Annotated in this window: 59 protein-coding genes (1 of these 59 cut by a window edge); 30 read left to right on the top strand and 29 right to left on the bottom strand. The window is 68.3% G+C overall.

What is annotated here, in order from left to right:
- Positions 1–670, bottom strand: the 5' portion of a protein-coding gene (locus NP4_RS35855) for a sensor histidine kinase (protein WP_245997104.1). The gene continues 713 nt to the left of window position 1, outside the view; 670 of the gene's 1,383 nt are visible here — the first part of the coding sequence; the start codon lies at positions 668–670; its stop codon lies off the left edge, out of view.
- 300 nt (positions 671–970) lie between these two features.
- Between NP4_RS35855 and NP4_RS35850 the strand changes: the two genes are divergently transcribed.
- Positions 971–1,339 carry a hypothetical protein gene (locus NP4_RS35850; protein ID WP_068007687.1) on the top strand — a complete coding sequence of 123 codons (369 nt, stop codon included), beginning with the start codon at positions 971–973 and terminating at the stop codon, positions 1,337–1,339.
- A gap of 505 nt (positions 1,340–1,844) precedes the next feature.
- A complete protein-coding gene (locus NP4_RS35845) occupies positions 1,845–2,357 on the top strand; it encodes a DUF8176 domain-containing protein (RefSeq protein ID WP_245997101.1) in 513 nt (170 codons plus the stop codon).
- A gap of 153 nt (positions 2,358–2,510) precedes the next feature.
- Here NP4_RS35845 and NP4_RS35840 read toward each other — a convergent pair whose 3' ends face one another.
- Entirely contained in the window at positions 2,511–3,068 is a 558-nt protein-coding gene (locus NP4_RS35840; protein ID WP_068007622.1) for an HAD family acid phosphatase, read from the bottom strand.
- 162 nt (positions 3,069–3,230) lie between these two features.
- Here NP4_RS35840 and NP4_RS35835 point away from each other — a divergent pair, with 162 nt between their 5' ends.
- Positions 3,231–5,618 (top strand): beta-glucosidase family protein, encoded by a 2,388-nt coding sequence (locus NP4_RS35835; RefSeq protein WP_068007618.1) that lies wholly within the window; start codon positions 3,231–3,233, stop codon positions 5,616–5,618.
- A gap of 397 nt (positions 5,619–6,015) precedes the next feature.
- Positions 6,016–8,085 carry a neutral/alkaline ceramidase gene (locus NP4_RS35830; protein WP_068007615.1) on the top strand — a complete coding sequence of 690 codons (2,070 nt, stop codon included), beginning with the start codon at positions 6,016–6,018 and terminating at the stop codon, positions 8,083–8,085.
- Here the strand turns inward: NP4_RS35830 and NP4_RS35825 are convergent.
- The 4 genes from NP4_RS35825 to NP4_RS35815 form a co-directional block, all read right to left on the bottom strand.
- Positions 8,062–8,853: an alpha/beta fold hydrolase gene (locus tag NP4_RS35825; RefSeq protein ID WP_082876528.1), complete on the bottom strand. Its 792-nt coding sequence runs from the start codon at positions 8,851–8,853 to the stop codon at positions 8,062–8,064. The two genes, NP4_RS35830 and NP4_RS35825, sit on opposite strands and share 24 nt — an antisense overlap.
- Before the next feature lie 74 nt (positions 8,854–8,927).
- The gene (locus tag NP4_RS35820; RefSeq protein ID WP_068007609.1) at positions 8,928–9,362 is read right to left on the bottom strand and encodes a serine hydrolase; all 435 of its coding nucleotides are present in this window, start codon (positions 9,360–9,362) and stop codon (positions 8,928–8,930) included.
- A gap of 253 nt (positions 9,363–9,615) precedes the next feature.
- The gene (locus NP4_RS41845) at positions 9,616–9,771 is read right to left on the bottom strand and encodes a DUF6131 family protein (RefSeq protein WP_169813849.1); all 156 of its coding nucleotides are present in this window, start codon (positions 9,769–9,771) and stop codon (positions 9,616–9,618) included.
- Positions 9,772–9,788: 17 nt separating this feature from the next.
- Entirely contained in the window at positions 9,789–10,205 is a 417-nt protein-coding gene (locus NP4_RS35815) for a hypothetical protein (RefSeq protein WP_068007605.1), read from the bottom strand.
- 107 nt (positions 10,206–10,312) lie between these two features.
- On the opposite strand from NP4_RS35815, the gene NP4_RS35810 reads away from it, so the two are divergent.
- Both NP4_RS35810 and NP4_RS35805 read left to right on the top strand, forming a co-directional pair.
- The gene (locus NP4_RS35810) at positions 10,313–10,504 is read left to right on the top strand and encodes a hypothetical protein (RefSeq protein WP_062513853.1); all 192 of its coding nucleotides are present in this window, start codon (positions 10,313–10,315) and stop codon (positions 10,502–10,504) included.
- Positions 10,505–10,549: 45 nt separating this feature from the next.
- On the top strand, positions 10,550–11,029 hold the full coding sequence (locus NP4_RS35805) for a nitroreductase family deazaflavin-dependent oxidoreductase (protein ID WP_068007603.1): 480 nt from the start codon (positions 10,550–10,552) through the stop codon (positions 11,027–11,029).
- Positions 11,030–11,032: 3 nt separating this feature from the next.
- Here the strand turns inward: NP4_RS35805 and NP4_RS35800 are convergent, their stop codons facing one another.
- Complete coding sequence (locus NP4_RS35800) at positions 11,033–12,502, bottom strand: APC family permease (protein ID WP_068007599.1); 1,470 nt, start codon at positions 12,500–12,502, stop codon at positions 11,033–11,035.
- A gap of 46 nt (positions 12,503–12,548) precedes the next feature.
- On the opposite strand from NP4_RS35800, the gene NP4_RS41840 reads away from it, so the two are divergent.
- On the top strand, positions 12,549–13,286 hold the full coding sequence (locus NP4_RS41840; protein WP_068007594.1) for a serine hydrolase: 738 nt from the start codon (positions 12,549–12,551) through the stop codon (positions 13,284–13,286).
- Positions 13,287–13,321: 35 nt separating this feature from the next.
- On the top strand, positions 13,322–14,944 hold the full coding sequence (locus NP4_RS35790) for an NlpC/P60 family protein (protein ID WP_068007591.1): 1,623 nt from the start codon (positions 13,322–13,324) through the stop codon (positions 14,942–14,944).
- A gap of 16 nt (positions 14,945–14,960) precedes the next feature.
- Here NP4_RS35790 and NP4_RS35785 read toward each other — a convergent pair whose 3' ends face one another.
- Positions 14,961–16,067 (bottom strand): DoxX family membrane protein, encoded by a 1,107-nt coding sequence (locus tag NP4_RS35785; protein ID WP_068007588.1) that lies wholly within the window; start codon positions 16,065–16,067, stop codon positions 14,961–14,963.
- An 80-nt stretch (positions 16,068–16,147) separates the two neighbouring features.
- Complete coding sequence (locus NP4_RS35780; RefSeq protein WP_245997098.1) at positions 16,148–16,630, bottom strand: universal stress protein; 483 nt, start codon at positions 16,628–16,630, stop codon at positions 16,148–16,150.
- Between the two features lie 59 nt (positions 16,631–16,689).
- Here NP4_RS35780 and NP4_RS35775 point away from each other — a divergent pair, with 59 nt between their 5' ends.
- Positions 16,690–17,202: a gluconokinase gene (locus NP4_RS35775; protein ID WP_068007585.1), complete on the top strand. Its 513-nt coding sequence runs from the start codon at positions 16,690–16,692 to the stop codon at positions 17,200–17,202.
- Here NP4_RS35775 and NP4_RS35770 read toward each other — a convergent pair.
- Genes NP4_RS35770 through NP4_RS35760 form a run of 3 tightly spaced genes read right to left on the bottom strand, consistent with a single transcriptional unit; the run spans position 17,190 to position 19,895 of the window.
- Positions 17,190–18,083, bottom strand: coding sequence for a dienelactone hydrolase family protein (locus NP4_RS35770; RefSeq protein WP_068007582.1), 894 nt, complete (start codon positions 18,081–18,083; stop codon positions 17,190–17,192). The two genes, NP4_RS35775 and NP4_RS35770, sit on opposite strands and share 13 nt — an antisense overlap.
- A 26-nt stretch (positions 18,084–18,109) precedes the next feature.
- Complete coding sequence (locus tag NP4_RS35765) at positions 18,110–18,529, bottom strand: MarR family winged helix-turn-helix transcriptional regulator (RefSeq protein ID WP_062513838.1); 420 nt, start codon at positions 18,527–18,529, stop codon at positions 18,110–18,112.
- Positions 18,519–19,895 carry an MFS transporter gene (locus NP4_RS35760; protein ID WP_068007680.1) on the bottom strand — a complete coding sequence of 459 codons (1,377 nt, stop codon included), beginning with the start codon at positions 19,893–19,895 and terminating at the stop codon, positions 18,519–18,521. Before NP4_RS35760 ends, NP4_RS35765 begins: the two co-directional genes overlap by 11 nt.
- Before the next feature lie 137 nt (positions 19,896–20,032).
- On the opposite strand from NP4_RS35760, the gene NP4_RS35755 reads away from it, so the two are divergent.
- Together NP4_RS35755 and NP4_RS35750 are read left to right on the top strand one after the other, a co-directional pair.
- The gene (locus NP4_RS35755; protein WP_068007577.1) at positions 20,033–20,506 is read left to right on the top strand and encodes a Dps family protein; all 474 of its coding nucleotides are present in this window, start codon (positions 20,033–20,035) and stop codon (positions 20,504–20,506) included.
- An 80-nt stretch (positions 20,507–20,586) separates the two neighbouring features.
- Complete coding sequence (locus NP4_RS35750; RefSeq protein WP_068007573.1) at positions 20,587–22,005, top strand: amino acid permease; 1,419 nt, start codon at positions 20,587–20,589, stop codon at positions 22,003–22,005.
- Here the strand turns inward: NP4_RS35750 and NP4_RS35745 are convergent, their stop codons facing one another.
- The 4 genes from NP4_RS35745 to NP4_RS35730 form a co-directional block, all read right to left on the bottom strand.
- Complete coding sequence (locus NP4_RS35745) at positions 22,006–23,001, bottom strand: LLM class flavin-dependent oxidoreductase (RefSeq protein ID WP_068007569.1); 996 nt, start codon at positions 22,999–23,001, stop codon at positions 22,006–22,008. It abuts the gene before it with no gap.
- A gap of 57 nt (positions 23,002–23,058) precedes the next feature.
- The gene (locus tag NP4_RS35740) at positions 23,059–23,415 is read right to left on the bottom strand and encodes a hypothetical protein (protein WP_068007566.1); all 357 of its coding nucleotides are present in this window, start codon (positions 23,413–23,415) and stop codon (positions 23,059–23,061) included.
- 5 nt (positions 23,416–23,420) lie between these two features.
- A complete protein-coding gene (locus NP4_RS35735) occupies positions 23,421–25,361 on the bottom strand; it encodes an APC family permease (protein WP_068007564.1) in 1,941 nt (646 codons plus the stop codon).
- Between the two features lie 66 nt (positions 25,362–25,427).
- Positions 25,428–26,171: a TetR/AcrR family transcriptional regulator gene (locus NP4_RS35730; RefSeq protein ID WP_211335775.1), complete on the bottom strand. Its 744-nt coding sequence runs from the start codon at positions 26,169–26,171 to the stop codon at positions 25,428–25,430.
- 98 nt (positions 26,172–26,269) lie between these two features.
- Between NP4_RS35730 and NP4_RS35725 the strand changes: the two genes are divergently transcribed.
- Together NP4_RS35725 and NP4_RS35720 are read left to right on the top strand one after the other, a co-directional pair.
- On the top strand, positions 26,270–27,517 hold the full coding sequence (locus NP4_RS35725; protein ID WP_082876520.1) for a DUF418 domain-containing protein: 1,248 nt from the start codon (positions 26,270–26,272) through the stop codon (positions 27,515–27,517).
- A gap of 34 nt (positions 27,518–27,551) precedes the next feature.
- Positions 27,552–28,451, top strand: a complete 900-nt coding sequence (locus tag NP4_RS35720; protein WP_068007558.1) for an SAM-dependent methyltransferase — start codon at positions 27,552–27,554, stop codon at positions 28,449–28,451.
- 2 nt (positions 28,452–28,453) lie between these two features.
- Here NP4_RS35720 and NP4_RS35715 read toward each other — a convergent pair whose 3' ends face one another.
- Positions 28,454–29,077: a hypothetical protein gene (locus NP4_RS35715; RefSeq protein WP_068007556.1), complete on the bottom strand. Its 624-nt coding sequence runs from the start codon at positions 29,075–29,077 to the stop codon at positions 28,454–28,456.
- A gap of 111 nt (positions 29,078–29,188) precedes the next feature.
- On the opposite strand from NP4_RS35715, the gene NP4_RS35710 reads away from it, so the two are divergent.
- A complete protein-coding gene (locus tag NP4_RS35710; protein WP_082876519.1) occupies positions 29,189–29,668 on the top strand; it encodes an Rv1443c family protein in 480 nt (159 codons plus the stop codon).
- Here NP4_RS35710 and NP4_RS35705 read toward each other — a convergent pair.
- The 3 genes from NP4_RS35705 to NP4_RS35695 form a co-directional block, all read right to left on the bottom strand.
- On the bottom strand, positions 29,655–29,936 hold the full coding sequence (locus NP4_RS35705; RefSeq protein ID WP_068007676.1) for a hypothetical protein: 282 nt from the start codon (positions 29,934–29,936) through the stop codon (positions 29,655–29,657). The two genes, NP4_RS35710 and NP4_RS35705, sit on opposite strands and share 14 nt — an antisense overlap.
- Before the next feature lie 110 nt (positions 29,937–30,046).
- Entirely contained in the window at positions 30,047–30,244 is a 198-nt protein-coding gene (locus NP4_RS35700; RefSeq protein WP_245997097.1) for a hypothetical protein, read from the bottom strand.
- Positions 30,245–30,425: 181 nt separating this feature from the next.
- Complete coding sequence (locus tag NP4_RS35695; protein WP_068007551.1) at positions 30,426–31,223, bottom strand: SAM-dependent methyltransferase; 798 nt, start codon at positions 31,221–31,223, stop codon at positions 30,426–30,428.
- Positions 31,224–31,612: 389 nt separating this feature from the next.
- Here NP4_RS35695 and NP4_RS35690 point away from each other — a divergent pair, with 389 nt between their 5' ends.
- Positions 31,613–31,846, top strand: a complete 234-nt coding sequence (locus tag NP4_RS35690) for a DUF397 domain-containing protein (protein WP_068007549.1) — start codon at positions 31,613–31,615, stop codon at positions 31,844–31,846.
- Between the two features lie 90 nt (positions 31,847–31,936).
- Entirely contained in the window at positions 31,937–32,824 is an 888-nt protein-coding gene (locus NP4_RS35685) for a Sco1979 family transcriptional regulator (protein WP_068007547.1), read from the top strand.
- Positions 32,825–32,925: 101 nt separating this feature from the next.
- Here the strand turns inward: NP4_RS35685 and NP4_RS35680 are convergent, their stop codons facing one another.
- From NP4_RS35680 to NP4_RS35665, 4 genes are all read right to left on the bottom strand, one after another.
- Entirely contained in the window at positions 32,926–33,177 is a 252-nt protein-coding gene (locus NP4_RS35680; protein WP_062513817.1) for a hypothetical protein, read from the bottom strand.
- Positions 33,178–33,795: 618 nt separating this feature from the next.
- The gene (locus tag NP4_RS35675) at positions 33,796–34,575 is read right to left on the bottom strand and encodes a metallophosphoesterase family protein (protein WP_211335773.1); all 780 of its coding nucleotides are present in this window, start codon (positions 34,573–34,575) and stop codon (positions 33,796–33,798) included.
- Entirely contained in the window at positions 34,559–35,386 is an 828-nt protein-coding gene (locus tag NP4_RS35670; RefSeq protein WP_068007545.1) for a nucleotidyltransferase family protein, read from the bottom strand. The genes NP4_RS35675 and NP4_RS35670 overlap by 17 nt, the downstream gene beginning before the upstream one ends.
- A 29-nt stretch (positions 35,387–35,415) precedes the next feature.
- The gene (locus NP4_RS35665) at positions 35,416–36,930 is read right to left on the bottom strand and encodes an FAD-dependent oxidoreductase (protein WP_068007542.1); all 1,515 of its coding nucleotides are present in this window, start codon (positions 36,928–36,930) and stop codon (positions 35,416–35,418) included.
- 94 nt (positions 36,931–37,024) lie between these two features.
- On the opposite strand from NP4_RS35665, the gene NP4_RS35660 reads away from it, so the two are divergent.
- The 3 genes from NP4_RS35660 (at position 37,025) to NP4_RS35650 (ending at position 38,853) form a co-directional block, all read left to right on the top strand.
- Entirely contained in the window at positions 37,025–37,528 is a 504-nt protein-coding gene (locus tag NP4_RS35660) for a DUF6328 family protein (RefSeq protein ID WP_068007667.1), read from the top strand.
- 105 nt (positions 37,529–37,633) lie between these two features.
- A complete protein-coding gene (gene mbp1, locus NP4_RS35655; protein WP_068007664.1) occupies positions 37,634–37,885 on the top strand; it encodes a microaggregate-binding protein 1 in 252 nt (83 codons plus the stop codon).
- Positions 37,886–38,013: 128 nt separating this feature from the next.
- Positions 38,014–38,853 carry an acyl-CoA thioesterase domain-containing protein gene (locus NP4_RS35650; protein ID WP_068007539.1) on the top strand — a complete coding sequence of 280 codons (840 nt, stop codon included), beginning with the start codon at positions 38,014–38,016 and terminating at the stop codon, positions 38,851–38,853.
- 2 nt (positions 38,854–38,855) lie between these two features.
- Here NP4_RS35650 and NP4_RS35645 read toward each other — a convergent pair whose 3' ends face one another.
- A complete protein-coding gene (locus NP4_RS35645) occupies positions 38,856–39,695 on the bottom strand; it encodes a hypothetical protein (RefSeq protein WP_068007536.1) in 840 nt (279 codons plus the stop codon).
- Positions 39,696–40,090: 395 nt separating this feature from the next.
- On the opposite strand from NP4_RS35645, the gene NP4_RS35640 reads away from it, so the two are divergent.
- The 4 genes from NP4_RS35640 to NP4_RS35625 all read left to right on the top strand — a co-directional run bounded on the left by NP4_RS35640 (position 40,091) and on the right by NP4_RS35625 (position 42,703).
- Positions 40,091–40,483 (top strand): STAS domain-containing protein, encoded by a 393-nt coding sequence (locus tag NP4_RS35640; protein WP_082876518.1) that lies wholly within the window; start codon positions 40,091–40,093, stop codon positions 40,481–40,483.
- Positions 40,484–40,570: 87 nt separating this feature from the next.
- On the top strand, positions 40,571–41,254 hold the full coding sequence (locus tag NP4_RS35635; protein ID WP_068007528.1) for a PAS and ANTAR domain-containing protein: 684 nt from the start codon (positions 40,571–40,573) through the stop codon (positions 41,252–41,254).
- Between the two features lie 233 nt (positions 41,255–41,487).
- Positions 41,488–41,919: an ATP-binding protein gene (locus NP4_RS35630; protein ID WP_068007660.1), complete on the top strand. Its 432-nt coding sequence runs from the start codon at positions 41,488–41,490 to the stop codon at positions 41,917–41,919.
- Positions 41,909–42,703, top strand: coding sequence for an RNA polymerase sigma factor SigF (locus NP4_RS35625; protein WP_068007525.1), 795 nt, complete (start codon positions 41,909–41,911; stop codon positions 42,701–42,703). The genes NP4_RS35630 and NP4_RS35625 overlap by 11 nt, the downstream gene beginning before the upstream one ends.
- Positions 42,704–43,140: 437 nt before the next feature.
- Here NP4_RS35625 and NP4_RS35620 read toward each other — a convergent pair whose 3' ends face one another.
- On the bottom strand, positions 43,141–44,208 hold the full coding sequence (locus NP4_RS35620; protein ID WP_068007521.1) for a baeRF2 domain-containing protein: 1,068 nt from the start codon (positions 44,206–44,208) through the stop codon (positions 43,141–43,143).
- A gap of 110 nt (positions 44,209–44,318) precedes the next feature.
- Here NP4_RS35620 and NP4_RS35615 point away from each other — a divergent pair, with 110 nt between their 5' ends.
- The 3 genes from NP4_RS35615 to NP4_RS35605 all read left to right on the top strand — a co-directional run bounded on the left by NP4_RS35615 (position 44,319) and on the right by NP4_RS35605 (position 46,386).
- Positions 44,319–44,654 (top strand): DUF3140 domain-containing protein, encoded by a 336-nt coding sequence (locus tag NP4_RS35615; protein ID WP_068007518.1) that lies wholly within the window; start codon positions 44,319–44,321, stop codon positions 44,652–44,654.
- Positions 44,655–44,658: 4 nt separating this feature from the next.
- Positions 44,659–45,216: a hemerythrin domain-containing protein gene (locus NP4_RS35610; RefSeq protein WP_068007513.1), complete on the top strand. Its 558-nt coding sequence runs from the start codon at positions 44,659–44,661 to the stop codon at positions 45,214–45,216.
- 72 nt (positions 45,217–45,288) lie between these two features.
- Entirely contained in the window at positions 45,289–46,386 is a 1,098-nt protein-coding gene (locus tag NP4_RS35605) for a glycosyltransferase family 9 protein (protein WP_068007510.1), read from the top strand.
- Positions 46,387–46,637: 251 nt separating this feature from the next.
- On the opposite strand, the gene NP4_RS35600 is transcribed toward NP4_RS35605, so the two are convergent.
- Positions 46,638–46,859 carry a hypothetical protein gene (locus tag NP4_RS35600; protein WP_068007506.1) on the bottom strand — a complete coding sequence of 74 codons (222 nt, stop codon included), beginning with the start codon at positions 46,857–46,859 and terminating at the stop codon, positions 46,638–46,640.
- 205 nt (positions 46,860–47,064) lie between these two features.
- Between NP4_RS35600 and NP4_RS35595 the strand changes: the two genes are divergently transcribed.
- Positions 47,065–48,279, top strand: coding sequence for a lipase family protein (locus NP4_RS35595; protein ID WP_068007503.1), 1,215 nt, complete (start codon positions 47,065–47,067; stop codon positions 48,277–48,279).
- Between the two features lie 320 nt (positions 48,280–48,599).
- Here NP4_RS35595 and NP4_RS35590 read toward each other — a convergent pair whose 3' ends face one another.
- Entirely contained in the window at positions 48,600–49,256 is a 657-nt protein-coding gene (locus NP4_RS35590; protein ID WP_068007500.1) for an SDR family oxidoreductase, read from the bottom strand.
- Positions 49,257–49,420: 164 nt separating this feature from the next.
- On the opposite strand from NP4_RS35590, the gene NP4_RS35585 reads away from it, so the two are divergent.
- A complete protein-coding gene (locus tag NP4_RS35585; protein ID WP_068007495.1) occupies positions 49,421–50,806 on the top strand; it encodes a lipase family protein in 1,386 nt (461 codons plus the stop codon).
- A gap of 8 nt (positions 50,807–50,814) precedes the next feature.
- Here the strand turns inward: NP4_RS35585 and NP4_RS35580 are convergent, their stop codons facing one another.
- Entirely contained in the window at positions 50,815–52,362 is a 1,548-nt protein-coding gene (locus NP4_RS35580; protein WP_068007491.1) for an acyl-CoA carboxylase subunit beta, read from the bottom strand.
- Positions 52,363–52,828: 466 nt separating this feature from the next.
- Between NP4_RS35580 and NP4_RS35575 the strand changes: the two genes are divergently transcribed.
- Together NP4_RS35575 and NP4_RS35570 are read left to right on the top strand one after the other, a co-directional pair.
- Positions 52,829–53,980 carry a PucR family transcriptional regulator gene (locus NP4_RS35575; RefSeq protein WP_068007489.1) on the top strand — a complete coding sequence of 384 codons (1,152 nt, stop codon included), beginning with the start codon at positions 52,829–52,831 and terminating at the stop codon, positions 53,978–53,980.
- A partial coding sequence (locus NP4_RS35570) for an acyl-ACP desaturase (RefSeq protein ID WP_068007486.1) occupies positions 53,977–54,922 on the top strand: 946 nt, incomplete at its 3' end. The genes NP4_RS35575 and NP4_RS35570, both read left to right, overlap by 4 nt.

The raw sequence follows: 54,922 nt of genomic DNA, 5'->3' as shown, positions 1-54,922 counted from the left end.
AGCCCGCGACTCGGCCCATCGCGCCGCGCAGGATCGATTCCATCGCAATGGGTTTGGCCCAGCGGCGGCCGGAGCGGGCGCCGGACAGGACCGCGATGCTGTCGGCCAGGCGACCGGCCTGGGCGGTGCGGTGGTCGAGTTGCAGCAGGTCGGCCAGGACCGTGGGGTCGGCGTGGCGGTGTTCCATCTCGCGCAGTTCGGCGAGCATGCTCGTGGTCATCGCCTGCATGCGGCCCGCGGCATTGGCGAAGGCGGCCATGGCCGAGGCGCGGCGGCCGTCGCTGGAGCGGGTTTCGCGGGCCTGGGCGGCGGCGGTGTCGCGAGCGGCGGTCAGGGCCGCGGCGGCCTCGGCGGCGCGGGCGGCGGCGAGCTGATCGACCCGGTCCAGCGCGATGCGGGCTTCGCGGGCGATCGCGTGGTAGTGGACGGCGGCGGTGATCGCCAGGCACAGCAGCAGCGCGGACACGCCGCCCGCAATGGCGACGGTCAGGCGTGTCGACTCCGGAGCGAACCAGACCGCGGCGGCCACGGCGGCGGCGGTGAGCGCGGCGCAGACCACGAATGTCAGTGCCGGGGTTCGGAATCGGCTCGCCGATCCGGTGCGTCCGAACGTGGCCGGGGACGGCGGCGCGACCGCGGCATCCTCCGGCCGAGCCTGGGGCTGGTTCACCGTTCGAGACACCTTTCGCACGCTCGCGTTCATGCCCGCCCGTCGACCCGCGGTTCCCCCGAATCTTTCCCCGCGTATACGAGTCGGATGAAATACGTAGACCGCCAGGCGATTTCGAATTTCGGGCAAGAGCATAGCGGTCCGGGCCGGTGACCGCCACTCGGGGGGTTGTCACTAAAGCGTAAGTGAGGTAGCGGGATTCGGGATTACGCGATGATGACATGTCGTCGGACGGGAGCCGTCTGCGCGGCTACGCCGGTGGTGGTGTTTGCCGGGGAGATGCGGGGGAACGACGCGAATATGAATGGACAGGATGAACGCGACGAGGACATGTTGAGCGTGGAGGAGAGCCTGGACTCCGACGAGGTCCGTAACCGCGACGGGGACGCCGTGGTGACCCCGCCGGAGGACTGGACCGCCGCGGATCGGTTCGGGACGACGGCTCGGGAACAGCGCGAGGGCGAGCCGCTGGGTCAGCGGCTGGCGCAGGAGCGGCCGGATGTCGGTGCGGACGAGCTCAGACCGGGGGACGCGAGGTCGCAGATCGAGGGCGTCGATTCCGTGCGGTCCGACACGCGCGGGCGGGATGCGTCGCCGACGCACCGGCACGCCGGTCAGGTCGACGGCACGCCGGAGGATGGTGATTCCTTCTACTCGGTAGACGAATGACACTCGACGAACGTTCGCTCGATATCCCTTGCGCCTCTGGCGACGCAAAACCTACCGAAGGTTACGAAATTTCCGGGGAATTCGGTGACCGAGAGCGGATCGTAATCCGAAATCATGCCCTCGACTTGGGCATTCGCCCGGCGTGCGGGCCTTCGATATGCAATGTTGTTATCGCCCAACCTGATACCGAATCGGCGAGCCGAGGCGGGACGGTTCCCGGCGGAGCGCATGCCGGGAGACGAAAAAATCGGCATGCCGGGAGACGAGAATTCCGGCGGGCCGGGAGATGAGGATTCCGGCGGCCGGGAGGCGATGAATCCCGGTGTGCCGGGATGACGCGGAAAGGGGGTGCGGCGAGGCCATGTCGGAGATCGAATTCAGTAGGCCGCGTCGTGCTGGCAGGCTGCGGGCCGCCTCGGCGGTGCAACCCGTGTGGCCCGGAATGATTCCCCCGCCACAACCACGACGCCGCCACGCCCTACCGCGTCGCCGCCACAGTCGCGGGATGATGATCGGTTCGTTCGCCATGATCGGCACCGCGGCCATCGCGGGCGGTTTCGTCCTGGCCCGCATCGAGACCGGCGTCCAACCCTCCCTGGCCGAGCCCCTGGCCAGCACCACCGACCTGGGCCTGGGCGGCGGCCCCGGCTGCGCCCCCCTGCGCAGTGAAAACCTGGTGCGCGGCAACGGCGTTGGTTCCACCGCCACCGCGCCCGACGCCATCCTCGCCTTCCAGCACGCTTACTACACGGCCCGCTCCGGCGCGCTGGCCCGCACGGTCACCACCCCCGACGCCTGGGTCTCACCCCCACAGGTGATAGACCTCGGCATAGCCACCATCCCCGCGGGGACCCACCACTGTGTCCAGATCACTCCGCTCCCCGACGGCCGCTACGACGTGGCGATCACAGAGTCCCGCCCGGACAATTCCACGCGCACATACCACCAGCTGGTAACCACGATCACCTCCAACGGCCAAACCCTCATAACCCGAATAGACGCCCCACCCCACCCCTGACCCCGCTGCTCGCTGCGCTCGCGGCGGGGATATGAAAATGGCCTCACCACGGGATGTTCGAGTGCGCCCTCCTCGGGCGCGGCGACGAGTCGCGCTCGATGACCGACGTTGCCCGCCCCGTGGCTCGAGGAGTGGGGCGGGCGAGGGGGTGGGTCAGGACAGTTGGCCGTCGTAATCGGGGAGCTTGAAGGGCTTTTCGTAGTTCGCGCCCTCGAAGTCGGTGGGGCGGTTGCCGATATTGGCGGTGATCGTGTAGCCCTGGGCGGTGTATTGCTTGCGGCAGCGCTGTTTGGTCGCGGCCTTGCCGGAGTCGGACAGGGAGCGCACGCATATGCCGTCCACGGGGTAGCCGGCGTTCGATACTGCGGCGCGGGCGGATTCGGCTTCGGGGCGGTAGGAGGCGAACAGGACGCTGTAGCCGTTGGCCTTGGCGTGGCGGGCGGCGTCGAGGACGGCGGGGGTGGCCTTACCGGGGTCGTAGTGGGATTGCAAGGCGGTGTTGTCGATATCGAGGACGATGGCGAGTTTCGTGCCGCCCTGGGACTTTCGGTCGTCGAGATAGGGCTTGGCGTCGCGCATGACCTGGTCGACATCGGCGAGCCACTGCTGTTTGGTGGGCAGCGGGTCGGCGGCCAGCGCATTGTGTGCGGGGGCGACGAGCGCGGCCAGAGCGATCACTGCGACAAGGGTGGAGCGCGTGGTCGTATTCATCGGCCGAACGTTGCGCGGTTCCGGAGAACGGATATCGAATCGGCGCGGAACGCCGGATGAGCACCGCGTGACACCGAGCGCACACTGGCCTACCGAGCGATCGGTCGGTACCGTCGACAGTGATCTACCGAGTGGTTGGTCGGCGAGCGAAATGGAGATCGCGTGGAGGAACGTATCGAACAGCTGCTGGCGACGCTGGATCTACCGGCCAAGCTGCGGCTGATCTCGGGCTCGGGCATGTTCCGCATGGCCGGGGACCCGTCGATCGGACTGGCCGAAATGCCCGTCTCGGACGGCCCGACGGGCGTGCGCGGCGAGAATTGGGACGAACGCGATCCCTCGGTGAGCCTGCCCTCGGGCACCGCCCTCGCCGCCACCTGGGACCGCGAACTACTCGATGAGATCGGCGGATTGATCGCGGCCGAGGCACGCCGCAAGAACGTCTACGCCGTCCTGGGCCCGACTGTCAACCTGCACCGATCCCCGCTGGGCGGCAGGCATTTCGAATGCTTCTCCGAGGATCCGGTCCTGACCGGTGAGATGGCCGTCGCCTATGTGCGCGGCGTCCAGCGGCACGGCGTGAGCGCCTGCCCGAAACACTACGTGGCCAACGATTCCGAAACCGACCGCTTCACCGTCGACGTCCGCGTCGACGACCGCGCCCTGCGCGAGCTCTACCTGCACCCGTTCGAACGCAGCGTCGAGGCGGGCGCCTGGATGATCATGGCCGCCTACAACTCCGTCGCCGGCGTCACCATGACCGAGAACCCGCTGCTGGCCGAACCGCTCAAGGGTAGTTGGGGTTTCGACGGCGTGGTCGTCTCCGACTGGACCGCGGTGCGCACCACCGAGGGCGCGGCCCAGGGCACCGATCTGTGCATGCCCGGCCCGCCCGCGCTGTGGGGCGACCCCCTCGACCAGGCCGTGCGCGCCGGAACCGTCCCCGAATCCGCGATCGATGACAAGGTCCGCCGCATCCTGCGCTTCGCCCAGCGCGTCGGCGCGCTGGACCGAACCCCGCGTCCCACACCGGATTTCACCGACGAACAGGCCCGCGGCCTGGTCCGCCGCGCCGCCGCGGAGGCGATGGTCTTGGTCCGCAACGACGGCGTCCTGCCGCTGCGTCCCGGCGCCACCATCGCACTGCTGGGCCCGGGCGCGACCGAACCCCGCCTGATGGGCGGCGGCAGCGCGACAGTCATCCCGGCCCATGTCGTCACCCCGCTCGACGGTCTGAAAGCCGTTGCGCCGGTGACGCATACACCCGGCGTCCGAGTCGCCGACGGCCTCGTTCCTGCCCCGCTGGACCTGCTCACCGACCCCGAAACCGCGACACCGGGGGTGAGCCTGCGCTACTTCGACGGCGATACCGTCATCGACACCCAGCATCGCCTGGCGGGCAATCTGGTCCTGTTCGGCGACGCCTCCGCCGCCCGCGCCTCGACCATCGAACTGCGTGCCCGGCTGCGCGCCGACGCCGACGGCCTGTGGCGGATCGGCACGGCCGCGGTCGGTCACGTCCGCCTCGAACTCGACGGCGAGACCGTCCTCGACGACACCGTGGCCCCCGAGGGTTCGGATCCGCTGGCGGCGCTGATGGATCCGCCGCAGCGCGCGGTGGAACGCGCCCTGAGCACCGGCCAGGTGGTGGACGTCCGGATCACTCTCGGCACCCCCGATCCGATTCCCGGCCTGGGCGTGCTGCTCGGTCTCACCCTCGGCATCCAGCGCCCGTCGCGCACCGAGGACGAGGAATTCGCCGCCGCGGTCGAGGCCGCCCGCGCGGCCGAGGTCGCGGTGGTGGTGGTCGGTACCACCGAACTGATCGAGAGCGAGGGCGTCGACCGCGACACCCTGCGCCTGCCCGGCCGCCAGGACGAACTCGTCGCCGCGGTGGCCGCGGTCAATCCGCGCACGATCGTGGTGGTGAATTCCGGTGCGCCGGTGGAGATGCCGTGGCGCGAGGACGTGGCCGCGGTGCTGCTGGCGTGGTTCCCGGGCCAGGAATTCGGCGCCGCGCTGGCCGACGTGCTGACCGGCGTCCGCGAACCCGGCGGGCGTCTGCCCACGACCTGGCCCGAGACCATGGCCGAGGTGCCGGTGCTGAATACGACCCCCTACGACGGCACGCTGCGTTACGAGGAGGGCCTGCACATCGGTTACCGCGCCTGGCTGCGCGCGGAGGTGGAACCCGCGTACCCGTTCGGTCACGGCCTGGGCTACACCACCTGGGAATTGAGCGATCTCGAGGCAGGCGGCGACGCTGTCGCGGTGACCGTCACCAATATCGGCGACCGCCCCGGCAAGCAGGTCGTCCAGATATATCTGTCGCGCCCGGACAGCGCGATCGATCGCCCGATTCGCTGGCTCGCCGCCTTCGAAACCCTCACACTGGAATCGGGCGCCTCCCGGCGCATCGAGATCGCGCTACCCCGGCGAGCATTCGAACATTGGACCGCGCGGGGGTGGACGACCGAGGCCGGAGCCTTCACAGTGCACGTCGGAACCTCGGTCGCCGACCTGCCACTGTCGGCAGAGGTCGCCCGTTAGCATGCCCGTCCGGCGCCATTACTGAGAATGCGCTGACAATCGTTTGCGAACTCCCCAAGAGTCTGGCCGAGTCGATTGTGAGACCCCCTGCGCGGCTGTACGTTTCGGCTAGGTAGTCTGCACCCGAGACGTGGGGGAAGGTCCAGGCCGCACCAGACGCGTTGCCGGCGCACCAGGGCCGTGCCGGCAGCGTCCCGTAAGGGTGAACGCCCGGTCGGATCGCGATGAGCGATCCGGCCGGGCGTTCGAACATTTCCGTCCTGTCTCATCGTATTTGCCCTCGGTTCGCCTACGCTCGCTGCAATGTCAACCCTGGCGTGTTGGACGTATGACCAGTACGCTTCGGCGAATCAGGTATACGCAGCGACGATGACGTCCCGGAACCCTAGGAGCATTCGTGACGGTCTCCCGGCGGTCCATGCTGACCGGCGCAGCGGGCGCGATGCTGGCCGCGGGCGTGCCCGGCGTGGCCGACGCCCGGCCCGCCGATTCGACGCGGCGCGCCGCCGACGGCCAGGACTATCTCATCGGCTGCGCCCTCGCCGATGTCACCGGCGCGATCGCCGGTCAGGGCATGATGGGCTACTCCGAATTGGATCAGGTGGCCGACGGCCTGCTCATGCGCACCTGGGCCCGGGCCTATGTGGTGGTCGACCGGGCCACCGGCGACCGCGTCGCCTTCGTGACCGCCGATATCGCCTGCCTGTTCCAATCGGTGTATCTGGCCGTGCTGGGGCGGCTGGCCCAGCGCTTCGGTGATCTGTACACCGAGCGCAATGTGAACATCAATGCCACCCACAATCACAACTCCTGCGGCGGCACCGCGCGCGAATACGCATACTCCCTGGCCGCCTACGGTTTTCAGCAGAACTCGCACGAGGCCGAGGTGAACGGCATCGTGGCCGCGATCGTCGCCGCGCACGAGCGACTGGCCCCCGGCACGCTGCTGCTGGGCCGCGGCGAACTGCACGACGCCTCGGCCAATCGCTCGCGGGTGGCGTTCGAACTGAATCCACCCGGGGACAAGGCCGAACTGCCCAACGGTATCGATCCGGCGGTCACGGTGCTGCGGCTGCGTCAGGGCGGCCGCGATGTCGGCGCGATCACCTGGTTCGCCACCCACGGCACCTCGCTCACCGATCGCAACACCCTGATCTCCGCCGACAACAAGGGCTATGCGAGTTATCGCTGGGAGCACGACGAGATGGGTGTGCGCCATCTGGACGGCCCGGCGAGTTTCGTGGCCGCGTTCGCACAGACCAATCCCGGTGACATCACCCCGAATCTGAATGTCACGCCCTGGCATCCGAGCGGTCCGACCGACGACAACCGGGCCAACTGCGCCCTGATCGGCGAACGCCAATATCAGGCCGGGCGAGCCGCATTCGACGCCGCGCGGCCGATGGCGGGCGGCGGGATCGACGCGATGCTGCGGTATGTGAACATGGGCGACACCGCGATCGACGGTGAGTACACCCCCGACGGCAAACCGGCCCGCACCTCCCCGGCGATGATGGGCGCGGCCGCCGCGGCGACCAGTTCGGAGGACAACTGGAAGACCCAGCTGCCGTTCCTGTTCGAGGGCGAGCAGAACCCGATGGTCACCGCCCTCGGCGGCGTCGACGCACCCGTCGAACAGTGGATGCGCGATGTCCAGGCGCCCAAGCTGATCGTGGCCCCGCTGGGAATACTGCCGCCGCGCCCGTGGGTGCCGCTGGTGCTGCCGATCCAGCTGCTGCGCCTGGGTGAGTTGGTCTTGGCCTGCGGTCCAGCCGAATTCACCGTGGTCTCCGGGCTGCGCATCCGCCGGGTGGTGTCGCGAGCGTTGGGGATTCCGATCGAAAATGTCCTGGTTCAGGGGTATGCCAATGCCTACAGCGGCTATGTGACGACGCCCGAGGAGTACGTCTCGCAGCAGTACGAGGGCGGTGAGACGCTGTTCGGGCGCTGGACGCTGTCGGCCTATCTGCAGGAATTCGACCGGCTGGCGCGGGCTTTGGCGGCGCGCACGGATCCCGGTCGCGGCCCGGCCCCCCTGGATTGGACGAACGGACCGCAGCCGAATCTGCTGCCCGCGGTACCGCCGGACGTCCCGGTGGCGGGGCACGGCTTCGGCGATGTGGTGACCGGGCCCGCGCCCGGCTATGGAACCGGTCAGACGGTTTCGGTGACCTTCGCGGGCGCGCACCCGAACAACGACTTGCGTACCGGCGGCACGTATTTCGAGGTGCAGCGCGACGACGGCTCGGGCTGGCGGCGGGTATTCGACGACAACGACTGGTGTACCGAACTGCACTGGTCGCGCCCCGACGGCCAGCCTGCGGCCTCGCTCATCCGCATCGACTGGACCATCCCGCCACAGGTTGAATCCGGGCGTTACCGCATCGAATACAGCGGCGATCGCCGCGATCCGGCGGGCGCGGTGACCCGGTTCGGCGGTACGTCACCCGAATTCACGGTCGGCTGAGCCCACGGGCTCCGCGCGCGCGGCCGTATCCGTGATCGCCCGCACCACTCGGCGTGGCGTGTCGTACATCGGCACATGTCCTGCGCCGGTGAGGATTTCGAATCGGGCCTGGGGCAGGCGTTCTCGCGCGATCGCGGCATTGATCGACACCGGTAGCAGTTGATCGCGTTCGGCCCAGGCCAGGGTGATCGGGCAGGGCAGGGGGTCCAATGGGCCGTTCTGTTCGTTCGTGTCCAGGATGTCGTGGAGGGCGGCGCAGTGCCGCAGGTCGTCGCAGAGGGCGAGGGCATGGCGCGGGGTGAGGCGATCGCCGTGCGCGAGGACCTCGCGCTGGGCGACGCGGCGAATGGTGGCCGATCGCAATGCGATCGGCAAGACGGGCCGGGTGAGGCGGACCATGATCTCGAGCCGTCTGATGATCGAGGTGCCCGTCGTGCGGCTGGGGCCCTGGGCATTCCAGAATCCGGCGGGGGACAGCGCGCAGACGCTGCGGGCCCGGCCGCGCCGGGCCAGTTCGATCGCGACCCAGCCGCCGAGGGAGTTTCCGGCCAGATGTGCCGTCGCCCAGCCGCGTTCGTCCATTCGCCGCTCGATATCGCCGGCCAGCGCGTCGATATCGACCGGATGCCGCGGGGCCGGTGTTCCGCCGCGATGGCCGAGCATGGTCGGGGCGAAGATCGTATGCCGCCGCGACAGGGCGGGGACGACGCCGTCCCAGACGCGTGCGGACATGCCGAGGCCGTGTAGTAGAACCAGCGGGGCGGTCATGAGTCTCGCTTCCTCGAGAACTTCGGTGTTCCCGCGCAGCATCCCATGTCCCGTGATCGGTCGCGAGCGCCGATTCAGCCGCGGCGCAACGACCACACCTGCGCCGCGATCCGGGCCAGCAGCCGCGTGGCGGGATCGCCCAGGGCGCGGCCGGTGGCCAGCGGACCGGTGTAGCAGACCGCCAGGGCGTACGGCGCGGCGTCGGTCGGGCTGATCAGCGCGGCCCCGTGCCGCAATCGCCGCGACCAGCCGCCCGCGCCCGCGACGGTAGTTCCGGCGGGCATGCCCACGGCCAGATCGTCGACGGAATTGTGCGCGAGGGTGTTCAGCTCCTCGGCGGGCAGGGCGAGCACGAGGCGCGCGAGGTCGGCGGCGGTCACCCGGTGGCTCTCGGCGTGCCCGCGCGGACCCAACCGGCAAGCCAGACGCGCGCAATCATCGTGCGGCACATCGGAATTGATCGCGTAGAACGGTGCTTGGCCGGACCGGACCGCGCAGATCGACAACATGGCACCCAGGGTATCCGTAACATTTCGGCAATACGGACGAAACGGGCAGGATATATCTCACCCCGAGCCCTTGACGAGAGTGCCCCCGGTCCTTCCGTCTTTCCGAGGAGACCGGATTCGGGTCATCCTGATTGCACCGCGCGGCCGAAGCGGTGATCACGCCCGCCCACGTGGAGGGGAGCGGGCGAGTACGGGAGGGCCCCCGGTCGGTGTACCGACCGGGGGCCCCGTCGTGCGAGATCGACTAAGGCGGCTAGTAATACCAGCGCCGTCCGCCCACCGGGCGGCCGACCGAGCCGAGCAGCAGCAGGGCCGCGCCGATCACCGCCAAGATGATGCCGATCGTGGTGAGAATTCCGATGCCGAGCAGATACCCGACGACGATGAGGATGATACCGAGGACGATCATGATGTGCTCCGAGTGAATCAGGATTGCGGTTGGGCGCCACGAGACGGCTGATTGCCGCCCGGTCGACGCATGAACGGATTGCGCGACCACACCGGCTGCTGCCGGGGCGCGGTCTGGCCGGCGGGCGGGGTCTTCGTCAGATCCTTTCGCGTGGCAGACATTTCGCGTCGGGACTGGCGTAGCTCGCGGCGGATCTCCGCATGCCGCCGCGCCGAGGTGAACGCACCGGCCAGTAGTAGGGCCAGGCCGAACATGCCGACGGCGCCGACCGCGACGCCCGCGGCGAACAGTTCGCCCTGCGACGGAGTGAAATGCTGGTTGAAGACGGTGAAGTCGCTCGACAGCAGGTGGGCGTCACCGGCATTCGCCACCACGGCGGCGACGCCGACGACCACCGCGGCGATCAGAACGATCAACCCGATGAGTACGATCATGACAATTCCCAATTCCCAACGTTGTTGGACGTTATGCCTGGGCAATGCCCGCCGACGCGCCCGTCAAACCAAGGTTTGATCGAAGCTGTCGGTGCTATGCGAATCCCATGAGCACCTACACCTTCGAACTGCCCGATTTCGCCTCGGAGGCCGATCTGGCCGAGCGCACCCTGCGCGGACTGGACACCGTCAGCGGGGTCAGCGTGGACCGAGCCGCGGAAACGATCAGCGTCACCTCGACGCTGAGCTACAGCGAAATGCTCGATGTGATCCGGCAGAACGGGATATCCGCACGATAACCGGGCGGCCATCGTGTCGAAACGGTGTCCCGCTACGGTTGACCGGTGCCGAGGAACCCGTTGCCCGCGCTAGGCCGGGCCATTGCGAGCCGTCCATTGGCGATGCGCGCCGCGCCCGCGATCATTCGCCTGGAACGCCTGGTCCGTCGCCTCACGCGCGGTAAGCACGGCGTCCTGGACATCGCGGGCCTGCCGTCGATCGAATTGACCGTCGCCGGGCGCAAATCCGGCCTGCCGCGCACGGTTTCGCTGCTGTACGTGCCTGAGGGTCCCGAGACCTATTTGCTGGTCGGCTCCAATTGGGGTCGTAAGGAGCATCCGGTCTGGTCGGTCAATCTCAGTGCCGCCGATCACGCCGAACTGCACAGCGGCGGCGAACGTTTCAAGGTCCGGGTGCGGCGGCTGGAGGGCGGCGAGCGCGCCGCGGCCTGGCAGCGCGCGGTGACCTACTGGCCCGGCTACGCCATGGAGGCCCGGCTGGCCCAGCCGCGCGAGTTCCGCCTCTACGAGCTCACCCGGCTCTGAGTCTCAGCGCGGCTCCTCGACGAACACCCGCCGCATCTCGTGCAATCGCCGCGGGTGCCGCAGGTACAGATAGGCCAGCACGGCGATCCCGATCAGATACCAGATGCCGATGACCAGACCGGTCAGGCTCGACGGATAGCTCAGCGGCGTCACGAATTTCAGCACCGGCGCGCCGATGCCCATGGCGGTGAACCACGCCGGGAGGAACGCCGCGATGCCCAGCACCGGGATCACCAGATGGCGCAGCCAGTGGAATTCCGCGCGTCGGCGGCGCAGATAGAACATCGCGCACGACAGGTTGAACACCATGTAGACCGCGATCATCACCCCCGCCAGAATCGTGGCCAGGAAGACGAAGACCACCGCCGGACCGTAGTGCAGTCCGATCGGCAGGCCAACCCCGAGGGTCACGATCAGCTGCGCCACCACGCCGATATGCGGTGAGTTCCACCGCGGATGGGTGCGTGAGAGGGCCGCGGGCAGCAGGCCGATCCGGGCCATGGCGTACCAGGTTCGGGTGGTCGCGAGCGTGGCCGCGTTGCCATTGGCGAAGGTCGAGTTCAGGATCGCGAAAAACGCCAGCACCCAGCCGATTCCCCAGACATCGCGGGCCAGGGCGATCCACGGGCTGCCGTTGCCGAGCTCGCCGAAGCTCACATAGCGGTCGGGTCCGAAGTACACATCGCCCGCGTAGACGGTGAAGACGTAGAACAAGCCGATCACGCCGCAGGACGCGACCACGGCGATCGGAATGGTCCGGCGCGGATTGCGGGCCTCCTCGGCCAGCGGCGCGGACGCCTCGAAGCCGATGAACGCCAGGATGGTGTAGATCGATGCCGCCGCGACGCCGGAGAAGCCGTGATAACCCTCGACCGTGGCGAAACGCAGCGTGAAGACCGAGCCGGTATTGGCGGAACCCGCCTCGACCACCAACCATGCGGCCAGTACGAGGAAGACGATGATCTCGAACAGTCCGAGCAGCGTGCCCACCCGCGCGCTCACCTTGACGCCGCGATAGTTCAGCAGCGCGATCAGCACCGCGGCCACGATCATGACCACCACCCAGGTCGCGGTGAACGGCCAGTCGAATTCGTCGTGCAGCACCGAACCTACGAGATAGCCGACCAGAACCGTGGTCGTCGGGCCGAGCAGCGCCTCGACCAGGGCATAACCCCAGCCGACCAGGAATCCGACCATCGGATGCAGGGCCTCGGCGGGATAGGTGTAGATACTGCCCGCCGACGGGAGATGTTCGGCCAGCTGCCCGATCGAACTCGCCACCAGCAGACACGCGACCAGCGCGAGCGCCACCGCCAGCGGCAGCGCGCCCCCGGCGTAGGTCGCGCCGACCGCGATCGACAGCGCGACCGCGCCCGCGGGCGCCATGGAGGTGACGGATTGGAACAGGACCTCACGCAGACCGATCGCGCCGCGCGCGAGGCCCGCGGCCTCGGTGGAATCGTCGGTTCCCATATGTCATTCTGCGCCGCGGTCCGCTCGCGGCGGACCATGATGGGTCATGTCCGCCAACACTTCTCGAGCCCTGGCCGCGAGTTTCGCCGCACACAGCGCGCCGCTGGGCGGAGCCGTCGGATTCGCATGCGCTCCCGTCGGGGGCGGACCGGTCGTCGAATTGGGGGAGTGGTCCGGCGGGGTGGCCTGGTCGACCAGCAAGGTGCCGCTCGCGGTCGCGGCCCTGCGCGCGGCACCGTCCGTCACGAAAAGCCTTGTGGTGGCGGCCATCACGCGTTCGGACAATGCCGCCGCCGAGCAGCTGTGGTCACTGCTGGGTACCCCGGCCGCGGCCGCCGGCGCGGTGGAGGCGGTGCTGCGCGACGGCGGCGATACGGCCACCCGGGTGCGATCGCTGCGGGTGCGACCGGAGTTCACGGCTTTCGGGCAGACCGAATGGAGTGCCGCGCGGCAGGCGCGGTTCACCGCGCGACTGCCGAATATCGAACGAGGTCCCGACGTCCTCGCGCTGATGCGGGCGCTCGTCCCCGAACAGCGCTGGGGTCTGGCGCGATTGCCCGGTGCGGCGGTGAAGGGTGGATGGGGACCCGACGAGGAGGGGACCCTGGTCCGGCAACTGGCCGTGCTGCCCAACGGGTCCGGCCGGACCGCGGTGGTCGTGGGCGCTGTGCCGGATTCGGGCATCGTCGACGACGGGATAGTCCTGCTCGACCGGCTCGCCGAATGGGTGGGCGAGCACCTCGCGCATCTACCCACCGGGGACCGTCGCGGCGAAAGCGAGTGAGCCGAACCAGTTTCCGAACGGAGGTATCGTGGGTTATGGGCTCGCCGGAACCTCCCTGTGCCTTCGTCGATGTCGCCGCCGCCACGGTCTGGACCACGCCGGACAGTCCCCGTCCGGTCGACGCGCCGGCCCTGACCAATCCGGTCGATATTCCGCGCTGGCTCGCCGATATGACCCTGGCCGAGGAGCAGGAGCTCACCTCCGACAACCTCACCCAGACCCAGGCGCTGTACGGCGATCGGGTGTATGTGGTGGGGCAGCAGGCGGATTGGGCCGAGGTGCTGGTGCCCGGACAGCCCACCCCGAAGAATCCGCTCGGCTATCCGGGCTGGATTCCGCGGGCGCAGTTGACGACCAGCCCCGAATTCGACGAGTTGACGAACGGTCCCTTCGCGCTGGTCCGCGATATCGCGACCGCCTGGCTCCACGACGATCCCGGGCTCTGCGATCGCCACCTCGAAATCAGCGCCGGGACAAGGCTCCCCGTGCTTGGACGCACCGGCCAGGCGATTTCGGTCGCCACCCCGCGCGGCGGTCCGAAATGGCTGGACGCCCGCGGCGTCGAGATCTACGCGAAGGCCACCGACATCCCGCAACCCGCCGCCGCGGATCTGGTGGGGTTCGCGAATATGTTCCTCGGGCGTCCCTATCTGTGGGGAGGCCGTGCGGCTTTCGGCTTCGACTGCTCGGGTTTCACCTCGACCACCTATCAGGTGCATGGCATCACGCTGCCGCGAGACGCCGGGCCGCAGGCCACCGACGGCGGCGGACGGGCGGTGGCCGCCGAGGATCTACAGGCCGGTGATCTGCTGTTCTATGCGAGCGACAGCCGGGATCCGGAGTCGATCTACCACGTGGCCATGGCCATCGGCGGCGGTCGGATGATCGAGGCGTTCGACTCCACCGCGCCGGTGCGCGTTACCGAGCTGCGGTTCGGTCAGGATTACTGGGGCGCGCGCCGATACCTGCGGGCCGAGGCCGCGCCGTTCCGGGATCCGGTCGAGACGTCGTTCGCGTGGGGTTTCGCCGCGGTGACCCGGAAGGGCTGGGCGGCCGATGAATCGCTGATGACCTGGACCGCACGCGATTTCGCTCCGGTGCAGCTGATCACCGTCCACCACACCTTCGACTTCGACGGCAGCGGCGCATCCGATTACCGCGATGTCGTGCGCGCGCTGTACGAATTCCACGCCTCGTCCGAACATGGCGGCCGGGGCTGGGGCGATCTGGGCTATCACCTGCTCATCGATCCCAACGGGGTCGTCTACGCCGGGCGCGAGACCGGCGACCCCGCACCGATCTTCCGGCCGGGCGCAGTGCTGCGCCCGGGGGCGGAAGTGGTCGAGGCGGGCCACGTCTACAACGCCAATCCGGGCAATATCGGGATCTGCCTGATCGGGAATTTCGATGCCACCGAGCCGACCGCGGCCGCCCTGATCGCCCTGCGGGATGTGCTGGGCGCGTTGTGTTCCGGCCTGGGTCTGGATCCGTTGACCCAGATCCGCTACACGCATCCGGCCACCGGTCCGGTCGTGGACAAGCCCGCGATATCGGGCCATCGGGACTGGTCCGATATCGCGGGCCCGACCACCTGTCCCGGTCAGAACCTCTACGATCTACTACCCGCGCTGCGAGCAGCGGTGGGGAAACCGCTCTGAACCGCGGCGGTTTCGCTCACCGACGCAAACGCGCCTGACCCTTGTCGGCCAACTTCGCCCCGCGCGCCTGGGCCTGCTGGGCCAATTCGGCGCTGCGGGCCTGGGCCTCCTCGGCGATCTCGGCGAGTTTGGCGGCCCGGGCCTCGGCCTTGTCGGCGAGTTTGGTCGCGCGGCGACGCGCCCGTCCGGTCAGCTCGCTGCCTCGATCGGCGGCGACATCGGCCAGTTCCGAACCGCGCGCGGAGGCGCGATCGGCGAATTCCGAACCGCGCTCCTGGGCCCGTTCGGCCAGCTGCGCGGCCCGCTTGCGGGCTGTTTCGGCGAGTTCGGGTCCGCGGTCCTGGGCGATCTCGACCAGATGCGCGCCGCGTTTCTTGGCGGCGTCGGCGAGTTCGGGTCCGCGGTCCTGGGCGATTTCGACGAGATGCGCGCCGCGCTTTTTCGCCGCCTCGGCGAGTTCGGGTCCGCGGTCTTGGGCGATCTCGACCAGATGCGCGCCGCGCTGCTTGACCGTCTCGGCCCAGTCCGGCCCGCGGTCCTGCACGGTCTCGACCAGTTCCGCGCCCTTCTCCGCGGCGACCTCGGCCAGCTCACGACCGCGAGTCGCCTGCTGCGCCAGCCGATCTCGCAGCGTGTCGCTCGCCGACGCGCCGAAGGGGAGCGCGGCGGCCGCGCGGCGGGCGGCACGGCGGCCACGCCAGCCCAGCGACGGTTTGCCCTCGGTATCGGCCGCGGCGATCATCAGCCCGCCCAGTAGGCCCAGATCCTTCAGGAAGGCCACCCGCTTGGCGTCGCGCCGCGCGGGATCGGGCTCGTTCCAGAAATCCTGTTCGGTGACGGTCGCGGGGACGACGGTGGCGGCCAGCACCAGCGCCGACAGGCGCGGGGCGCGACCGAGCGCCAGCAGTACGCCCGCCCCGACCTGCGCCGCGGCATTGATGCGGACCACCTTGCCCGGATCGGACGGGAGTTTCGCGGCTACCTGCTCCGGCAGCTTCTGCTCTCCCTGTGAGACGAGCGCGGACGCGGCTTTGGCGCGCGGCTCGGGATGCATCAGCGTGTCCACCCCGTCGACGACGAAGGCGGTGGCCAGCAGCGGGCGGGCCAGTCGGCGGATCAACATGACAAGAACCCTTTCCTCGATGGCTGTTTCGGCGAGTTCCCGCAGTTGTGCACACCAAACGCGGACGTGCCCGTCGGTATCTACGGAACGACGGTCACCGGCCAGCGTCCGGCCTTGACCAACCGTACCGCCACCGAACCGATCAACCGATGACCGGTCTTCTCCGACGCGCCGACCACGACCGCGTCGGCCTTGAGTTCATCGGCGGCCTCGGCCAATCCGGTGTAGGCGTCCCCGCGGCGCGTCAGGAATTTCCAGCGGCCCCGGTAGACGTCCTTGACGCGCTCGGCGTGCTCCTGGATCTCGCGCGCAAGATCCTCGGCCATCTCCTGGGTCACGCCCTGCACATCCGCGCCGTAGGCCCCGGCCATCGCCATGTACGGCTGCACGTAAACGATTGCGAGCAGGGCGTTCTGGCGGCGGGACAGACCGGCGGCATAGGCCGCGGCGCGCCAGGACGAGTCGGACCCGTCGACGCCGACCATGATCACGAGCGGCCCGTCGGTGCCCAGTTCGAAGCCCGACCCGCTGGGTGCCCACTCCGGGGTTATCTCCTCGGTCACAGTGTCGAGCCTAGAACAGCGCGGGCTTGCGGTCGCGGAGCCGGCATTAGGGTCGGGGCATGGGTGAGATTCGAGGACCGATCGTCGTGATGGGCGTATCCGGCGCCGGGAAGACGACCGTCGGAGTGCGACTGGCGGTCGCGCGCGGCGTGGAATACGCGGAGGGAGACGACTTCCACCCCGCGGCCAATGTGGCGAAGATGGCGGCCGGAACCCCGCTCGACGACGAGGATCGCGCGCCCTGGCTGGACACCATCGCCGAATGGCTGCTGGCCCATCGCGACTCCGGCGGCGTGGTCAGCTGTTCGGCGCTCAAGCGGCGCTATCGCGATCGGTTGCGCGCGGCCGCGCCCGAGCTGTGCCTGGTTTACCTCGAGGTCCCCCGCGCCGAACTGGAACGCCGATTGACCGTGCGCACAGGACATTTCATGCGCGCGCGGATGCTCGACTCCCAGCTGGCCGACCTCGAGCCGCCGAGCGCGGACGAGCCGTCGCTCACCGTGGACGCCACCGGGGGGATCGACGCCGTGGTGGAACGGATCCGCGCGGCGCTGGCCGATCAGCCGAGATAGCGTGCGTACCAATCGGTTACCCGCCGCCACGCCTCGCCGGCCGCGGTCGGGTTGTAGCGCTGGCCGGTGTCGTTGAAGAAGGCGTGATCGGCCCCCGCGGCGACGAAGGTCTCGTGCGGGACGCCCGCCTGTGCCAACGCCTGCTCGGCCTGGGGTCGGCTGGCGTCCACGCGGGTGTCCAACGCGGCGTAGACCGCGAGCACGGCGACGTTCGTATGGATCTCGCCACCGGCGAACGGTCCGTAAAACGGTGTGGCCGCGGCCAGTTGGGGCGTACCCGAGGTGAGCAGCAGCCAGGTCAGTCCGCCGCCGAAACAGAATCCCGTGGCGCCCAGCTTGTTTCCCGGCGTCCGGCGCGCCAGCTCGGCGAGCCCGGCCTGCAGATCCGCCACGAACCGATCCTGCGGGGTCCTGCCCAGCGCGGCGGTGGCGGCCGCCGGATCGCTGAAACTCGCGGTGCCGCCCTCCTCGGACAGCAGATCCACCGCCAGCGCCGAATAGCCGATTCCGGCGAATCGTCCGGTGACCGAACGGATGAACGGTGTCAGCCCGGTGTTCTCGTGAATGACCAGTACGCCGCCGCGCGGCTTCGGCGCCTCGGCCCACGCGGCCTGCAGGGTGCGACCGTCGGGTCCGGAGAAGGTGATCGATGTCGAGGGCAGCGCCCCGGCGACCCCGGGCGCCGCGGACGACGCCGCCGCGGACGAGGTTGTCGCCGGTGCGACGGTCTTGTCGCTGGAACACGCGGCTAGCAGGGCGGCGGCCGCGCTCGCGCCGAGGCCGAGCAGACCCAGGCGACGTAGCGCCTCACGCCGGCTGAGCAGTCCCTCGGCGTGATCGGTGGCGATCTCCTCGACGATGTAGCGCTGCAGCGGCGTCATGGCCACACCCTAAGTCCGCGGTGCGGTCACCGCTCGAGTTTGCGCAGCAGATCGCGCAGCTGACGCAGCTCCGCGGCGGACAGGGCGGTGAGCGGTTCGGGCGCGGGATCCGGAGTGGCCTTGGCGAATTCGACCATCTCGATGCCCGCGTCGGTGATGGTCACCAGTTTGCAGCGACGATTGTTCGGATCGATCGTGCGCACCACGAGCCCGCGCTCCTCGAGATCGTTCACCGAGACCGTGGCGGCGGGTGCGTCCATGGTCGCGGCCCGGGCCAGCTCCTTCACCGACAGTGGTCCCGGGAGCAGTCGGCGCAGGACGCGAAAGCGGCTGAACGGCATGCCCGTTCGCTCGACGACGGCGCGCTTCCAGGGATCGCGGCTGTCCATGACCACGTGGGACAGTAACCGCCAGACCTCGTCGGGTGTGGGGGACTCATCCGGCATGGGCGGGCACCTTCTGTTCGAGCAGGGGAGCGACCCGATCGCGGGTGCGTGCGGCCCAGCGGGTATTGGCGGTCACGCCCAGGACGATGATGCCCCCCGCCAGCGCGGCCAGTACCCACCACAGGCTCGCTCCGGTCAACAGGCCACACAATGCCACACCGAGACTGACCCCGATCTGACGGCTGGTCGAGGCCACGGCCGAGGCCGCTCCCGCGCGATCCAACGGCATCCCGCTGACCGCGGCGGTCGTGATCGGGGCGTTGACCGTGCCGAAGCCGATGCCGAAGGTGGCGAACATGATCACCAGCTGCCAGACCGGCGTATCGGGCCGCAGCGTGGTCAGCATGATCGCGGCCAGTCCCATCATCGCGCCCGCGACGACCAGTGAGGGCCGGGTGCCGTAGCGACCGACCAGTCGCCCGGAGATCGGCGAGCAGATCAGCATGCCCACCGCCATCGGCAGATACAGCAGACCGGTGTGCACGGCCGAATAGTGCCGCGTCTCCTGTAGATACAGCGAGGCGCTGAACAGGAACGCGCCCAATCCGGCGAACGCGCAGATCGCCATGAGGGTGGCCGAGGAGAACGGCACGCTGCGGAAGAAACGCAGATCGATGAACGGCGACCGGTGCCGCGCCTCGTAGTAGACGAATCCGGCCAGCGCCGCCGCGGTGATCGCGAAGATCAGCGGCTCATGTTCGATCAGCCCGAAGACCAGGCTGAACATCACCGCGATCGCCAGCACCTGACCCACCGGATCGATCCCGCGCACGGTCGCCGACTTGGACTCCGGCACGAAGATCGTGGTCAGCGTGAACGCCACCGCGCAGATCGGCAGATTGATCCAGAACACCGACTGCCAGCCCAGCGCGTCGATCAAGCCACCGCCGACCATCGGACCCAGTGCGGTGGAGATGCCGACGACCGCGCCCCACACCCCGACCGCGCGGGCGCGTTCCACCCGGCCGGTGAAGACCGTGGTGATGATCGACATGGCCACCGGATTGAGCATCGAACCGCCCAGGGCCTGCACGAATCGGGCGGCGATCAGGGTGTCGACATTCGGGGCGAGGCTGCACAGCAGCGATCCGAGGGCGAAGGCGGTCAATCCGATCCGGAACATCCGGCGTCGGCCGAATCGGTCCGCGGCCGCGCCCGACAGCATGAGCAGGCTGGCCAGGGTGAGGGTGTAGATGTCGACGATCCACTGCAGGCGCGGCAGCGGCGCGTGCATCTGGTCGCGAATGGTCGGCAGCGCGACGTTGACGATCGTCGCGTCCATGGACGAGATCAGCAGGCTCAGGCAACACGTCACCAGCACGATGGTCTTGTGACGCGCCGACAACCCCTCAACAGTTGTAAGCACACAATGATTGTGAATACACAACTGTTCCTTTGGCAAGTGTTCCGGTGCGGCATTCGGTGCGACGCCGATCACGACCCGGTTGACCGCGCGCCCGACGGGTAGCACGACAGCAGTACCCGAGCAGGAAGGAAACGACCGTGGCACAACCCATCACCACCGCCCTCGACGAGGAACAGCAGCGCATCGCCGGCGAGGCCCTGTCCGGCACGGTGGTCGATCTGATCGACCTGTCGCTGATCGCCAAGCAGGCGCACTGGAACGTGATCGGCCCGCGATTCCGTACGGTGCATCTGGCATTGGACGAACTGGTCACCGCCGCAAGGGAATTCACCGATGCGGCGGCCGAGCGCGCCACGGCGATCGGCGTCAGCCCCGACGGCCGCGCGGGCACCGTCGCCGAGCGCACGGGCGCCAAGGGCTTCCCGGCGGGCTGGCAGCGCGATGACGATGTGGTCGAGTCGATCACCGCGAATCTGGCCGCCGTCATCGGCCGTCTGCGCAGCGGTATCGAGGTCACCGAGAAGGCCGATCCGGTCACGCAGGATCTGCTCATCGGGATCACCGCGCGGCTCGAGCAACTGCACTGGATGTGGCAGGCGCAGTTGAGCTGATTCCGGGTGGATCGGTTCCGGATGGAATTCCCTGTCCGGTTGGAATCATTCGGTAACGCGGACGCGGTAGCGTGCCGTGCATGACGACGGACCGCAAAGCGGAGGCGCTCGGCGCGCCGGACAACACCGCGACCGGTGAAGAAGAAGGTTACAAGCGGGGTTTGAACCCCCGCACGATTCAGATGATCGCCATCGGCGGCGCGATCGGCACCGGCCTGTTCTACGGTGCGGGCGGCGCGATCGAGAAGGCCGGGCCCGCACTGATCCTGTGCTATCTCGCCGCCGGACTGGCGATCTTCGTGATCATGCGCGCGCTCGGCGAACTGCTGACCTATCGACCGGTCTCGGGCAGTTTCGCCGAATACGCCAACGAATTCCTCGGCCGCTTCGCGGGTTTCGCGACCGGCTGGACGTACTGGGCCGTCTGGGTGGCCACCTGCATGGCCGAGATCACCGTGGCGGGCAAGTACGTGAAGTACTGGTTCCCGGGTGTTCCGGAGTGGTTGACCGCCCTGGTGGTGCTCGCGGTGCTGTTCGCGGCGAACCTGATCTCGGTGAAGCTGTTCGGTGAGGGCGAGTTCTGGTTCTCCGCGATCAAGGTGACCGCGATCGTGGCCATGATCCTGATCGGCATCGGTGTGCTGACCATCGGATTCGGGCACGCGGCCAATCCGACGGTGACCAATCTGTGGGCCGACGGGGGAGTGTTCCCCAACGGGTTCAGCCAGTCGCTGCTGGCCCTGCAGATCGTCGTATTCGCCTATGTCGGTGTCGAATTGGTGGGTGTGACCGCCGGGGAGGCGGCCAATCCGCGTCAGACCCTGCGCAAGGCGATCAACACCCTGCCGTTCCGGATCGGCCTGTTCTACATCGGCGCGCTCATCGTGATCATGTCGGTGGTCAGCTGGCGCGGCTTCCACGCCGGGCGCAGTCCGTTCGTGGAGGTGTTCTCCCAGATCGGAATTCCCGGTGCGGCCGGACTGATCAACTTCGTGCTGCTGACCGCGGCGCTGTCCTCGTGCAACTCCGGCATCTACTCCACCGGGCGGATGCTGCGCAGTCTGTCACTGCGACAGGAGGCCCCGGCCGCACTGGGCGGGCTGAGCGGTCGGCAGGTGCCCTACGCGGGCATCGTGGTCTCGGCCGCGGCCATGGTGATCGGCGTGGTCGTGAACGTGATCTCGCCGGACAAGGCCTTCAGCTACATCACCTCGGTGAGCACCATGGGCATCATCTTCGTCTGGGGCATGATCCTGGTCTGCCACCTGCTGTACCGAATCAAGGTGCGCCGCGGGGAACTTCCGGCCTCCGATTACCGACTGCCGGGCGCGCCCGTGACCACCGCGCTGGCGCTGGCCTTCCTCGGGCTGGTGGTCGTGCTGCTGTTCTTCAGCGAGGACGGCCGCACGGCGCTGGTCGTCGGCGTGGTGTGGGCGGTGCTGGTGTGCGCCGGTTATCCGCTGCTCAACCGACTGTCCAAGAAGGAATCGGTCGCCTGATCAGGCGACCACTTTCTCCATGATCAACTCCAGCGAACGCACCCGATCATCGATGTCGTAGATCCGGGTGTTGAGCATGACCTCATCGGCCTCGGTGCGGCGCAGCAGATCCTCGAGCTGTCGCCGCACCGTGGCCGGTGCACCGAGCAGCTGACCCTCGCGACGTCCGGCGACGAACTGCCGTTCCTGTTCGGTGCCAGGGAAATTCGCGGTCTGCTCCAAGGTGGGCAGCGGGGTGCGCAGGCCCCGGCGCAGATTCAGGAAGGCCAACTCACTCGGGCGGGCCAGCAGATCGGCCTGCTCGTCGGTATCGGCGCAGACCGCCGAGACCGCGATCATCGCGTGCGGGCGCTCGAGCCGATCGGTGGGCCGGAAGTTCTGTCGATACAGCGCGAGCGCGGCCTCGGTGTTCTCGGCGCTGAAATGGTGGGCGAACGCGAAACGCAGCCCGAGCAATGCGGCCAGCTGCGCGCTGAAGCCGCTGGATCCCAGCAGCCAGATCTCCGGGCTCTCACCGATGCCCGGTACGGCCACGATGCCATCGGCGCTGTCGCCGTCGAAGTAGCGCATCAGCGCCATGAGCTCCTGCGGAAACCCCTCCGCCGACAGACCCTCGGTGGTCCGGCGCAGCGCCAGCGCGGTCGCCTGATCGGTGCCCGGCGCACGACCCAGGCCCAGATCGACCCGGCCCGGATGCAGCGCGTGCAGGGTGCCGAACTGTTCGGCCACCACCAGCGGCGCGTGATTGGGCAGCATCACCCCGCCCGAACCGATGCGAATGGTCGAGGTGGCCGCGGCCAGATGGGCCAGCAGCACCGCGGGCGAGGAGCTCGCGATGCCGGGCATATTGTGATGTTCGGCCACCCAGAACCGGGAATAGCCGAGCCGCTCGGCCGCGCGGGCGGATTCGGTCGTCGCGCGCAGTCCTTCGCCGACGGAATTTCCGAATTGCACCGGCGCCAGGTCGAGTACGGACAGCGGGACGTCGATCGTCATCAGGGCACCTCCAGGAGCCTGCAACGCCCGAGACATCGGATGTATTTCACGCCCCGATCACCCGGCGACCGTACCGGCCCCGATCGCCAGATACGCCAGCGTGACGGTGAGCAGAAACCACGCCGCGCCCTGCCAGATCGGCCAGGCCCGGTGCCGTCGCCACACCCGATAGGTTGCCACGAAGGCCCCGACGGTGCCCAGTACCAGGACCAGACCCGGAGCGCCGAGAATCGTTGCCTGCGAAGCGGTGTCGCAGAAGGTCCGCTCGGCGTGCGCGCACGGTTCGCGGCGCTGCGCCCACTCGTCGACCACAGCGAACGCCAGCGCCGCGGCGGCCAGTACACAGATCGCGTAGGTCACGGCCCGCCGGAACAGCTCGGGGTCGTGCCATCGCTTCTCGACATCGTCGACCATGTCGATCACCTCCTCAGCCGAGACATACCCGCCCGCAGCTGATAGGGCACGCTGATCACCATTACGTTCGGCACGAACAGCAGCCGCGCCTTCAGACGCAGCGAACTCTGGTTGTGCAGCAGATTCTCCCACCACCGCCCGACCACGTATTCGGGAATGTAGACGGCGACCACCTCGCGCGGCCCCCGCGCCCGCCGGATATAGGCCACGACCGGCTGGGCGATCGTGCGATACGGCGATTCGATCACCTTCAGCGCGATGGCCACATCGGCCCGCTCCCATTCCCGCCGCAGCCGACGGGTGTCGGCCTCGTCGACATCGACCGTGACCGCGGCCAGGGTGTCCGGATGCGTCGCGCGGGCGAACAGCACCGCGCGGCGGGTCGCCCGATGCCAGCCCGAGACCAGCACGATCGCGTGCACCCGGCCGGGCAGCGTATCGGCCTCGTCCAGATCGCGGGTGAGTTCGGCGCGCACCGCGGCGTAGTGCCGATGAATCGCGCACATCAGCGCGACCAGCGCTGGAATCGCGAGCACCACCAGATACGCCCCGTGGGTGAATTTGGTGATCATGACGACGACAAGGACCACGCCTGTGCAGCCCGCGCCGACGGCGTTGACGAGTCGGGAGCGGTGCGCGGCGATCCGCGCCGACCGGGTCGCCGCGGTGCGCAATCGCCGATTCCAATGTCGCACCATCCCGGCCTGGCACAGCGTGAAGGAGGTGAACACCCCGACGATGTAGAGCTGAATCAGCCGCGAGGTGGATCCGTCGAAGGCGTAGACGAGACCGCCCGCGGCCACGGCCAGCAGGATGATGCCGTTGGAGAAGGCCAGCCTGCCGCCGCGGGTGTGCAACTGGCGCGGCATGTATCGCCGTTGTGCCAGGAGGGCGTTCAGCAGCGGGAAGCCGTTGTAGGCGGTATTGGCGGCCAGCACCAGGATCAACGCGGTGGTGATCATGAGGTAGTAGAAGGCCGCGCTGTGGCCGCCGAAGACCGCGGCCGCGATCTGGGCGATCACCGTCTTCTGCACGTCGACGCGGCAGTCACCCGCGAAGCCGATCAGATCGCAGGGGTCCTCGGCGACGACGGTGTGCGAGATCATGGCCAGCGCGGTCACCCCGGCGAACATGCCGATCGCCAACCCGCCCATCGCCGCCATGGTGTGAGCGGCGTTGCGCGCCTTGGGTTTCCGGAACGCCGGGACGCCGTTGGAGATGGCCTCGGCGCCGGTGAGCGCGGTGCAGCCGGAGGAGAACGCTCGCAGCAGCAGAAACGCCACGCCCGCGGTGGACAGCCCGGCCTGCTCCGGGCGCACCGCGTAGTGCGCGCTCTCGGCCATCGGCGCGCTTCCCAGCGCGGCCTGTGCCAACCCGGTCACCGTCATGGTGAGCACGCCCGCGACGAAGGCGTAGGTGGGAATCGCGAACGCGCGCCCCGATTCCCGCACACCGCGCAGATTCATCGCGGTCAGAAAGGCGATCATGCCGAGGTCGACGGCGACGCGATAGGGATTGAGGGCCGGAATCGCGGAGACGATGTTGTCCACGCCCGAGGCCACCGACACGGCCACGGTCATCACGTAGTCCACCATCAGCGCCGCGGCCACCACGAGTCCGGTTGTCGCGCCGAGATTCTCCGCGACCACCTCGTAGGAGCCGCCGCCGGACGGATACGCCCGCACCACCTGCCGATACGACAGCACCACCACGGCCAGCAGCACCATCACCGCCGCGGCCACCCACCAGGCCAGCCGCAGATACGCCACGCCCGCGAGGGTGAGGATGAGCAGAATCTCCTGGGTGGCATAGGCGACCGAGGACAGCGGATCGCTGGCGAAGATCGGCAGCGCGATCCGCTTGCGCAGCAGGGTCTCACCGAGTCGATCGCTGCGGAACGGGCGCCCGAGGACCAGCCGTTTTGCCACGTCGATCGGTGAAACCACAGTCGCACCCTAGAACGGGCGAAGGGCCGGGCAGAGCCAGTTAAGAGCGGCTAAACAGTTCCCCGATCAGCGATGCAGCGCGGCCGCGATGCCGTCGAGCACCACGTGGAGACCGAAGCGGAAATCCTCCTCCGCCGGATCGCGCTCGGGCGCGCCGGGCACGGGAAACGGATCGGAACCGAACAAGCGCGCCGCGTCGGGAAATCGGTCCGGATCGACCAGCCGGGCCAGGGTGCGGCCGTATTCGTATTCGACATCGTCCTGCCGTCGCTCGCCTCGGCCGGTCCGCAACTGCTGTTCGAGCAGACAGCTCTGGCGGATGTAGCCGTCGAGCACCATGAGCAGGCCGAGTGCAGTGCCCGCGTCCAGGTCGATATCGCGCAGGGCGCGCAGTTGCGCGTCCAGCCAGGCGATGGTGTTGGGTCCCTGCGGCGGCCCGGCGATCGGCACGCGCAGCAGCCAGCCGCGCGCGGTGTAGACCGCGCGCAGGGCATGCGCGTACGCGGTGAGGCTCGCTCGCCAATCCTCCTGTGCGCCGAGGTCGTCCGGTGGCGAGCCGAGGGCGTGATCGACCATGAGCGTCAGCAGCTCATCCTTGGAACCGACGTGCCGGTACAGCGCCATCTTGGTGAAACCCAGTGTCTGCGCGACTTTTTCGAGGGTGACCGCCGCGATGTCGTGCCGGTCGGCCAGCTCCACGGCCGCCGTCACGATCCGGTCCACATCCAGTACCGGGGGCCGTCCCTGTCGCGCCGGAACGGGCAGTCGCCACAGCCGGGCCAGGGCGGCGGGTACGGGTCGGTCGCTCACGCGGATCCTCCTTCGGGTCGCGGAACATCCTGGCATCCCGCGCGTTCTCCAGTTAGTATCCCACGGAAAGTATCTATCGGATATTAAGTGGGACGCATATGGCCGCACGCCGCATCCAGGACGTCGACGCACTGCGCGGATTCGCACTGCTGGGCATCTTCGTCGTCAACATCACCTTCATGGCCTCGGGTTATCCCGGAAATCTGGTCACCGATCCGGCCTTCGCCGGGCCGCTGGACGAGGCCGTGCGCCTCGGCTCCTCGGTGCTGGTCGATATGAAGTTCTATCTGCTGTTCTCATTCCTGTTCGGCTACAGCTTCACCCTGCAGATGCGGTCGGCCGCCCGCGCGGGCGCGGCGTTCGGGCCACGCATGCTGCGCCGCATCGCGGGGCTGTTCGCCCTCGGCGCGGCGCATATCGTGCTGCTCTACGGCGGCGATGTGCTCACCACCTACGCCGTCGCGTGTCTGATCCTGTTCGCGCTGCGCGGAATTCGCGATCGCACGGCGCTGCGGGTGGCGGCGGCGATCTACGGTGCGGTACTGCTGTCCATGGTCGCGGGCGCGCTGCTGATGGATCGTGCGGCGCTACTGCCCGGCCACGACCAGGCCCTGGCCACCGCGGCCGAACAGACCCGGGCGCTGCTCGGCGGCTGGGGCGACATCATCGGCGAACATCTGGCCGGGCTGCCGCTGCTGGTCGTGCAGGCACTGACCATGCAGGGGCCGACGGCCCTGGCCATGTTCCTGCTGGGCATGGTCGCCGGGCGGCGGCGACTGCTGGAGAACGTGCGTGGCGACGAGCCGGTGCTGCGCCGAATCCAGCTGATCGGATATCCGATCGGACTGCTCGGCGGGCTGGCCTACGCGTTCGGCGGCGGAAATACGAATTCCCTTGCGGTGGCGGCCAGTATCGCGACCGCGCCGCTGCTGGCCGCGGCGTATGTGGCCACCCTGCTGCGCATCATGCACGCCCCGCGCGCCGCCTGGCTGCGCTCGGCGCTGGCTCCGGCGGGACGGATCGCGCTGACCAATTATCTCGGGCAGTCCGCGGCCGGGCTGGCGATCTTCAGCGGCCTCGGGCTCGGACTGGCCGGATCGGTCGGCCCGGCCGGGCAACTCGCACTGGCGTGCGCGGTCTTCGCCGCGCAACTCGCGCTCAGCGCGGCGTGGCTGCGATGGTTCCGATACGGCCCGGCCGAATGGGCGCTGCGCTGGCTCACCCTGGCACATCCGCCCGCCCTGCGCGCGGATGCCGGGATCGTGCGAAACGAACTGTCCACGAGTCGGATTCGGGCGGTGGATCCGCCGCGGAAGGCGGAAGTCGACGACATGCCGACCGGTTAGTGCGACGGTTCCGAACGGCAGGTACGTTGCGACTATGCGTACCGACGGGGATACCTGGGACATCACAACCAGCGTCGGGTCGACGGCCCTGTTCGTCGCCGCCGCCCGCGCGCTGGCCGGTCGCGGCGAGGCGCCGCTGGCGGTCGATCCGTTCGCCGAGGTCTTCGTGCGGGCCGCGGGTGGGGAGTGGGCCGATCTGCTCGACGGCAAGACGCCGAACCATCCGCTGCTCGACCCCGAATGGGGCGGCTCCTTCCGCACCTTCCAAGAGGCCCGCACCCGATACTTCGACGACTACTTCGCCGCGGCCAGCGCCGCCGGAATCGGTCAGATCGTCCTGCTGGCAGCGGGTTTGGATGCCCGCGCCTACCGGCTGTCCTGGCCCGACGGCACGATCGTCTACGAGCTCGACCGCCCGCGGGTGCTGGAATTCAAGCGCGCCACCCTGGCCGACAACGGTGACAAACCGCGCGCCGAGCGCCGCGAGGTGGCGGTGGATCTGCGCGAGGACTGGCCGAAGGCGTTGCGCGAGCACGGCTTCGATGCGTCCGCGCCGACTGCATGGCTGGTCGAGGGCCTGCTGCCGTATCTGCCGGTCGACGCGACCGAGCAGCTGTTCGAACAGATCGATCGCGCCAGCGGTCCCGGCAGCCGCGTCGCGGTCGAGGAGTTGGATCCGGTGCCGGGTCCGATCTACGAGGCCATGACCGCCCAGCCCGATTCCGTGCCCACTGGCGGCGGGGACTGGGCGAATCTGATCTACAACGAGAAGCGGCCCGAAGTGGTCGATTGGTTCGGCGCCCGCGGTTGGCAGGCCGAAAGCGTCCGGCTGCCGGACTATCTGGCCTCGGTCGGCCGGGCCGATGTCATGAGTTCGGATCTCGCGAAGCTGGTGCCCTCACTGGTGCGCCTGGCCACCGCGATCCGGCCCTGACGCTATTTGAAGTTCGGATAACCGACGCTCGCCAACGCCGTGGTCCAATCCGCGGCGATGGCGTTCTGCGCATTGGTCAGCGCCACCTGACGCGTGCACACCAGGGTGTGCAGCGCATGCTCCACGGCATCCTTCGGTCGCGCCGGACCCGGTTCGAGCCACAGATTGCGCGGATCATTGGGGTCGCCGCCCAGTTCGAGGGAGATCAGATGGTCGTATTCGGCGTCGCGCAGTGAGCCCCGATAGCCGTAGGACGCGGCGTTGGCGTGTTTTTCCGGATCGAGCACGGCGGCGGGCGGATTGACCGAGGCGGCGTAGTCGTGGCGGCAGATGGTCTGATCGAGGTTGTCCGCGCGGACGGTCGGATCGAGCGCGCCCGGTGTGCAGTTCGGATCCGGCAGCGCCTGCCCGTTCGGGGCGTGCAGATAGCGACAGCTGCCCGGTGCGGGCTGCGGCTGTGCGATGTAGGTATCCGAGGAGCCCGGTCCGACCGGAATATGGGAGATCTGTTGGGCGGCGGGCGGATGTAAGGCCAATTGCGCGACCGGTTCCGAACTCTGCTGCGCGCACCCGCCGAGCAGCAGGGGCGCGGCGGTAGAAACGAAAAGGGCCTGGCGTATGTTCATGACGTCCTCGGGGCAACCTACATCCGGACCAATTGTGCGCTACGGCAGTCGGTTTGCGATGGGTCGTCACCGAACCTGTCCATCGAGAACCATTTTCGATAACATCTGCGGGTGGCGACACAGCACATTCGGGTCCGCAGCGAGGTCGACGCACCGCTGGATACGGTCTGGAAGTCGATCACCTCGGCCGAGGGCATCAATGCGGAGCTGCGACCATACGTCCGTATGCTGACGCCGCGGGGCGCATACGACCTCGATATCGGAAACGTCACTGACGGAACGCGTCTGGGGCACAGTGTCCTGCTGTTGTTCGGGGTGGTGCCCTTCGATTACGACGACATCACCGTCGCCGAGATCGAGCCGGGTCGGCGTTTCCGCGAGGAATCCACCATGTTGTCCATGCGCAGCTGGACCCATGAGCGCACGCTGCGCGAAATAGACGGCCGCACCGAGGTAACCGACGCGGTGTCGTTTCACACCCGCCTACCGCTGTCGCTGATTCCGGGAACGGACCGAGCTCTGCGCGCCACCGTGGCCTTCCTGTTCCGGCACCGCCATCAGCGGTTGCGCCGCGTGCTCAGGTCCCGATGATCGAATTCATAATGGTGCCGGCGCTGGTGATCAAGACCCCGCCGACCAGGGCGCCCGCCACCATCTTCGGCGATTCCAGCCGCCCGCCCTGCCATTTCTCCCAGGCGAATCGGCCCCCGGCGTAGATGATCCCGACGGTGCCCGACAGCAGCATGAACCAGGTGAAGTAGCGGACCAGCTTCATGAATTTATCCGCCACCGGAGGCGTCTCCGGTGTGGGATTCATAATCTGGCTGAGGATGATCTCGTGGGCGACGGTCAGGATCATGGTGGTTCGCTTCGCGTTGCCGGTGGTACGTCCAGTCTCCATGGTAGGAGCCCTATTGACGTGACATCGACGCGGACCACCGCGGCCGCGACTCCCGGTGGCGCAGAGGGTTATTCGTCGTCAAGCCCCGCTGACAGATACGCCGCGGCGGCGATCCACTGACGGCAGCCGAGATGCCGGTCGTGGGCGCGCAGGAGGGCACGGGCACGGCGGTAGGTCAGCTCGCGAGGTTCGTCGGCGCAGTCGCCGATCGAGTCGGCGCTGCCGACGGAATCGCATGGACCGGAATGCTGGAGCATCTGAGTCATGGGACGCCTCTAACCGTTCGCGGTGGATAAACGGTGGCGACGCTGGCGCGGGGGCTCCCATTCGATCCGGCGCTTGTCCGGCCATCCTCGTCGAAAAAAGCTTAGGCCGGGGGACTGTGCAGATGCAAGCACATCTGCACAGTCACAAGCGCGTGTTGCGCCGGTTGTGACCGGGCCCTGTTCAGGGTTTGCGCGCGACCGCGCCGAAGGCGGCGATCTCGCGGTCCAGCGGCTTCTCGGTATCGGGCCGGCGCCAGTGCGCGATCGGGCCGAAGCCGGGTTCGAGCAGTTCGAGGCCGTCGAACACGGTACGCAGCTCGTCCTGGGTGCGAGGGTAATAGGGAACCCCGCCGGATTTCGCGTACTCGGCGCACATGCGCACGTAGTACGGGCTGTCGGTGGTGCCGTCCCAGTAGATCAGGTAGCTGCCGCTGGGTACCGCGGCCACGATGGTGCGCACGATGCGCAGCAGTTCGTCGTAGGTGGGGGCGTGGCCGAGCACGCCCATGAACATCACCGCGATCGGCTGGGTGAAGTTGAGGATGTTGCGGGCCTCGTCGATGATCTGTTCCGGATTGTTGAAGTCGGCCTCTATATATGTCGTCACGCCCTCGTCGGTGGTGCTGGTCAGCAGCGCCCGAGCGTGGGTGAGAACCAGGGGATCGTTGTCCACGTAGACGATTCGCGCGTCGGGCACGATCGACTGCGCGACCTCGTGGGTGTTCTGCATGGTCGGCAGGCCGGTGCCGATATCGAGGAATTGCGAGATGCCCCGATCGCGCGCGAGATGGCCGACGCTGCGAATGAGGAAGCGGCGACTCTCGGTCGCCATCGCCCCGATGTCCGGATCAATCTCGAGGCTGGCGTCGCCGACCTGACGATCGATGTCGTAATTGTCCTGTCCGCCCATCCAGTAGTTCCAAATCCGCGCGGAATGCGGGATGTCGGTACGGATCTCGGTGTTGTACCCAGGGGGCATGAGTCGGCTCCTCGTCGAGAACCCGGCGTCGCCCGGCGGGCGTACTACCTGGACGCGCGCGGGTGGTGGATCTGATGCAGAAGTGACAGTACAAGCTTCGGCCGATTCGGACGGGCCGGATTGTCCCCATCCATATGGAGGTGTGACCCAAAATCACCAACTGGTCGGCCGCTATTCAGCGGATCTTCACAGGCCGCGGCACTCATGACGGATCAAGATCAAAGCCGTTGTGTCCCAGCGTTTCCGGTCGTCAGAAGGGCTCGATCTCCCGCTACCCCCGTGCTATCGTTTGGATGTCAGTTTCAAATGCAAGAACAGTTGCGCGAACAGATGCAAGCACTGGCTCACCGCGGCGAGCGATGGGGCCTCCGATCGAGCAGGAGACAGCAATGACCGATTTGACTGCCATGGGTGGCGAGCGGCCGTCCGGCTTGGCATGGCGCAAGAGTACGTTCAGCAATCCCAGCGGAAACTGTGTCGAAGTGGCCGATATGCCCAACGGACTGGTCGCCATGCGCAATTCGCGCGATCCCGAGGGTGCGGTGCTCGTGTACACCCGTCCGGAGATCGATGCTTTTTTGCGCGGCGCGAAGAGTGGGGAGTTCGACGATCTGGCACTCTGAGCGGTAGCATTAGCTTTCGGCGCGGTGTGGTCGCGACGAGGCGGTTGTGACCCTCACTGCCGGTGATCGTCGAGCATCGGAGTGGACCTCATGATCGCAGAACCTGTCCGTATCGGCCGCGTGGAATCGCTTGTCGCCGAACGCGGTCCGACCGCGCTTCGGATCGCGGTCGGCGGGCAGCTCCGCAAACTACGAGAAGAATGCGGAATCACCCGCGAGGCCGCAGGCGACCACATTCGTGGGTCGCACGCGAAGATCAGTCGTCTCGAACTCGGACGAACCGGGTTCAAGGAACGCGACATCCGAGACTTGTTGACGCTCTACAAAGTCAACGACCCCGAACAGCGCGAGATGTTCCTGGATCTGGTTCGCAAGGCGAACCAGCCGGGGTGGTGGCATCGCTACAGCGATCTGCTGCCGCCCTGGTTCGAGACATATCTCGGACTCGAGCACGCGTCCAAGGCGATTCGCAGTTTCGAGGGCCAACTCGTGCCGGGTCTGCTGCAGACCGACGACTACGCGCGTGCGGTGGTGGCCCTGGGTCACGAGAACTCCGAGACCGCGCGCCGGGTGGAGCTGCGCAGGAAGCGTCAGGAGATTCTGGAGCGGCGCGGCGCGCCGACGCTGTGGGCCGTCATCGATGAGGCGGTTCTGCATCGGCCCATCGGCGGCACAGAGGTGCTGCGCGCGCAGATCGAACATCTGCTCGGAATGGCGAGCCGGCCGAATATCACCATTCAGGTCCTGCCCTATGCGGCGGGTGGCCACGCGGCCGCGGGCAGCTCGTTCACGATGCTGCGTTTCGCCGAGCCGGAATTGCCCGATATCGTCTATATCGAACAGCTCACCAGCGCGCTCTATCTGGATCGCCAGCAGGATCTCGAGCTGTATCGCCAGGTGATGGATCGCCTCAGTGTGCAGGCCGAACCGCCCGAGCGTTCACGAAAGATGCTGGAAGAGGTCGCCGCCGAACTGTAATTCGGCGGCCGTCCCGGCAACCGCTGGCGAACACGGCACGAGCGGCCGTCGGCTCGTGGCCGATGACCGCTCGCGCTGCAACAGCTGTATCGCCGATGAAGCTATTGCCTGATAAAGCTGGAGGCGATGCGCCAGAACGCGTCCGGTTGCATCGAATGGAAATCCCAATCGTTCACCATCGCGTGTGCGGTGGTGACGATTCGGTCGATATCGAAATCGTCGCGTGTGGCCGCGCCTGTGGACTCGACCGCGTCGATCACGAAACGTGTTGCGGTTTCCCGCGAGTAGATATGCTGCTCGGTCCGGTTCCTGTCCATAATTCCGAGCCGGCCGAGGTCCATTGGCTGGTTCATGCGAACGCCCCTGACGCCAGGCCGAGAGTTAACCGACGGCGAAATGTGGCCCCGGGTTCACCCTACGGCTTCCCTGGTAGTCCCCTGTACTGCCTTGACAGGGAAGAGTTTAGGTCCGTGCAAGGAGCAGATGCAAGTACATCTGCAACTTCTAATATGCAGTCGCAGAGTGTATTTGGGCTGCTGAACGGTTGCTATTCGATCCCAGCAAACATTTGCCGCCCCACCGCGGGGCGGGTGCGGCGGGGTTTGTCGTTGTCGGGGGTTTCGCGCCCGCGTGGCATCGCGTGTTTCGAATCTTGTTCCAGATATTTGCGGGACGTCACGTGTTGTTCGCCTGCGCTTTGTTCGGCGGCACATCTCACGGCGTGTCGCCGTCCTCGGTGTCCGCCCGGGTGTCCGTCCGCAGCCGTGCGCGGACCGGTCACCGGCGCAACAAGATCGAACGGCGGCTCGCGCGGAAAGGACGGACACCTGTCCGCCCGCGTCGCCTCAGCGACGCGCCAGCGGCCTCGTAGGGCGGCCGTGCGCCGCCGCGGCGCATCGGTGGGCCGAATGCGGCCGTGGGCGGCGCTGTCCGGCGGTCAGGGGTGCGTAATCGGTCCCGCGGCGCGGCGCTCACCCGTGGGCCGCCGGTTCCGGTTGCGGCCGGGTCCGGGCGGGGACGGCGAGGTCGTACACGGCGAAGGCCGAACGGATGACCGGCTGGGCCACATTGCGCACCCGGATCCCGCCCGGGGTCGTCCCGCGTTCGGTTCCGGCGTGCGCGTGCCCATGTACCGCCAACTGCACGCCGCAGCAGTCGATCGCCTCGCCGAGCAGATACGAGCCCAGGAACGGATAGATCTCGCGTGGCTCGCCGTGCAAGGTGTCGCTGACGGGGGAGTAGTGGGTCAGCGCCACGCGTATATCGGTGTCGAGTCCGGCCAGCGATTCGCGCAGCGCGTCGGCCATGCCCACGGTGTGGGAGGCGAATTCGCGCATGATCCGCTCGCCGAACACGCTCGCGCACTTACCGGCGAAGCCGCCACCGAAGCCCTTGGTCCCGGCCACCCCGAGCGTGCGTCCGCGCACGGTCACCGTCGTCGCGCCGCCCTCGAGCACGGTGATGCCGTGATCGGTGAGCAGGGCGGTGATCTCGTCCTGCGCGTCGCTGTGATGATCGTGATTGCCCAGTACGGCGATCACCGGCACGCCCAGATCCGAGAATTCGACGGCCACCACGCGCGCCTCGTCCAGGGTGCCGTGCCGGGTCAGATCCCCGGCCAGCAGCAGCACATCGGCGCAGTCGGGCAGTTCGGCCAGGGCCGGGCGCAGCAGGCCGGTCGAATCCTCGCCCAGATGTACGTCCCCGACGGCGGCCAGGCGCACGACCGCGCCGTCATCCGAGATGTTCATGATCCACCGGGGCCGTCGGGGAGCTGATGCGAACGTCGTTGTGCACCCGCAGTTTCGGGGCGTGCTCGTGCACGACCTCCTCGAGGTGGCGGCGGCGTTGCTCGCTGCTCACCTCGCCGTCGAGTACGACCACATCGCCGCGAATCGTCACGTGCACACCGAGTTCCGCGGTGCGCGGATCCTCGGCGAAGGCGCGGCGCAGATTCGCCACGAGATATTGCGGCAGCACCTCGCCGCTGGGATCGTCGATCACGATGCCTCCCTTGTCGGTGATGCCCAGATCGTCGAGTAGGCCGAGAAAGGCTCGGGCATACGGCGATACGGCCGTCTCCTCGCGCACCCGCGACCAGTCCACCTGCTCGCGCAGCGCGCGGGCGATATGCATCAGCCCGGTGAAATCCAGCCGGTGCGGATCGAGCACCATGAGTTTGTCCACCATGAGATCGGTGCCCGCGACCACCGGCGCCGCGGCCGGTCCGATCCGCATCCACGTTGCGCGCGAAAGGATTTCGTCGGTCACCGTGCGATAGTTGGGCCGGAAGATCAGATCCACCAGCGTATCGCCGTCATAGGCCTTGGTGAGCCAGTCCTCGGGCGGGTCCACCAGTCGCAGTCCCGCGCGCGCGAGCGCCTGGCGGGCCCGCTCGACATCGGCGGGTTTGACGAAGATGTCCACATCGTGATCCGAGGCCGGACCGCCGCGGGCATACACCGCGCAGCCGCCCGCCACCGCGCACGGGATCTCCGCTTCCAGCAGGGTGTTCACGACACGCGTGAGTGCCTGCAGGAGCTGATCGATCGACGCGGGCATGCCTTGGGCCTACCCTCCGGCGGTGGCGGCTAATCGCCGGGCGCGGGTGTCAGCGCGCGAGTGGCCGGACCCTCGAGTACGCGGCCGTCCGGTGCGAACCGCGACCCGTGCAGCGGGCAGTCCCAGGAACATTCGGCATCGTTCCAGGCGACCACGCCGCCCAGATGCGGGCATACCGCCGAGACCCGCCGGGTGTGTCCGTCGACCGTGCTGATCGCGCACGGGGTGCGGCCCTGCCGTTCCACGCGGCCCGCGCCCTCGGCGGGGGTGGCCTCCGCGCCGGTGACGAGGCGGGCGATCGGAGCCGCCAGCGCCGAGAGCCAGCCCTTCGAAAAGCGCAGGGCCACTTCGCCGTTGTCGCGCACCGCGGTGGGCAGGGCCGCGAGTTCGCGGGGACTCCAGGTGTCGAAGACCGACTGCCAGGGCGAGGGTTTGCCGATGATCCGCCCGCGCAGCGTGTGCGCCGCGGCGACCGCGTTGGCCAGACCCCATTTGGCGTATCCGGTGGCGACCAGGATGCGATCGTGGCCGGGCAGAATCGGTCCGGCATAGGGCAATTCGGCGCTGGGCCGATAGTCCTGGGCCGACCAGCGGTACAGCGGTTCCGCGCCGGGGAACCAGGTCCGCGTCCAGTGCAGCACCTCCTCGGCGTGCCCGCGAGCGTCGTCGGTGCGGCCCACGCCGTGGCCGCTGCCGCCGACCAGTAGTAGATCGCCCTGGGGCGAGGGGATGTAGCGCACCGAGCGCACCGGTTCGTCGGCGCTGAGATACATGCCGCGCGGCGGGGGCTGCGGCACCGCGAAGGCCGCGGCGTAGGAGCGCTGGGCGCTGACCCGGGCGAAGAAGCCGCCGCGATCGAGAATCGGTGTGCCCGTGGCCAGGACGATGGTGTCGGCGGCGACGTCGCCGTGATCGGTGCGCAGGATGTGATCGTCGCCGTCGCGGCTGCGCAGACCCTCCACGCGGGTGTTCTCGAAGATCGCCACCCCGTGCGCGTCCAGATCCGCGGTCAACGCGTCGACGACGTCGACGGCGTCGAGCTGGATCTGATCGGCCAGCCGGACCGCGCCGTACTGCGGGAACGGCAGCGCCAGATCGGTGGTGAACTCGGTTTCCAGACCCGCCTTGCGCGTGGCGGCCAATTCGGTGCGCACGGCCTCGGCGCCCGCCTCGGTCTGGGCGTAGGTGTAGGCGTCCTCGCGCTGCACGGCGACCTCGTGTTCGGCGCAGTACGCGGCCAGCCACTGCTGTCCGGCCCGATTGGCCTCGGTGTACTCACGCAGCACCCGGGTCGAATGCCGACGGGCGATGGCGCTCGCGCGGGTGCCCTGCAGCAGGCTGACCTTGCCGGTGGTGTTGCCGGTGGTGACCGCCCCCAGCCGCCGCGCCTCGACCACGGCCGTCGCATAGCCCTGTTCGGCCAGCAGCAGCGCGGTGACCAGCCCGGTCAGACCGCCGCCGACCACCACCACATCGAAGCGCAGACCCTCGGTGAGGGGCGGATGGGCGGGCGGTCGCGGGGACTTCAGCCAGATCGAGGTCATGGGTGCGGGTTGCCCGGCTCGCGCGCGCGGAAACGCCGTGCCGATTGGGTGTTGCGTCCCGGGGGTAGGCCGGTAGCACACGATGGACGGAGTCATGGACACACACGCAGAACCGCCGCTCGGTGACCAACGCTGGGACCAGCGCAATCGGCACGAGACCGAAACCCAACGGCTGGACCGGAACTGGACCATGCTGATCCAGGAGACCCGCGTGGTGCAGACCGGGGTGCAGCTGCTGACCGGCTTCCTGCTGACGCTGCCGTTCCAGACCCGATTCACCGCGGTGATGACGGCATGGATGCGCTGGACCTATCTGGGCACGGTCGCGGCCTCGATCGGGGCGACGGTATTCCTGGTGGGGCCGGTGTCCGCGCATCGCATCCTGTTCCGCCGTCATCTGCTTGGCCGGGTGGTGGCGACCGCCCACGTGTACGCGATGATCGGGCTCGCGCTGCTGGGCGCGGCGCTGACCGGGGTGGCGATCCTGATCTTCGACGTGGTCGCCGGGACGGGTGCGGGCGTGGCGGCGGGTGTGACGTTCGCGCTGCTGTTTCTCATCGCATGGGTGCTGCACCCCTGGCATCAGCGCAGGCACTGAGGGCGCGCGGTGGCATCGATCACCGCGGCGCGCAGCGCGTTTCGGCCCACTACTCACGGGTAGGCCCTGAATGTCCGTGGTATCGACATTCTGGAGGTGAATGTCTTGTCCGAGCACGACAAGGGCGGCATCCGTGAGGGATTCGAAGGTGCGGTCGAGGATGTGAAAGGTAAGGCCAAGGAGGCCGCCGGAACCGTTCTCGGCAACGAGAATCTGCGCGACGAGGGTCAGGCTCAGCAGGATAAGGCCGACTCGCAACAGGAGGCCGCCAAGAAGGAGGCCCAGGCCGAGAAGGAACGGGCCGAGGCCGAGGCAAAGAAGAAGCAGCAGGAGGCGTACCAGCGCGGTAACAGCTGATCCGCATTCGATACGCGGCCGCCCGGCTCCCGTAGCCGGGCGGCCGCTGTCGTGTGGCGCGAGGACACGTGCTATATCTGCCAGGAGGAAAACAAGATCGGCCGCGGGGCCGGGCAGGACGTGGGGCAGTGCGCGAGGCATACGGATATTTCGACGTCGACGGCACCGAATACACGCCGCGGCCGATGGCGGCCAGTCAGTGGTCCGCCGATCAGGTGGTCGGCCCCGCGCTGTGCGGTCTGCTGGCGGGTGCGATCGAAAACGAGCACGGCACAGACGGTTTCGTGCCGGTGCGGCTGACGGTGGATCTGTTCAAACCCGCGCGTATGCGGCAGCTGACCGTCTCGACCACGCGGGTGCGCGACGGTAAGCGCATCCGACTGGCGGACGCGGTGCTGGGCCAGGGCGAGGATCCGGTGGCGCGCGCGTCGGTGGTTCTGTTGCGGCCCTCCCAGGAGCCGCCGGGCGCGATCTGGAAGCGCGCGGCCCAGCCCGTGCCGCCGCCCGCGGATCTGGCCGGGCCCGACGGGGTTCCGGCGCCCCCGCTGTGGGGCAGCGACGATTCCGGGTGGTCGTCGTCGGTGTCCGAACACGAGGACGACAGCCGCAAGCGCAGTTGGCAGTCGCCGCCACCCGCGGTCGCCGGGGTGGCGGCCACGCCGTTCGTGCGCGCCGCGATGGCCGCCGAGCAGACCAGTATGGTCACCAACTGGGGCGACGCGGGGATCGGCTTCATCAATACCGATCTGACCGTGGGCTTTTCGCGGTTGCCGATCGGTACCTGGATCGGACTCGAGGCCGACAACCATCTCAGCGAGCGTGGACTCGCGGTGGGTACCGCGACGCTGTTCGACCGGCACGGCAGCTTCGGCACCGCGATGATCACCGCGGTCGCCAATGCGGCGCGACAGATCTCGGCGGCCCGGATCGATGGCGTGATCGCCGCGGCGTCGCAGTCGAGTTCCTGAACTCAACGCGCCAACCGGTGCCGCTGCCACTGCCGGGCGGCATCGCGCAGGCTGCGGGTCCAGACATTGGGATTGCGCTGCGCGGTGGCCGACCACTCCTCGGCCAGCGCGGTCGCGAAGACCGCGAGCTGGTGGTCGGAGGCGCTGTGCCAGGCGGGGATTCGCGCGGCCCAGCGCTCGGCCTCGTCGGGCTGCTGTCCGGCGAATACCAGCCAGACGATCCAGCAGCCCGGATCGATCCAGCCCGCGCCGCGGGTGGCCCAGGGCCAGTCGACCAGATGGGCGACCCCCGATTCGGTGATGAGCACATTGCTGTAGTTCCAGTCGGTGTGCAGCAGCGCGTCGCCGGCCAGCAGGGCGCGCTCGGTCGGATCGGGAAGGTAGGCGCCCCAGCGTCGTTCGGCGTCCTTCAGCTCGAGCGTGCGGGGGGCGTGCAACCGGCCGAGCGCGGTCATGGTCGCGGCGGTGGCCTGTAGATCGGAGTCGATGCGGTAGTCGGCGAAATGCCCTGCGACATAATCGAATCCGAGTATGTCCCAGCCGTCGCTGGTGATCTGCCAGCGCACCCGCGGCCCGATCGGGTCGACGTGCGGGCCGAGTTCGGCCTCCCGGTGCTGAGTCCAGACCTCTGGATCGTCCGCGCGCATCCCCTTGACAAAAGTACGGCCGTCGGCGGTATCGACGACGGCCGCGAGATGGCTGGAGAATCCGGCGATTACGGACTCCGCCCGCAGGATCGGACCGGTCATCGCCGCCACCGCCGCTCGGGTCGCCTGTGGTAGTTGTTCCCAGCTGCGTCGCCGCGACGACGTCTGCGCCCGATCGACTGTCACCTCCGACATGTACCGCTTATCGAGAACCGGATCAAGCACGTCACCAACCCGACGGGTAGGTTTCCGAAGTGTGTTCGTTCGGTGATGCGAGTGCCGCGAGGACACCGCGCGATCGACGATCCTCGCGGGTGCGACGAAGCCGGCGGTAGGGGTTGCGAGGATGTCGGATTTCCGCTGTGCTGAGGCCCTTACCGGGTAGTTTCGGCCGGAAGCGATGACAACTCCCGCCGGTCCGTGACAGAATGGATGCCAGGTTGAGACTACAGCCGATCCCGGTTCACGCTCGGAACTCGATCCGCGGCTGCCGGGCGACGGTCATGTAGTACTTCGACTGTCTGCCGACGGCATTATCGGAACGATCTCCGCGCAAGGACTGGACACCCCCTTTCAGGGAGGCTCTAGTTATGTCTGCAATCGCCGTTCTGCACCGTCGGATCGACGTGTCCGCCGAGGAGGACGATGGTCCCCCGGTAGCTCCCGTCGCCCGACGTAGGCAGTGCACGATGGTCCGGGTCGAAGGCGAGCTGGACGCGACCGTGGCCACGGATTTCGCCGAAGCGCTCGACCAAGCCGTGGCGGGCAGTTCCCGCGCCGTGGTCATTGATCTCAGGTCGACCCGCTTCCTCAGCATCGGATCGGCGCAGGCCCTGGTCGCCGCCAAGCAGCGTGCGGCGGCCGCGGGAGTGGATTTGCGGGTGGTCTCCGGTCGTCGCGAGATCGAGCGCGTGTTGGAGGTGACCGGGTTGCGAGCGCTGTTCCGCTACTACCCGTCGGTGCAGGCCGCGGTGGAGGCCTAGTTGTCGAACAGGTTCGGGTGGGATCGGTCGCCGATCGGTCTCACCGTTCCGCCCGTCGCGTTCTCGGCGGCAGCGGATACTCGTGGGGTGGCGCAGGGTGGTGAGCTTTCCGCGGTGGACGCGCGCGATTTGGAGCGTGTCGTCGGTAGCGGAAAACCGCAGAGTGTGGGTAGTTTTCGGTTCTGGTTCGCCGATCAGCGATGGGAGTGGTCCGATGAGGTCGCGCTCATGCACGGCTATGAGCCGGGCATGGTCGAGCCGACCACCGAATTGCTGTTGAACCACAAACATCCCGACGATCGCGCGCAGGTCGCCACGACCATTGCCCGCTCGATCGAGCGGGCGGAACCGTTCTGCAGTCGGCATCGCATCATCGATACCGCCGGGCGGGGCCATCATGTGATCGTCGTGGGGGATTACCTCGTGGGCGAGGACGAGGTCGTGGTCGGGAGCACCGGCTATTACATCGATGTCACCGACACCCTCGCCGAACATCGACAGGCGACGCTCAGCGACGCACTGCCCGAGCTCTACGAGGCGCGGGCGGTGATCGAGCAGGCCAAGGGCGCGTTGATGCTGGTGTACGGCATCGGGCCCGAGCAGGCGTTTCGGGTGCTCACGTGGCGGTCGCAGGAGACCAATACCAAACTGCGTACGCTGGCTCAGCAACTGATCACCGAGATCGTGGCGCTGGGCGGGTTGTCGGTCGAATCGCGCACGCGGTTCGATCATTTGCTGCTGACCGTGCACGAGCGCGCGGCGGCCGATTGACGTGGAGTTTCGATCGGGGCGTCAGGGGTAAGCGTCCACTGGTAAGTCGCCGGACAGGAAGGCCAGCACGTGGCAGCCGTTGGATGGACCCGAGCGCCGCGGGTGAAGCAGCCTCGGCTTAGAGTCGAGCAGAGCGGGGGACCGTGGACGTGACATCGGATGGACGGCGATTCGGCCGGGGCGAGCGCGCCCCGGCCGTAGTCGCCGGTTGGGAGGAGGAGAGGGACGTGTCGATGAGCGAGTGGGTTTCGAGGTCACCCGCGCAGACCTCCACCGTGGGTATTCGTGTGCCCGCGGAATTGGGACAGCTCACCATGCTGCGCGCGCTGGCCGAAACCGTCGCGCTGATCGCGGATTTCGCGCTCGACGAGGTGACCGATATCCGCGTCGCCCTCGACGAGATCGCCACGGCCCTGATCGCCGAGGCCGCACCCGGCAGCTCGGTCGACTGTGATTTCTCCTATAACGACGGCCGGATGACGGTACATGTCACGGGTGTGGTGGCCGTGTCGGATGCCCTGGACCAGAACAGCTTCGGTTGGCACGTGCTACAGACGATCACCGATTCGATCTCCGCTGAGACCGCACCGTTCGACGCGACCCGCAACGGTTACCCCGTCGTCGTCGAATTCGGCCGGGCGCGAGGGGAAGCCGATGGCGGATGAACGCGGCCGCCGTCACCGGGGCGGTGACAGCTACGACAATATAGAGCCGGTCTTCGAGGAGCTGGCGGCGCTGGCGCCCGAGGATCCGCAGCGGGAGGTCGTGCGGGAGAAGGTCATCGGCCTGTGCATGCCGCTGGCCGACCACATCGCGCGCAAATTCTCCGGCCGCGGTGAGAATTTCGACGATCTGCTGCAGGTCGCGCGGGTGGGTCTGGTGCAGGCGGTCGACCGGTTCGATGTGACCCGGGGTTCGTCGTTCCTGTCCTTCGCCGTTCCCACCATCATGGGCGAGGTCCGCCGCCATTTCCGCGACAACACCTGGGCGGTGCGAGTTCCCCGGCGCACCAAGGAGATCCAGCTGTCGATCGGAGGCACGATCGACCAGCTCGCCCAGCGCCTGGGCCGCATGCCGCGCGCCCGCGAGATCGCCGAGGAGCTGGACGTGGACCTGGTCGAGGTGACCCAGGCCCTGATCGCCGGAAATTCCTACCAGGCCTCCTCCTTGGACGCGGTGACCGGCGACGACAGCGAGAACACCCCGCTGTCGCTGCTCGAGGTCCTCGGCGAAGCGGAACCCCGCTACGACCGAGTAGAGGAATTCCTGGCCGTCAAACCCCTGATAGCCGAACTCCCCGAACGCGAGCGCAGCGTCCTGGTAATGCGCTTCTTCGAATCCAAAACCCAAACCCAGATAGCCGAGGCCCTCGGCATCTCCCAAATGCACGTCTCGCGAATCCTGTCCAAAACCCTCAACTGGCTCCGCGAGGAGGCCCTCCGGGAGTAGCGCCCATCCCGTCGTCACAATCTCCCCGGCCTCATCGGACGGCCTTGGCCGCGGCCGTGTCTCATCGGATGTCCCTGGCCTCGGTCGCGCCCATCCAATTTCCTGGCCTCGGTCGCGCCCACCCAATTTCCTGGCCTCGGTCGCGCCCACCCAATTTCCTGGCCTCGGTCGCGCCCACCCAATTTCCCTGGCCTCGGCGCGCAGCGCCGAGGCCAGGGTCGTCTCCGCTCACTGAAGGATCGGCGGCTCCGGAGACGTCGGATCAGGTGGTGGCGGAATCGGATTCGGGGGTTTGGGCCCCGGGATGGGGTCCGGAGGATCCGGGGACGGGATGGGATTCGGGTTCGGGGGTGGGTCGGGTGTGGGGATCGGGTCGGGTGGGCCCGGGTTCGGGCCCGGTACCGGGGGGAGGGGATGGTCGGACATGGAAACCTCCTCTAGCCGTGGCGGAGTAGGGCGCCGACGCCTTCGGCGGGGGCGTGGTCTCGGCCGGTGGGTAGGACGCCCGCGCGGGCGGCGAGGGCGGCCAGGGGTAGGGCCTCGTCGGCGCGGCGCAGCCAGGTTCGGCGCGGGGCGAGGGCGTCGGGGATCACCTGGGTGGGGTCGACGCCGACTCGGACCGTGCGGTCGCCGAGGGTTTCGGCGTCGATGAGCAGGGTGTCGGCATTGGCCTCGCGCAGGGCGGCGGTGGTCGCGGCGATGCCCTGGGCGGCGAGACCGCGGGTCAATTCCTGGGTGAACAGCTCCATGACCGCCCGGCGGCGCAACTCGGCCTCCTCGCGCAGGATACGGCGGATCCGATCGTCCAGGGCGGTCGGTTCGGTCGGACTTGTCCGCGAGACGCTTTCGAGCTGGATCACCCGCCGCCCGCGCGGCACCAGCGCATCGCACAGCGCGGACCGATCCGCGACCGCGCCGCCCACCAGGACCAGCGTCGCACCGGCCCGATCCGCCAGCCGGGTCACCTCCCGGCCCACGGCATGGATATTGCGCCGCACCGTGTCCTCGACACGATGCTGCATCGAGCCGTGCGCGGGCCCGCCGCCGCGCACCTTGTGCAGCGGATGCGCGACGCCGCTGACCGTATGCGCCAGCGGTCGCCCGTGCGAGTCGACCCCGCGAATATCCGCGCCCTCGTGATCGACCACCACCGCCACATACGGCGTGCGCGGCACCCGGAACTGCACCAGCGGCAACAGATACGGCAGCGGCGAGTACCGCACCACCGGCCGCGGCGGCGCACTCGACAGCGGTTCGGCCACCAGCACCCCGTCCGCACCGGCGATGACGGCCTGCCCGCCACCACCGGGCGGCAGCCGCAACGCGCCGTCGATGGTATCGAGAAGCTCTGGGGGAGCGCCCTTCTCGGCGAGCTCGACGCGAATCGCCCTTCGCCGCAGGCGTTCCCGCTGTGCCGAGTCCTCGCCGGCGGGGAGCCCGTCGACGTACACCGATCCGAAGGGACCCTCGTGATCGGTCAATTCGCGTAATCCGATGCTGTCCACATCGGCCGATTACCCGGGGGCGCGAGCGGCAATCATGAGCGTTTGCGCCGCTTGCGAGCGGGTAGCCGGAGGCTGTGTCAGCGAGAGGTTCGATCGTCGAGGAGGACGAGATGGCCGAATCCATTGTCGATGACGATCTGTGGGACGACTTCCATCGGGTGGTCAATATGAGCTCGCGCGAATTACGCGACTGGTTGCGCACCGACGCCGCGGGCCCGCGCACCGAGGCCCTGCCGGATCAGGCGGGCGCCGAGTTGGGGCAAGGGGTACTGGCCGTACTCGGTAAGCGCCGCACCGACCTGAACCGCCGCGACGCCGAGGTGATGCGGACCGTCGTACGCCGAGTACTCGACGAGCGCGGCGCCGAACCCGAGGCGCGGGCCGGTCGCCCTCAGTGGCGACACCGCCTGATGTCGATGGGACACGATCCGCTGCGGGTGCCCTGAGCCCATGTATCCCGATTCAGGAACCGATATCGTCGCGCTGCTCATGGCGCGACACAGCCGGATCAAGGACTTGCTCGATCGGCTGCGCGCGGGCGATGGACAGCGCGCGGCCCTCTTCGACGAACTCGTGCGCACCTTCGCGGCCCACGAGTACTCCGAACATCAGGTCGCCCATCCCGCCGCCCGGGAATTGGGGGTACCCGACGATGTCGTGGATCAGCTGATGGCCGAGGAGAATCGGCTCGAACAGGCGCTGTCGGACCTGTGCGCCCGCGGGCTCGACGATCCCACCTTCGAGGTCGATCTCGGCGAATTCGCGGGAGCCGTCATCGTGCACTGCGCGCAGGAGGAACAGCAGGAGTACACGACCATGGTGACCGCCCCGCCACAGCGGCTGCGCGAACTCGGCGCGGCCCTGCTCGAGGCGGAGGCCGCCGCGCCGACCCGGCCGCATCCCGTGGCGCGGCGTTCCGGATTCGCTCGCCTGTTCGTGGCGCCGGTGTTCGCGATCCTGGATCGTGCCCGCGACGGGATGCGCGGCCGCCGCCGCGAGGTAATCTAGGCCCGAACTCGTTGGCGGGCAGCTCCCTTCGCTCGATGCTGCCCTCGGTGATCCGGCGGCGAGGAGGCCGAGGTGGGTTCGATCGGGTCGGTGGGCGAGGTGTGGCCGGAGGTGCGTCGGATCGTGGTGGTCCGCGGCGGCGGTCTGGCGGAGTTGCTGCTCGTCATGCCCGCGATCGAGGCGCTTGCCGTGGCGTATCCGAGCGCGCGGATCGTATTGCTGGGCAGCCGGGTGCACGTCGAACTGCTGGAGGGGCGGCCGGGTCCGATCGACGAGGTGATCGCGCTACCGCCCGGCAGCACCGAGGTCTCGGGCTCGGCCGACGCCGAGGTCGAAGCGGAGTTCTTTCGCCGAATCTGTTGCGCCCCGGTGGATCTGGGGGTGCAGCTGCACGACGACGGGCGCTGGTCCAACGGTTTCCTGCATCAGCTGCATCCGCATTGGAGCGTGGGCTCGCATGTCCTCGACGCCGCGCCGCTGACCCGCACGCTGCCGTTTCGTCCTCGCCAGCACGAGACGCTGCGGGCGCTCGAGATCGTCGGACTCGCGGGCGCGCGACCGACGGGTCTGCATCCGCGGGTTGCGATCGTGGACGCCGATCGCGCGGCCGCCGCCGAGCTGCTGGCGGATATGCCCACCCCGCTGATCGCGCTGGGACCCGGTGCGGGCGACGGTTGGCGGCGTTGGCCCGTCGACCGCTTCGCCGAGGTGGCCGCGCACTGCCTGCGCCGGGGGTTCGGCGTGGTGGCGCTCGGCGCGGAACGCGATCGTGAACTACTCGCGAGACTGCGTACCCGGGTCGATGAGCTCGACGCCGGGGCGGAGCTGAAAGTGCTGGCGGGAGCGGGACTTCCGGCGGTGTGCGGGGTGTTGGCGCGCAGCGGTGTGTTGATCGGCAATGCCGGTGGTCTGCGCGAACTGGCCGCGGCGGTGGGCACCCCGACGATCGGGGTGTTCTGGATCGGCACCGCGCTCGTGGCTGGACCGCTGGGTCGCGGCCGGGATCGGGTATTGCTGTCCTGGAATACGAATTGTCCTGTGTGCGGGCAGGATTGGACCGACGAAAGGGGCGCGCCCTGCGCGCACGAGGTGTCGCTGGTCGACGGCGTGCGGGTGGAGCAGGTCTTGGCCGCGGTCGACGCGCTGCTTTCGGATCGGTACGAATTGTGAACGTGCCCAAGAGAATCGACGCAACACTGTGAAAACCGCCAGACCCCGTCGTGGTGCTCGCGATTCGCCGCACCGGGTCGTATGGTGAACCCCGTCGTCGAGCGTGCGCCCGCCGGGCCGACACCCGCCACATCGCGGTCCGATGAGCGCGCCGCGCCGCACAAGGGCGGAGGCGCGAGCAGGTACCGACTCCCACCTGCTCGTCCCCGCGTCGGCGCCGGACCCGCCGGACAGCGAGTTTGTTCGGCGGGTCAGTGCCACAGGCTGCGGCAGGGGAGCGGACGCAGTCCCGGGCGAACCTTGCTGTCCACCGTCACCGCCAGGCCCGAATTGACCGCCGCCGCCGCGAATTCCCAGGCCTCGGCGCGGGTCGCGGCGTACTCGAGGATCAGCTGATCGCCGGGCTCGGCACCGTCGAAGTACACGGTGATGCGCCTGGTCGGCGCCTCCGGGGCGATATCGGGCATATCCATGTCCGTGCTCCTTCACCTGCTGTGCGCCCGACGGCGATTCGTCGACAACGCACAGAGGAGACGGTACGGTCGGCTCGGGGAGCTGACCAGCGGTGAATGGCGAATTCGTCGCGTAACACAGACGTGATGGCGCCGGACTTGTGATTTCTCAGGATATTTCCTTCCGGCGGGCGTGGGGCGACGCCGCCCGATAGCGTGAGCGCACATGGGGAATATCGCATTGCGCCGCGCGCTGGGGGCCTGCGCGGGCGGCCTGCTGCTGCTCGTCGCCGCGACCACCACCGCGGTGGCGCAGCCGATCTATCCGATGCCGGACCCGGATCCGTTCTACGCCCAACCCGCCGATATCGCCGATCACCAGCCAGGAGACGTGCTCGAGGTGCGCGCGCTGTCACCGCTGGCGATCTTTCCCGACACCGACATCACGCTGATCAAGTTCCGCTCCACCAGTTCCGAGGGCAATCCGATCGCGGCGACCACCACCGTGCTGACGCCGCACGAGCGCGCGGCCGACGGTCCGCTGCTGTCGTATCAGACCATCATCAACGGCCTGGGCACGCAGTGCGCGGTGTCCAGGGTGCTCTACACCAGCGATCCCAATCTGATGATCCGCGAGGCGCCCGCGTACAACGTCGCGCTGCGGCGCGGGTGGAGTATCGCGATGCCCGACCATCTCGGACCCCAATTCGCCTACGGTGCGGCCCGATTGGGCGGGCAGATCACTCTCGACGGCATCCGCGCGGTGCGGAACGTGCGACAACTGCGCCTCGAGCACAGCCCCGTGGCCATGGCTGGATACTCCGGCGGAGGAATGGCCACCGCGTGGGCGGCGGCGCTGGCGCCCGTGTACGCACCGGATCTGAAGATCGCCGGGGCCGCGGCGGGCGGCGTGCCGATGAATATGGTGAAGATGCTGGAGGGGCTGGGCTACGGCTCGCATCCGGTGTTCGGGCTGGCGCTGGCCGCGGGGCTCGGCCTGGAACGTGAATACCCCGACCGGTTCCCGCTGTCGGAACAGCTCAACGACAAGGGCCTGGCCATCCGCAATGCGATGGCCAACGGCTGCACCAACGACCTGCTCGCCGACGGCGCGGGCCGCAGCGTCCTCGAGGTCGCCCGCACCACCTCCATGACCCAGGACATCACCGCCCGCAAGGTCGTCGAGGAGAACAGCCTCGAGCTCTACACCGACAGCGTCCCGAATATGCCCGTCTACGAATGGCATTCCCCTATCGACGGCCTGGTCCCCGTAGACGCCATCGTCAACACCGACCACCGCTGGTGCGCCGCGGGCGTCCCCCTCCAATCCACCGCCATCCCCGTCCCCGACCACCTCACCGCCGCAGTCCTCGGCCTCCCCCAGGTCCTGGACTGGTTGACCGCCCGCTTCGAAGGCGCACCGGCCCCGACGAACTGCTGACCGTCGATCGCTTCGCGATCGAGGGAAAGTGAGTGGGGCACTCCGCGAAAGGAGGAGGCTCCCCGCGGGAGGAAGTGGGCTTCCCGCAAAGGAGAGGCTTCCCAAGAAGGGGAGAGGCACCTCGCGAAAGGACGTTGCCCGCGCAAGAGTGCGACACCCCCGAAGAGAGGTTTTCCCACGAAAGGGGGAGGGATCTCGCGAGGGGGTGGCTTCGCGCGGACAGGGGGCTTCCCCCGAAAGGGCCTGCGGGCCGAGTAGGCCCTTTATCCGCGAGCGTGATGGACTGCGGGACCTGATTCGGTTCGTGGTGGGAGGGCGGCTTACTTTATGGCCTCGATCGCGGTGGTGATCGGGGTGTCGCCTGTGATCAGTTCGAGGGTTTTGCCGATGGTGTTGTCGGCGTGCAGGATTGCGGCCAGGGTGGTGGCTACGTCGGAGCGGGGGATTGCGCCTGCGGGGCCTGGGGGGTTGGTCAGGGAGATGCGGTTGGTGGGGTGGTCGTCGGTCAGGCGGCCGGGGCGGAGGATGGTCCAGGACAGGGGGCGGGCGCGGAGGTCGTCTTCGGCTTGGGTTTTCGCGTCGATGTAGGCGGACCAGACTTCGTCGCGGTCGGGGGCGGGGGGTTTGCCCGCGCCCATGGTGGAGATCTGGACGAAGCGGGGGACGCCCGCGGATTCGGCGGCTCGGGCCAGGTGGATCGAGCCGTCGCGGTCGACGGTGTACTTGCGGGCCACGCCGCTGCCGGGGCCCGCGCCCGCGGCGAAGACGGCGACGTCGGCTCCGGCCAGGGCCGCGCTCACCTGTTCGGGCGTGGCGGTCTCGAGATCCAACAGCACCGGCTCGGCACCGGTTTCGGCGACCTCGGCCGCGTGTTCGGGGTTGCGGATCAGGCTGCGCACCTCGTCGCCGCGCCGGGCCAGCAACCCGGCCAGCAGTAGTGCGATCTTGCCGTGTCCGCCCGCAATGACGATTCGCATGACATCCGATCCTACCGAGAGGTCTGTTCAGATCCTGTGATCTCGAACAGGACTCGTCCTGCACACGAATCGGCGACAAACCGGCGATCGCCCGAATCGTCCTAATACCCTCGAACCACCTGGTCTGTGGTGGGGTCCAGGACAACTCACAACGGGAGTGGGTCATGCGAGGTTGGCGCGTAATCATCGCGGTGTTGTCGATCGTCGCAGGCTCGGCCGCGGCCGCCCAGGCGCAACCGCCGGCACCGAATCCCATTGCACCCCCGGCGATTCCGCTACCTCCCAGCCTCGGACTGCCCGCGGTCCAGCAGTGGATCGACGCGGTGATTCCGCCCCCGCCGATCCTCGCCCCGCCCGGTCCGGTCGTGGCCGCGGGACTCACTCCGGACCTGGCGAGTCTGCAGCAGGCGGTGCTGCCCAGCGATATCGGCGATCCGCTGTTCGACAGCTGGCCACCGGATCTCGCCGCGCACGCCCGCGGCGACATCCTCGAGGTGCGCGATGTCACCGCGACCGCCGCGCCGCTGCTGCTCGTACCGGTGCGGCAGGTGCTGCAGCTGAAGTTTCGCACCACCGACGCCCACGATGCCCTCTCCTTCGCCACCGCCTCGCTGGTCGTGCCCGCCGCGGCCTGGACCGGTCCGGGGGAGCGCCCGGTGCTGGTCAACAATCTGCCCATCGACGCGCTGGGCCGCGCCTGCACCCCGAGTTACACGCTGGCCCACGGCCTCAACGCCGACACCGCGACCACCGACTGGATCCCGCCCACCACCCAACTCGCCGTTCTGCGCGGCTACGCCGTGCTGATCCCCGACCACGAGGGCCCGCGCATGGCCTACGCCGAACCCTATGTCGCCGGACACGCCGTACTGGATTCCATTCGCGCCGTGCGGCAGCTGCGTCCCGTCGAATTCGGCGACAGCCCCTACGCCCTGCACGGCTATTCCGGTGGGGCCATCGCCACCCGCGGCGCGGTCGCGCTGATCGACTCCTACGCACCGGAACTGACCTCGGTCGTGGTCGGCGCGGCCCTCGGCGGCGTACCCGCGGACTATCAGATCCTGGCCCGCAGTATGAACGCCAATCTCGCCTCGGGCGTATTCATGGCCGCGACCTTCGGCGTCGCCCGCGAACGTCCCGAAATCCTGCAGCGGATGAACAATCTCGGCCGCTGGGCCGCGATCTCGCCGCTGAAGGACACCTGCGCGGGCGTATTCGCCCTGCCCGGTGTCCTCATGCTGCCGATCGATCTGGCCGCCGACATTCCCGACCCGCTGCACAGCGAATTCGCCACCGACATCTACCGCGTCACCCGCATGCAGGGCTTGAAATCGGACGTGCCGCTCTATATCTACAACGGCGAGCAGGAATTCTGGATCCCGGCCGAGGGCGCCCGCGCGCTGTATCGCGAACAGTGCGCCCTCGGTGTCCACGCGGTCTACCGCAGCGTTCCCGGCGAACACATCATCGCCGCGGGCCTGGGTTATCCCGACGCCATGAACTGGGTGGATCAGCGGCTGCGCGGAGTTCCCGCGCCGAACGAGTGCTGAGCCGTCGGCTACATCGGGAACAGGTTGTGCTTGCGCGGATTCGGCTTGCGCACATCCTTCTGACGCAGCAGCCGCAGCGCCTTGCGGATCTCGAGCCGTGTCGTCGACGGCTCGATGACCGCGTCGATATAACCGCGCTCGGCGGCCGTCCACGGCGTCGCGACGGTGGCGTTGTAGAAGTCGATCATGTTCTGCCGCACGGTCTCCCGCTGCTCCGGCGGGGTCGCGGCCAGCTGACGACGCCCCACGATGCCGACCATGCTCTCCGCGCCCATCACCGCGATCCGCGCGGTCGGCCAGGCCAGGCTGATATCCGCGCCGAGCTGCTTACAACCCATCACCGCGTAGCCGCCGCCGTAGGCCTTGCGCACCACGACGGTCACGATCGGCACGGTTGCCTCGATCACCGCGCGGAAGAATCGCCCACCGCGTTTGATCACGCCGTTGCGCTCCTCTTCCACACCCGGCAAAACGCCGGGGGTGTCGACCACGAACACCAGCGGGAGATTGAACGCGTCGCACAGCCGAATGAAATGCGTCGCCTTGTCCGAACATTGGGCATCGAGCGCACCGCCCAGCACCATCGGCTGATTGGCGATCACACCGACCGGTCGTCCGTCGACGCGCGTGAATCCGGTGATCAGATTCTGCGCGGTGCCCGCGCCGAACTCGTGGAAATCTCCGTCGTCGAAGATTCGCAGCAGGATATCGTGCATGTCGTAGCCGGATTTGTCGGAATCCGGAATGATCGAATCCAATTCGAGATCGTGGGCGGTCACCTCCGGTTCCAGTCCCGGGTTGACGATCGGCGGTTGTTCCAGACAGCTCGACGGCAGATAGCTCAGATACGAGCGCACCCAGTCGAAGGCCGCCTTCTCGGTGGGCGCCACGTGATGAATCGTGCCGTTGCGGGCCTGCACCGCCGCGCCGCCGAGCTCCTCGGCCGTGACCTCCTCGCCGGTCACCGACTTGATCACATCCGGGCCGGTAACGAACATATAGGAATTCTCGGTCGCGACCAGCACATCCATATTCACCGGCCCGTATACCGAACCGGCCGCGCACTTGCCGAGCATCACCGCGACCATCGGGACATAACCCGACAAATCCTCCTGCCGCCGGCACATCAGCGCGTACCAGGCCAGCGAGGCGACCGCGTCCTGAATCCGCGCGCCGCCGGAATCGTTGATCACCACCACCGGACAGGCGTTGTCGTAGGCGAATTCCATCGCCGCGGCCACCTTGCGGCCGAACATCTCACCGACCGAACCGCCGTAGACGGTCTGATCGTGCGCGATCACCACCGCCGGTCGCCCATCGATGCGTCCGCGCCCGGTGACCACACCGTCGCCGTAGAACGCGTCGGGCTGACCCGGCTGGCGCATCAGCGCACCGGTCTCGACGAAACTTCCCGGATCCAACAGCATGCGTATGCGTTCTCGGGCGCTGGGAATGCCTTTGACTCGGCGTTTGTCGACTCCGGCCTGTCCGGTCGGTTCCTCCGCCAGTTCGAGGAGTTTGTGCAGATGCTGCAGCTTTCCCCGGGTGCCCGTCATACTCCGATATGCCTTTCCGCTGTTTCACAGTCACCGCGCCGCGATCGGCGGTCGATGACACGTGCTGCACGCTACCGTCTGGGAGCGTGCTCAACCACTGATCGCTCGGTGACCGACGACTGTCACAGAATTTCTCGCGTCGCTCTGTGAGTTTCACGAACACGGCCGGTCGGCAATTTGTGTCGCAGCCCTACCGACCGGTAGCGCCATTGATGAATTGTCATCGGATCAGCCATATTTCGAGGTCGCGAGGATTCGGTGCCCTAGCGTGATGCCAGCGCGGCGCCGGGAAATTGCGCGGCCGACGCCACGCCGGGGCGCGGTGATGCCGCGTCCCGCCACCCACCGGATGGTGTCGGAGAAATTCACCAACCTGCCATCCGGGCTGGTGGACCGCCCGCCGGACGCACCTCACCCCTGGCGCCCGGCGGGATTCCGCCTCGGGACCGAGTCTGGAGAGCGATCGATGACATCCCCCGCCTCGCAGGTCGCCGCCGCGAGCACGGCGACCCGGCTGGCCGATCATTTCCGGGCCGCGCGGCCCGGCTTGGAATCCGGCGAACCGGTCGCCGCGGTCCGCGAGTGCCTGGTCGCGACGCTCGACGCGGGCGACCGCACGGCCGAGGTGATCGAGCGCGCCGAATCCTGGGCACGCGAGGGCATCGATCTGAGTGTGGTGCTGCGCGCCTATCACGAGGCGATCCGCCACGGCTTCGAGCAGGTGCTCGGGGACGACTGCCCGCCCGAGACGTTGGCGGGGGCCGGACAGGTGCTGCGGCTGCTCGAGACGGTTACCGTCGCCACCTCGGCGGCCTATCTCGATCAGCATCGCCTGGCCGCGCGTCATCAGCACACCGCGGCGCAGACCCTGGTCACGGCCCTGCTCAGCGGGCACGGCCACGCGATGCTGGCCCGCCGCACCGGAGTCGAGATCGCTGCGGCGTATCAGGTTGTGGCCCTCGCGATTCCGCCGCATCCCGGCGAGCGGGACGCGCGCCTGCACGCCGAGACCGTGGCGCGGCGCAAACTGCGCCGCCTGCAGAGCGCGCTGGCCCCGGTCTTCGGTTCGCGGGCGCTGTCGCTGCTGTCGGTGGACGGCGGCACGATCCTGGTGCCCGTGGACGACGCACCGGCCGCGGCCATGTCCACCGATACCCTCGACGTCCTCGCCGCGGCCGCCTCGGTACCGCTGACCGCGGCCGCGGTGGCCGGACCCACCGAACGCATACCCGAACTCGCCGCCGAGGCCGGTGATCTGCTCGAACTCGTGCGCGCCCTGGGCCGCCCACCCGGCCTGTACCGCATGGCCGATGTCGCCGTCGAGTACCAGATGACCCGCCCCGGCCCCGCCCGCGAACATCTCGCCGCCCTGCTGGATCCACTGCTCGCGCATCCGGAACTGCTCGCGACCCTGCGCGAATTCCTCGACACCGGCCTGGACCGCAAGCGCACCGCCGAGCGACTGCGCCTGCAGCCCAACGGCATCGCCCACCGCCTGCGCCGCATCGCCCGCCTGACCGGACTGGATCCGGCGCATCCGGCCGGACTCGCCCGCGCCAGCCTGGCCCTGCTCGCCCACGACCTCGGCACCGCCGCTCGAACGAAGGAGTACGCGTGAGCGCCGCCATGACCGATCGGGACCTGCTGCGCGAATTGGAGCCGGTCGCCGAACATCACCTCGCCGAACATCTGCGTAAGGCCCAGCCCTGGAATCCGCACGACTACGTGCCCTGGGACGAGGGACGCAATTTCGCCGCCATGGGCGGAATCGACTGGGAGCCCGAACAATCGGCCCTGTCGGAGGTCGCCCGGGTGGCGATGGTGACCAATCTGCTCACCGAGGACAATCTGCCCTCCTATCACCGCGAGATCCGCGACGCGTTCGGCATGGACGGTGCGTGGGGGACATGGGTGGGTCGCTGGACGGCCGAGGAGAACCGGCATTCCATCGTGCTGCGCGACTATCTGGTGGTTACGCGCGCGGTGGATCCTGTTGCGCTGGAACGGGCTCGAATGGCGCATATGACCGCCGGGGTGGCCAGTCCGGAAGGGCCGGAGTTCCTGCGGGGTGTCGCCTATGTGACGTTGCAGGAATTGGCAACGCGCATCAGCCATCGGAATACCGGAACCGCCTGCGCCGAACCGATCGCCGAACGTATGCTGCAGCGCATCGCCACCGACGAGAACCTGCACATGGTCTTCTACCGTTCGATTTCCGCCGCCGCGCTCGAGCTCACCCCCGACGCGATGATGCGGGCGATCACCGAGGTCGTCACCCGTTTTCAGATGCCGGGACTGACCCAGCCGAACTTCCGCCGCAATGCGGTGCTGCTGGCCAAACACGGAATCTACGATCTGGAACAGCATTTGGATGTGGTGCTGCGTCCGGTGCTGCGCACGTGGCGGGTGTTCGAGCGCACCGATCTGTCCGGCGACGGCGAACGGGCCCGTGACGAATTGGGCTGCTACCTGGACGATTTGGCGGACAAGGCGCGGCGGTTCGCGGAGCAGCGCGACCGCGCGCTGGCTCGGGAGGCGGCCCGCGCCGAGCGGGTCGCGT

Origin of the sequence: Nocardia pseudobrasiliensis NBRC 108224, from assembly GCF_001613105.1 — a bacterium.
Lineage (GTDB): Bacteria > Actinomycetota > Actinomycetes > Mycobacteriales > Mycobacteriaceae > Nocardia > Nocardia pseudobrasiliensis.
This window is presented reverse-complemented; position numbering and strand designations above follow the sequence as displayed.

Excerpts from the sequence above, each read along its gene's own strand:
- NP4_RS35585 (WP_068007495.1), top strand. The coding sequence starts at position 49,421 with ATGCGAGGTTGGCGCGTAATCATCGCGGTGTTGTCGATCGTCGCAGGC.
- NP4_RS35810 (WP_062513853.1), top strand. The coding sequence starts at position 10,313 with ATGAGCACCTACACCTTCGAACTGCCCGATTTCGCCTCGGAGGCCGAT.
- NP4_RS35640 (WP_082876518.1), top strand. The coding sequence starts at position 40,091 with ATGTCTGCAATCGCCGTTCTGCACCGTCGGATCGACGTGTCCGCCGAG.
- NP4_RS35645 (WP_068007536.1), bottom strand. The coding sequence starts at position 39,695 with ATGTCGGAGGTGACAGTCGATCGGGCGCAGACGTCGTCGCGGCGACGC.
- NP4_RS41845 (WP_169813849.1), bottom strand. The coding sequence starts at position 9,771 with ATGATCGTCCTCGGTATCATCCTCATCGTCGTCGGGTATCTGCTCGGC.
- NP4_RS35675 (WP_211335773.1), bottom strand. The coding sequence starts at position 34,575 with ATGAACATCTCGGATGACGGCGCGGTCGTGCGCCTGGCCGCCGTCGGG.
- NP4_RS35815 (WP_068007605.1), bottom strand. The coding sequence starts at position 10,205 with ATGATCGTACTCATCGGGTTGATCGTTCTGATCGCCGCGGTGGTCGTC.
- NP4_RS41840 (WP_068007594.1), top strand. The coding sequence starts at position 12,549 with ATGTCCGCCAACACTTCTCGAGCCCTGGCCGCGAGTTTCGCCGCACAC.
- NP4_RS35700 (WP_245997097.1), bottom strand. The coding sequence starts at position 30,244 with ATGACTCAGATGCTCCAGCATTCCGGTCCATGCGATTCCGTCGGCAGC.
- NP4_RS35715 (WP_068007556.1), bottom strand. The coding sequence starts at position 29,077 with ATGAACATACGCCAGGCCCTTTTCGTTTCTACCGCCGCGCCCCTGCTG.
- NP4_RS35740 (WP_068007566.1), bottom strand. The coding sequence starts at position 23,415 with ATGGTCGACGATGTCGAGAAGCGATGGCACGACCCCGAGCTGTTCCGG.
- NP4_RS35745 (WP_068007569.1), bottom strand. The coding sequence starts at position 23,001 with ATGACGATCGACGTCCCGCTGTCCGTACTCGACCTGGCGCCGGTGCAA.
- NP4_RS35595 (WP_068007503.1), top strand. The coding sequence starts at position 47,065 with ATGGGGAATATCGCATTGCGCCGCGCGCTGGGGGCCTGCGCGGGCGGC.
- NP4_RS35680 (WP_062513817.1), bottom strand. The coding sequence starts at position 33,177 with ATGAACCAGCCAATGGACCTCGGCCGGCTCGGAATTATGGACAGGAAC.
- NP4_RS35800 (WP_068007599.1), bottom strand. The coding sequence starts at position 12,502 with ATGGGAACCGACGATTCCACCGAGGCCGCGGGCCTCGCGCGCGGCGCG.
- NP4_RS35665 (WP_068007542.1), bottom strand. The coding sequence starts at position 36,930 with ATGACCTCGATCTGGCTGAAGTCCCCGCGACCGCCCGCCCATCCGCCC.
- NP4_RS35850 (WP_068007687.1), top strand. The coding sequence starts at position 971 with ATGAATGGACAGGATGAACGCGACGAGGACATGTTGAGCGTGGAGGAG.
- NP4_RS35685 (WP_068007547.1), top strand. The coding sequence starts at position 31,937 with ATGATCGCAGAACCTGTCCGTATCGGCCGCGTGGAATCGCTTGTCGCC.
- NP4_RS35615 (WP_068007518.1), top strand. The coding sequence starts at position 44,319 with ATGGCCGAATCCATTGTCGATGACGATCTGTGGGACGACTTCCATCGG.
- NP4_RS35695 (WP_068007551.1), bottom strand. The coding sequence starts at position 31,223 with ATGCCCCCTGGGTACAACACCGAGATCCGTACCGACATCCCGCATTCC.
- NP4_RS35750 (WP_068007573.1), top strand. The coding sequence starts at position 20,587 with ATGACGACGGACCGCAAAGCGGAGGCGCTCGGCGCGCCGGACAACACC.
- NP4_RS35690 (WP_068007549.1), top strand. The coding sequence starts at position 31,613 with ATGACCGATTTGACTGCCATGGGTGGCGAGCGGCCGTCCGGCTTGGCA.
- NP4_RS35845 (WP_245997101.1), top strand. The coding sequence starts at position 1,845 with ATGATGATCGGTTCGTTCGCCATGATCGGCACCGCGGCCATCGCGGGC.
- NP4_RS35790 (WP_068007591.1), top strand. The coding sequence starts at position 13,322 with ATGGGCTCGCCGGAACCTCCCTGTGCCTTCGTCGATGTCGCCGCCGCC.
- NP4_RS35785 (WP_068007588.1), bottom strand. The coding sequence starts at position 16,067 with ATGTTGATCCGCCGACTGGCCCGCCCGCTGCTGGCCACCGCCTTCGTC.
- NP4_RS35580 (WP_068007491.1), bottom strand. The coding sequence starts at position 52,362 with ATGACGGGCACCCGGGGAAAGCTGCAGCATCTGCACAAACTCCTCGAA.
- NP4_RS35705 (WP_068007676.1), bottom strand. The coding sequence starts at position 29,936 with ATGATCCTGACCGTCGCCCACGAGATCATCCTCAGCCAGATTATGAAT.
- NP4_RS35630 (WP_068007660.1), top strand. The coding sequence starts at position 41,488 with ATGAGCGAGTGGGTTTCGAGGTCACCCGCGCAGACCTCCACCGTGGGT.
- NP4_RS35720 (WP_068007558.1), top strand. The coding sequence starts at position 27,552 with ATGCGTACCGACGGGGATACCTGGGACATCACAACCAGCGTCGGGTCG.
- NP4_RS35825 (WP_082876528.1), bottom strand. The coding sequence starts at position 8,853 with ATGACCGCCCCGCTGGTTCTACTACACGGCCTCGGCATGTCCGCACGC.
- NP4_RS35590 (WP_068007500.1), bottom strand. The coding sequence starts at position 49,256 with ATGCGAATCGTCATTGCGGGCGGACACGGCAAGATCGCACTACTGCTG.
- NP4_RS35670 (WP_068007545.1), bottom strand. The coding sequence starts at position 35,386 with ATGCCCGCGTCGATCGATCAGCTCCTGCAGGCACTCACGCGTGTCGTG.
- NP4_RS35775 (WP_068007585.1), top strand. The coding sequence starts at position 16,690 with ATGGGTGAGATTCGAGGACCGATCGTCGTGATGGGCGTATCCGGCGCC.
- NP4_RS35575 (WP_068007489.1), top strand. The coding sequence starts at position 52,829 with ATGACATCCCCCGCCTCGCAGGTCGCCGCCGCGAGCACGGCGACCCGG.
- NP4_RS35600 (WP_068007506.1), bottom strand. The coding sequence starts at position 46,859 with ATGGATATGCCCGATATCGCCCCGGAGGCGCCGACCAGGCGCATCACC.
- NP4_RS35765 (WP_062513838.1), bottom strand. The coding sequence starts at position 18,529 with ATGCCGGATGAGTCCCCCACACCCGACGAGGTCTGGCGGTTACTGTCC.
- NP4_RS35820 (WP_068007609.1), bottom strand. The coding sequence starts at position 9,362 with ATGTTGTCGATCTGCGCGGTCCGGTCCGGCCAAGCACCGTTCTACGCG.
- NP4_RS35625 (WP_068007525.1), top strand. The coding sequence starts at position 41,909 with ATGGCGGATGAACGCGGCCGCCGTCACCGGGGCGGTGACAGCTACGAC.
- NP4_RS35610 (WP_068007513.1), top strand. The coding sequence starts at position 44,659 with ATGTATCCCGATTCAGGAACCGATATCGTCGCGCTGCTCATGGCGCGA.
- NP4_RS35840 (WP_068007622.1), bottom strand. The coding sequence starts at position 3,068 with ATGAATACGACCACGCGCTCCACCCTTGTCGCAGTGATCGCTCTGGCC.
- NP4_RS35770 (WP_068007582.1), bottom strand. The coding sequence starts at position 18,083 with ATGACGCCGCTGCAGCGCTACATCGTCGAGGAGATCGCCACCGATCAC.
- NP4_RS35725 (WP_082876520.1), top strand. The coding sequence starts at position 26,270 with ATGGCCGCACGCCGCATCCAGGACGTCGACGCACTGCGCGGATTCGCA.
- NP4_RS35660 (WP_068007667.1), top strand. The coding sequence starts at position 37,025 with ATGGACACACACGCAGAACCGCCGCTCGGTGACCAACGCTGGGACCAG.